This is a genomic window from Spirosoma rhododendri (assembly GCF_012849055.1).
Lineage (GTDB): Bacteria > Bacteroidota > Bacteroidia > Cytophagales > Spirosomataceae > Spirosoma > Spirosoma rhododendri.
This window is the reverse complement of record NZ_CP051677.1, coordinates 5,512,211-5,569,881: the sequence shown is the minus strand read 5'-3', so window position 1 is coordinate 5,569,881 and position 57,671 is coordinate 5,512,211. Positions and strand designations below refer to the sequence as shown.

Sequence of the window (57,671 nt, the reverse complement as noted above, 5' to 3'; positions counted from 1 at the left end):
TGACAATGAATAATTGGCCAAGCTGAAGGTAAATAGCCATAATAATGTATGCACAGTGGTGCGTATCCGAGACCAATGGTGTTGGACGAAAGCAATTAGCCGGGGCGGAGCGATGGTTAGGTCGTTCATGTGAAAGCGGAACGTGATAGGTTGACTAAGCCAGCTCAGCGGTCGGTGTTGGATGGCTGCTCCATTCGAGTTGCACAGTTAGAGTAACAGCGTAAGTTCGTTGACCGATAGTAGTATTGAGTACATATTGATCATTGTACAAGGCTTCGAGCCGACGTCGGACATTGACCAACCCCACGCCCCCGGAGCGTACCCCGGTGGTGGTTGGAGCCTGCTTTCGCTCGGGTAGGCTGTTTTCGACGATAAAAGTCAAGTGTCCATCGGGGTCTATCTCCGCCCTGACCTGCACATAAGCAGGCTGGGTGGCCCCTTTGACGCCGTGTTTGAAGGCGTTCTCCACGAAGGCGATCAGCAGCAGAGGGGCGATCTGATAATGGGTTGGCTCTCCGCTCTGCTCGTAGTCGATCAGCACGTCCTGGCCGCTAAGCCGATTGCGTTCCAGATCGAGGTAGTTCTGAATGTAAGCCAGTTCTTTATCGAGGCCGATGCGGGGCTGGTCGGTCTCGTAGAGGTTGTAGCGCATTAGCTCGGAAAGGTGCAGCACTAGGTCGGCAGCCTGCTGATCGGCCTCGAAGATGCGGGCGTAGACGCTGTTGAGGGTGTTGAAGAGGAAGTGGGGGTTAACCTGCGTTTTTAGAAAATCGACCTCCAGTCGCAGGCGATCCTGCTCGCTGCGGTAGTACTGGGTTCGTAGCTGTAAAATATCCCGGAAGGCCCTGATTGCTATTAAAATAATGACGAGCTGATAACTCCATAGTATACTTGTAACTGCGGCATTACCATCGATTATAAAGCCAAAAATGCCGCCCCTTCTGTAAACAGTCCACTCCGGAAGGTCGTGCCCCTTTGCGAAGAATATGTTTAGGACATACAGAGAAAAGTAATTTATTAGATAGGTGAGGACGTGGCTCAAAAATACCCAAACTAGAAAGAGTGCATGCTTCTTTTTATATAGAAACGTAGGAAATATATACAGACTAAACAGGTAGTAAAGTAATGCAGTGTCGGTAGTAAACTGTAGAGATCTCCACCAAAACGTTGAGGGCGTATAAGTAAAATCGGCTAAATAAATATATCTTATGAAGAACAAAAACAGCAGCCAGAGTAAGACTTGCTGGGCTTTATAGCTTTTTATTAAATAATATACGTTCATAGTTGCATCACCCAAGTAGTATCGAAGATAATCGCATAATAGAATTACCGAAGTCAGTTATTTTACTGTCCTCATCTCTACAATTGGGTTAGTCAGTTTGCTGGTGCGAGTAGGTCATATCGTTACTCGGTTGAGTGTATATCGGCTTGGAAACAAAGCCTGCTGCCAACCCCATCCCCCGGAGTGTACTCTACCAATCATCAGCTTACGCTTAGGCAGGCTGTCGACGATGGAGTCAGCCGCCCGCCCACGTTACATCATGTTCTTTTTCAACTCTTCCATCACCCGGTCACGGTAGGTAACACCGATGGTTACCTGTTTGCCATCGAGGGTCGTGATCGTGTTGCCGTCAATCTCTTTGATGGCCTGCCGCCGAATCAGATACGACCGGTTGATCCGCAAAAACTGCGAAGGCGGCAGCATGTCCACCAGCTTACTCATCGTCATGTGCGTAATCAGCACGCGGGTTGTCAGGTGAAGCTTGATGTAGTCTTTCATTCCTTCCGCAAACACAATGTCTTCCGGGGCTACCCGAATCAGCTTCTTGTCTTCCTTGATCAGAAAATACGGCACCGTCTCGCGACTGTCGACGGGCGGGGTCGGTGTGCGGATGGGGGGAGGTGTTAGGACCGATGAATCAGGATCGGGCGTAAAGCCAAGCCGCTTCGTCACGCGGTTGACGGCTTCCAAAAATTTGTCGAAGCCAACCGGTTTGAGCAGGTAGTGCGTGACGGAATCGAAATTATAGGTGTCGGCGGCAAACTGGGGCGATGCCGTCACCATGACCACGACGGGATGGGGCAGGGGCAGGGATTTCAGAAATTCGACGCCGGTCATAAACGGCATCTCGACGTCCAGAAACAGTACATCGGGTTTGAGCGCCTGTACCTGATCGAGCCCTTCGAACGGATCGTAGCTCTGTCCCGCAAGGGTCAGGTATGGGACGCGGCTGATGTATTTCGACAGAATAACGTGAGCCGGTGACTCGTCGTCGAGGAGATAGCAGGATAGGGTGCGGTTCATAGGGAGTACTAATGCGCTAAATATAGCGTCTGAGTAGCCGCATTGGTCGAAAACAGCGACTCATTGGTCGAAATAAATTCCTATCGACTCAGTAGGTGTATTCATTTGTATCAACCAAAACAGATCAGTTACCTTTTTCTACCAAAAGCCATGCACCCTATATCGACAAAGCTTCGCAAACTCCGCGAAATCTACGGGTACCCGCAGGAATACGTCGCGTTTCACCTGGGCGTCAGTCAGGCGGCCTACAGTAAAAAAGAAACCGGCCGGACCGAACTCTCGCTGACGGTATTGCAGCAGATTTCGGCACTCTACAAAATCAGCCTGGCCGACCTGCTCGACATGGCGCTGCCCGACCTGCTCGTGATGGCCCTGCGCCAGCAACACGCCTGAACCTGCCGCACTGGTCGTTATAACCAGCCCGACTAAAGCAGTCCCGAACCGACTCGTTTACAACCCGACGTTGTGGTTTAGCCGCTTCCCCCGCCGGACCTTTGACTCGAAAATCAACGCAAACCAAATAACCACAATCAGTCATGAAGAACCAGATTACAGACAAAATCGACGCGCTGAAAAGCGAGGCTGTCAGCCAGGAAGCGTTTATGAATCAACTGGCTCAGCTGGATGAACAGGGGCAGGCCAATCCCGAACTGCTGGATCAGGTCAACGGCGGTATCGCTGCGAATCAACTGCCCTTCCCCGTGCTGGGTCTGTGGCTCGATCCTGATACGATTAAGTTCTAGTAAGCGTCATCATTGCCCAACCTTCCCACACATGGCCTCTCTCCTCTGCCCCAGTTCAACCGCCAGGCCCGGCGCGGCTTTGTTCGGCGTTCAGACCGCCACCGGTCAGATCGAATACCTCGACGAGCCAGTCATCATCGATCAGACGTTCGTCGACAAAGCCCGCCAGGGCCGTGCGCCGGAAGAGCGGTTTCGCTTTGCCAGCAACTGCGCCAAATCGGGCTGCGGGCACTGGGATTCGGGGCAGGCGGGGTGCAGCCTTGTCGGTAAGATTGTCGACGCTATGAATCGTAAGGCCGACGATACGCTGGTCGCCTGCGCGATCCGCACCAACTGCCGGTGGTACCATCAGGAAGGTGCCCGCGCCTGCGCCAGCTGCGACGAGGTCGTGCGTAATGTACGGACGCAGGAAACGCTGGCGTTAGCCGGCTGACGGTACGATCATAGCCACTAACAAACGGGGGCCGGTCATCATGACCGGCCCCCGTTTGTTACTGAACCTCTTTTTCTTCGATGGCTTTCGTTAGCTGATCGTACCAGGGAGCGCCGTAGGCCCGAACCAGCGCTTCGCGGACGAATTTGTAAATCGGGACGTTGAGCTGCTCACCAAAGCCGCAGGCGGGGCTGCAAATGGGCCATCGGTCGTAGTTGAGCGCGTGAAACGATTCGTACTTCGTAACGCGGATGGGGTAGAGGTGGCAGGAAATCGGTTTTTTCCAGTCGACCTTACCGTGGTTATACGCTTCCTCGATGCCGCATTTCAGAATGCCGCGCTCATCCCAGGTGGCATACACACACTCGCGGTTGTTGATCGTATTGGTCACGTAACCACCTTCACCGTCGGGTTCGTAACCGCCCCCGCGTCGCTCGATTTCGGCAATGCCTTCGGGCGACAAAAACGGCTTGATGTCGGGGTAAATCCGGTCAAGGATGGCCGGTTCGTCACCTTCGAGCGGAGCGCCCATGTCGCCTTCTACGCAACAGGCTCCCTTGCACTTGTCGAGGTTGCAGACAAAAAATTTCTCAGCGATATCGTCGCTGATGCAGGTGTTATCAATCAGAATCATACGTCTGCCGAACGGGTAATCACAGTTATCGCAGCCCGTTCATTACGTAAATATACAGCGCTTCGGTTGCTTATCCGACCGCTTAGGCCGCTGGCGTATTGGGGCTTTCCTGCCGAAACCGGTCGATGCCCACCGTCTGAGTCTGGTGTGCAGTTGTCGGCTGCGATTGCGCCGGTGTATCCATCGAGGCAACGCGCGTATTCAATTGGGTTATTTCCCGCGTCAGCCGTTCGACCTGCTCGCGAATCTCCTGCTGGGAAAGGTACATCCGGGTGCGCGACTGCTTGTAGGCACCCGCCAGCACATTGCCGCCAAACGGCGTTGCGGCCCGTGTGAGCGATTCGAAGACGGTGCCGTATTGCTTACTCATTCCTAAACTATATTGACGAAGAAAAGTACAAACGCTCGTCCAGGTGGCTTCCAGCCGGTTATCGTGTCTTACTACCTGTGACAGTTCCATAGTTGATGTAATTTGTTTATTATCAAACAGATTTCAGCGAAAATCAATTCACTGTACGTACAAGCATAAAACAGGCCCGTTCTACTGAATAGTTTTCAAATAAAAGAATAATGCAAAAACTCATTCTGATAGGTCATCGAATCGGTGAATAATCCAGTCGATTCTGCCAGTAGTCGCATGGTTTCTGGCTGTACGTAAGAATAGCCGCAAGCGTTGCCTGACCGTACTGCATAGTATGAGTAGCCGGGCTGGGGGTTTGCGTTTGTAGGTTAGTCTGACCAGCCCGCCCTTGTTGCCCATGCGTTACCTGTTTGTTATGCTGGCCATCTGCCTGCAAAGCCACGCCCAACCGCTACCCAAAAAGACCAACGTACTGCGGAGTATGGCCCTTGCCAATGATTATTTCATGGCAAAGTGGCCCGATACAGGAAAAGAAATTGTCACGAACAAAACCCGGCCGAGCCACATCTGGACGCGGGCTGTGTACTACGAAGGGTTGATGGCGTTGTATGGCGTTGATGCCCAGACTCGTTACCGCAACTATGCCGTCGACTGGGGGCAGAAGCACCAGTGGGGGCTGCGGTCGGGTCTGGAAACCAAAAATGCCGACGATCAGTGCTGTGGGCAAACCTACCTCGATCTATACCAGCTCGACCGGCAGCCCGACCGGATTCGGGCCATAAAAACGTGCATAGACAACCGCGTTGCCAGCCCCGACAACGGCGACTGGACCTGGATCGATGCGCTGCAAATGGCGATGCCCGTCTACGCCAAACTAGCCGTGCTCTACGCCGATCATCCCGCCGTGGCCAACGGCTACTACGAGAAAATGTACCAGCTCTACAACCACAGCAAGTCGGTGGAGGGTGGCAGGGGATTGTTTAACTCCGCCGATGGGCTATGGTGGCGCGACAAGGATTTTGTGGCTCCGTACACAGAACCCAACGGGCAGGACTGTTATTGGTCGCGGGGGAACGGCTGGGTCGTGGCGGCACTGGTGCGTGTGCTCGACATCATGCCCAAAAACGCCCCCATCGTGCCGAATACGCGCAGATGTACCAGACGATGATGGCGGCTTTGGTACCCCTGCAACGGCCGGATGGGTTCTGGAACGTCAGTCTACACGACTCGACGCATTTTGGCGGCAAGGAAACATCGGGCACCGCTCTATTTGCCTACGGCATGGCGTGGGGTGTCAATAACCGGTTGCTCGATACGAAAACGTACCGGCCGCGCATCATCCGGGCGTGGAACGCGATGACTACCGACGCGCTGCATGCCGATGGGTTTCTGGGCTACGTGCAGGGAACGGGCAAGGAGCCCAAAGATGGGCAACCCGTTAGCTACGATAGCAAACCTGATTTTGAGGACTACGGTCTGGGCTGTTTCCTGCTGGCGGGAAGCGAAGTATACCGCATGAAATGAACCGCACGACCCTCTCTTTCACCTGCCTGCTGACCCTCGCTACGCTGACCGGCCGGGCACAGCCGGTTTCCGATTCGAAACCGCAATGGCCCACTATCACGCAGCAAACCCGCCCCTGGACGCGCTGGTGGTGGATGGGCAGTGCCGTCGACAATGCCAACCTGACCCGCCTGCTGACGCAGTACCGCGATGCGGGGCTGGGTGGGGTCGAGATCACACCGATCTATGGCGTAAAAGGTGCCGAACCGCAGTTCATCAATTTTCTGTCGCCAGCCTGGATGCAGCGGCTCGACCATACGCTGACTGAAGCCGGGCGGCTGGGGCTGGGCGTCGACATGGCGCAGGCGTCGGGTTGGCCGTTTGGTGGGCCGTGGGTGTCGCCCGCTGATGCCTGCCGCTACGTCGCGTACCAGACGTACGCGCTCAAAGCGGGGCAGTCGCTGACCGAGTCGGTGCGGTACGTGCAGAAACCACTCGTTCGCACAGTGGGCGAACCCATCGACATTCGACAACTGCGCGACCCCATCGCCACCAACCCCGATTTGCAGCAGCATGCCTTCGATCAGGTGCGATTTGAGAAGCCGCTGCCGCTGCAAACGCTGATGGCCTACGGTGACAAGGGCCAACTGCTGGACCTGACGAACCGCGTCGATGGGCAGGGCAAGCTGAACTGGACAGCCACACCGGGCAACTGGACACTGTACGCCCTGTTTATGGGCTGGCACGGCAAGCAGGTTGAGCGGGCGGGGCCGGGGGCGAGGGCGACGTGATCGATCACTTTTCTAAAACCGCTACCGACCATTACCTGAACCATTTCGACTCGGCTTTCCGGGGCCACAAACTGACGGGCCTGCGGGCGTTTTTCAATGATTCGTATGAAGTTGACGACGCGCAGGGCGAAGGCAACTGGACCCCGGCGCTGCTGGCTGAATTTCAGAAACGGCGGGGCTACGACCTGCGCAACTACCTGCCCGCGCTGCTGGGCCAAGCCAGGCCCGGTCAGGAACGGGTCAGTAAGAGTGCTGCTCAAGAGAAGCCCGGCGCGGATGGGCAGGATGCCGATGCGTCGACGGGGTTCCGTGTGGCCGATAGTACCGGCGTCCGCGTGCTGAGTGATTACCGCGAGACACTTTCCGACCTGTTACTCGACAACTACACCCGGACGTGGCACGACTGGGCAGGTCGGCGGGGCAAGCTGATTCGGAATCAGGCCCACGGCTCACCGGCCAACATCCTCGATCTGTACGCAGCTACCGACATTCCTGAAATCGAAGGCACCGACCTGCTGCGCATCAAATTCGCATCGTCGGCGGCCAACGTAACGGGTAAACCGCTGATCTCGTCGGAGTCGGCAACCTGGGATAATGAGCACTTCCTGTCGACGCTGGGTGATGTGAAGAAAGACCTCGACCTGTTCTGGCTGGGGGGCGTCAACCACGTATTTTACCACGGCACCAACTACTCGCCCCAACAGGCGGAGTGGCCCGGCTGGCTGTTCTACGCGGCCGTACACGTCAACCCCAATAACTCGTTCTGGCCCGATTTCGGCAAGTTGAATCAGTACGGTGCGCGGGTGCAGTCATTTCTACAGCAGGGCAAACCCGACAACGACGTGCTGCTGTACCTGCCCATTTACGACGCCTACGCCCGGCCGGGAAAGGTGCTGCTCCAGCACTTTGACGGTATTGAACACGGCTTCAACGGCCTGCCTATCGAACGCATCGCGCAACACATGCTCGATCGGGGCTACAGCTTCGACTACATTTCCGATCGGCAGATTCAGCAACTAAGCAACGCCAATACCCGGCTACAGGCACCCGGCGGCACCTATCAGACGCTGCTCGTTCCCGATGCCTGGCTAATCCCGCTCGAAACGTTTCAGAAACTGCTGACACTCGCCCGCAATGGCGCGACCATTCTGTTCGTCGGGCAGCTCCCCTCCGACGTGCCGGGGCTGGGTAATCTGGCTGGTCGCCGGGCTACGTTTCAGGCGTTGAGAAAGCCACTGTCGGTACCCGATAGGCTGGACGGTATTCGCCCGGTGCCGGTTGGGAAAGGGCGGTTAATCGTCGGGTCGACGGTGGAAGCTGTGCTGGCCTATGCCCGTATCCGGCAGGAGTCAATGACCAGCTCTGGTCTGCACTATGTCCGGCGCAGCAGCGGGGAAGGGCAGTACACCTATTTCGTCGTCAACCGGGGTAGCGAACCAGTCAACAGTTGGGTGATACTCGGCACCCCTGCAACCTCGGCTGTTTTGTACGACCCCATGACGGAGCAGATTGGGCAGGCACAGGTCAAGGAAAATGGCGGTCGGGGCGGTGAGGTACGGCTCCAACTCCAGCCCGGCGAATCGCTGATTATTGCGACCAACCAGCCTGGTGCAGCGGCACCGTATGCGTATCGGGCCACTGCCGGTCCTGCCCAGCCAATTACCGGTACATGGAAACTAAACTTCCTGACGGGCGGGCCGCAATTACCCAAAGCCACTGAAATCGCATCGCTGGAATCATGGACGGAGTTGAACGAAGCCGGTGTAAAGGAATTTTCGGGCAGTGCCAGCTATTCGATAACTTTCCCGCGCCCTACCGGCTCGGCCCAGCGGTGGCAGCTCGACCTGGGGAAAGTGGCCGAAAGTGCCCGCGTCCGTTTGAATGGTCGCGACCTCGCCACACTGCTCGGCCCGACCTACCAGCTAACCCTTCCCGACAGCCTACTCCGCGACCAGAACGAGTTAACCGTCGTCGTGTCGAACGGTATGGCCAACCGCATCCGTGATCTGGACAAGCGGGGTGTTAACTGGAAGAAATTTTACAACATCAATATGTCGGCGCGGCTGAAAGAAAACCGTGGCCCCGACGGGCTGTTCACTGCCGAACACTGGCAACCGCGCCCGTCGGGGTTGATTGGCCCCGTTACATTGACGCCACTCAACTAAGCGAAAAGATGTGGAAGAATAGAGTCTGGTTAGCGGGTCTTTTCTCTCACATCTTTTTGCTTTCTTCTACAAAATCAGTTTTCCTTTTTGCCCTCGAAGCTCCTGCCCTGCGCATCGAGCGTGACACCCGTTACTTTCCTGGTATCGTCGCGTTTGAAGGTCAGCGTAGCCCGACCGGCGGCATCGAAGGCATCCAGCGTGTTTTTGATGGGTGTCATGGCACCGGCTTCGCTGCCCGTGTCGATTGTCAGCTGACCGTCTTTAACGGCGATGGTAACAAATTCGAAGGGCAGACCCTCAAACTTATACTTGCCAACGTACTGGTTCAAATCGATAGAATCGGCCCGATAGACAGGTGGTTTGATGGGTGCCGGGGCTGTATGCGGAGCCGCGTATAGCGTTGTCAGCGAAAGCGCACAGGCAAGGGTAAAGACAATGCTTTTCATGGTACAGGTGAATTGATTAAGATACTTGACGCTGGAAAAACGGTGGAGGGTACTACTTCGGTGAGGCCATTGCCCACTGCAATGCATTAGTCAGCAACTGCACAAAATCAGTATCCTGCCAGACGGCAGCGTTATGGCCCATCGACGTGTAGAACGTTTTGCCCCGGCCCACTGTCCGGTACCAGGCAACCGGATGATTGTGGCCCATGCCAAAATTTTTATCCTTGATAAAGAGCACATTACCGCTGGGGATAATCTTGTCGCCGTCGATGTATGACACTACCCTGACGCCCCTGGGCTGGGTAAAGAAGACGTACCATTCGTCGGTATGTTTCCACGACGCCGGTAGCCGACGCGTCAGCGTTGAATCGACATTGGCATTGACGTGTACGTCCGCCTGCTGGAGTTGTGGATTGAGTGGATGGTGCGAAAATTTGGCACCGAGCAGGTTGGTTTCGTACCAAGGCCAGTGATGCGAATCGTCGCCGGACCCGTGAATACCTACCAATGACCCGCCCGCTTCGACGTACTCACTGAGCGCCTGTTGCTGCTCATCGTTCAGCACCCGCCCGGTCGAGTTGTCGAAAACAACGGCCTTGAACTGCTTTAACTGTTCCGGGGTAAACACGCCCCCTTCCTCGGTTTCGTACACGAACCAGCCGTTCCGCTGCGCCAGTTGCTGAAAAACTGGCTTCGACGCATCAATGGATTCACCGTGGCGGAAACCGGTTGTTTTGGAAAATAGCAAAACGGCTGGCTTGTTGGCCGGGAAATTGATCGCTGGTCGGTCGGTTTCGTAGCTGACGGGAAATCCATTTTTGACTTTGTAAAGGAACAGGCCGCCCGCCACGAATAGCAGTACGACGAGACCCAGCAAACTCCAGAGCGCGATTTTTAAACCTTTTTTCATGGGAATTAACGGGTAGTTGATGTGGATGCCCTGGCCTGATCGACCCAAAATGACCGGAGTCACTGGTTAATCGATTGAGCTGTAACGGGAACGAATAGCGGAACCCTGCCCGCTTTTCCGTTCACAAAGGCAACACATAGATCGTGTATACCCGTAACAGACGATAGATCAGCTAGCAACCGATGGCTGTAACCTGCACGCCAATTCGTTTACCACGTCGGAGTTGCAGGGCTAGTACGAGAAAAACGGTCCACCATTCTGTCTGGCAAAGTGCCGAATCTGTACCGGGTTTGATAAGAAGTGGTACGGGTAATGCCTGCCGGATGAAGATCGTTTGGGGGGGTGATAGTAACGGCCGGTTCAGTTGGGGGCTGTAGCGATTGCGGCAGTACATTACTCGCTAAGGATCGATAACAGCTGCTGACGAAGCTGAGCCGACTCAAATGGTTTGACGACAGAACCCGTAAACCCGCTGGCGTCCAGTTCGGCCTGGGGTAAGGCTGTCGCCGACGACGCCAGAATGGCGACTGACGAATCGAACTGACGAATGAGCTGGCAGGCCGTTGCGCCGTCCATAACGGGCATTTGCAAATCCATGATGATGGCCTGATAGGGCAACCTGTTGGCCGTTCCATCGCGGCTCAACTCGACGGCTTTTTCGCCGTTTTCTGCCGTATCGACACTGGCTCCCCACTTCGTGACCAGCTTGCGGATAAGCATCAGATTGAGCGGATTGTCATCGACAAGCAAAATGCGGGTGTCAGATAAGTCGTTTCTCATGCGTTTCTGAGTAAGTACTGTTCGAATCCGGCAGCTAACAAAAGGCATAGCTACCAAACGGATTTCAAGATACGGGCCAAACGTCGATTTGTTTATATGATAGTAGCGTTGTTAGGGATAATGTAACAGAAACAAAGCCACAGGTATGCTGATTTGTGAAAAAGTGTCTATAAATGCATTTATGATTAACTAAACCGGGTTTAATCGGTAGAGTACGCGTCGACGTTCAAATACGTGTGGTACTGTCTGCCGCTAACCGACTGGTTAGAAAATGGCTGGTTACGGGCTTTATTTGGGACGGGGGCATATCTGTGTCATCACGACTAACGCAGGCCGATTTGGTCTGTGCCCATAAAGTCCCGCTACAATGCACATAATCCAAACTGGAATTCTTACGGCTGCGCTCCTTGCGAGCGTGGTAGTCAGCAAGGCGCAGACACGACCATCGACCACACCGCCTGCCAATGCACTCTGGTACAGGCAACCCGCCCGCAACTGGAACGAAGCACTGCCTATCGGCAACGGGCGGCTGGGGGCCATGATCTTTGGCCGGGCATCGACCGAGCTGATTCAGCTGAACGAGGCTACCCTGTGGTCGGGTGGGCCGGTGAGTAACGATCCGACGCCGGGGGCTGCCAACGCACTCGCCGACGTACGGGCGGCTCTGTTCCGGCAGGATTACACGGAAGCGGCCAAACAGGTACGGCGCATTCAGGGGGTGTACACCGAAGCCTACCAGCCGCTGGGGGACCTGCTGCTCCGACAAAAGCTCGCTGGCGACTCGTCGGCGTATTACCGGGATCTGAACGTCGGCACGGCCACGGCCACCACCCGCTTCACATCGGGGGGCGTTACGTATACCCGCGAACTGTTTGTCTCGGCACCCGATCAGGTGATCGTCGTGCGGCTCCGGGCCGACCGGAAGGGGGCGCTTGATCTGACGGCGGCTCTTCGTAGTGTGCATCCGGTTCGGAAAACGGTAACCGGGCCGATGGAACTGGCCATGCGGGGGAAATCGCCCGCCAAAGCGGTTCCCAACTATGTTGACTACGATAAAAAGCCGGTTCGCTACGACGACTCGACGGGCTGCAATGGTACTCGCTTCGATCTGCGGCTCCGCATCCGGAGCACCGACGGGCAGGTGACGGCTGATACCGCCGGGCTGCATATTCGGAATGCCTCGGAAGCCGTGCTGTATCTGGTGGCGGCAACGAGTTTCAACGGCTTCGACAAGTGCCCGGATCGGGACGGACGCGATGAGCAGGCCCTTGTCGACGCGTATCTGAAACAGGTACTGCCCAAGCCGATCGAGGCCGTACGGCAGGCGCATATCCGCGATTACCAGTCATACGCCAACCGCGTCAGTCTGACGCTGAACGGCTCTGCCACGAGCACCGTCGCCCAATTGCCCACCGACGAGCGGCTCAAACGCTATGCGCAGGGGGATAGCGATCCGATGCTGGAAAGCCTGTATTTTCAGTACGACCGGTACCTGCTCATCAGTAGTTCGCGATCGACGGCGGCCAACCTGCAAGGCATCTGGAATCCGATGGTGCGCCCACCCTGGAGCAGTAACTACACCATCAACATCAACACCGAAATGAACTACTGGCCCGCCGAGGTTACGAACCTGTCGGAGCTGCACCGACCGCTGATCGACCTGATCGGGTCGGTAGCCGCGACAGGCCGGAACACCGCCCGGACGTTCTACGGGGCCGGGGGCTGGGTCGCGCACCACAACACCGATATTTGGGGCACGTCGAACCCGGTGGGTGACCGGGGCAAGGGCGATCCCAACTGGGCCAACTGGGCGATGGGAGGTAACTGGCTGTGCCAGCACCTGTGGGAGCACTACCAGTTTACGGGCGATAAAACGTACCTCCGCACGGTGGCCTACCCGCTAATGAAAGAGGCCGCCCAGTTCTGCGTTGATTTTCTGGTAGAAAGTCCCGAAGGGCGGCTGGTGACGGCCCCATCTACGTCGCCGGAGAACATTTTTATCACGGAGAACGGACAAAAAGAAGCCGTGTCTGTGGCGACAACTATGGATATGGGGATTATCTGGGATCTGTTCAGCAACGTAGAACAGGCGGCTCTGCAACTGAATACAGACGCGGATTTTCGGCAGATGCTGGCCCAGAAAAAGCAAAAACTCTTTCCGCTTCAGATCGGTAAAGCGGGCGATTTGCAGGAGTGGTACCACGACTGGCCCGCGGAAGACCCACAGCATCGGCACGTATCGCATCTGTTTGTGCTGCACCCCGGCCGCGAAATCTCTCCCCTGACGACACCAAATTACGCTGATGCTGCCCGCAAAACGTTGGAAATCAGGGGCGATGGCGGAACGGGCTGGAGCAAAGCATGGAAGATCAACTTCTGGGCGCGGCTACACGACGGAAATCACGCCTATAAACTGCTGCGCGAACTGCTGCGACTAACCGGTGTAGAAGGAACGGAGTACGCCAAAGGGGCGGCACCTATACCAACCTGCTGTGCGCGCACCCGCCGTTTCAGATCGATGGTAATTTTGGAGGACTGTCCGGGATGAGCGAGATGCTGCTGCAAAGTCAGGACGGGTTGTTGAACCTGCTACCGGCTCGCCCTGATGCGTGGGCGTCGGGGCAGGTACGCGGGCTGAAAGCGCGGGGCGGCTACACTCTCGATATGGACTGGCAAGCCGGTAAGCTGACGCGGTTGGTCGTGCAATCGGCGCAGGGGGGCGTTTGTCGGCTGCGGCTACCGGGGCAATTGCGTTTAGCCGGTAAAAATCCGTTGGTCCCGGCGAAGGGTACGAATCCGAACCCGTTCTATCAGCTGCCGGACAACGCCTACCGTACCCGCCAGCCCAATGAGCAGACGGCAGGTTTCTCGGTCTACGACCTGCCGACAGAACCGGGAAAAACCTACGTATTGCTGGGGCAGTCGGAGTAGCGGTTGTCTGAGACAGCATCCCTGCTGTCGAGCCGAAGGCTATCTGGCGGAAAGGTGGTTAGCCTTCGGCTCGACAGCAGGGATACTGTCTCAGACAACCGCTATTCCGACTTCTCGATTTTCAGCTTCTGACCCTCTTTTACGTTGGTATCGGTCAGGCTGTTCCACTCCTGAATCTGCTGAACCGTTACGCCGTAATCCCGCGAAATCCGGTACATCGTCTCGCCTTTGCCAACCGTATGGTACACCGTTTTAGCCGAACTGGCAGCCGCCCCACTGGCAGGAGCAGCACTACCAACTGTCGGTTTTGGTGTCTGAGCTTTCGGCGTCGTTGTACCTGCACCCGTAGCTTTCAGCGAAAGTTTTTTCCCCGCCGGAAGCGGATCATTAGCCGTCAGCCCGTTGATCGTCAACAGTTCATCGACCGTCAGGCCGTGCATTCGGGCAATGCTGTAGTACGTTTCCTTTGGTTCAACGATATGCGTCGTTGCTGAGCGGTCGACCGGGGTTGCCGGGCGGCTGATAGGGGCTGGTTCGGCTGGAGCTGGCTTCGGTTCCGGCGTCGATTTCACAACGACCGGTTCCGCGGGACGGGACTCTGGCTTGGGCGTCGCTGGCCGGGAAACCGTGCGCGGCTCGGCGGGTTGCAGATCATCGTCACTGACCGATTTGGGCTTGGTTGCCCGGACGGGTGCGCTCATCTCCACCGAGGCAGTGGGTTTGCTGGCCGGTTTCTCAACCGCAGCCGGTGCGGCACTGACGGGTTGTGTCCGCTCCGGCGTAGTGGCCACCGGAACGGCGCGGGTTTCCGGCTGGCCCGCGTCGCCGGTTGGGGTGCGAACAATCACGAGCCGCTGACTGCCATCGGCACCGGCTGGCTGACTGACCGTTGTGCCTGCGGGGGTAGTCCGGGGTGTCTTCTTTTTGCTCATCCCGCTGCCGGTACTGCCCGTCGACCAGCCGTCGCCACCCAGCGATTGCACTTCGATTGCCGGTTGGGGAGCCGCCGGTTGCGAGGTGCCGTCGTTCGGTGTTACACCCCCACCGACCAGCTTGGGCTGGTACTTTTTGCGTTCCGCCATCGTGCGCGGCACACTGTTGCCCCCGGCTACCGTACGGGTCGGTTGCAAACTGCCATCGGCAATGTCGGTGCGGGCTGGTGGCGTCGGGGTCTGGTCGTAGACGGCGGGCGTTGGCGCGTTGATAATTTCAACGGGTTTGCTGGCCGGCCGACGCTCACGCAGCCACATCACCCGGCCCGTTGCCAGTTTCAGCGTCCGGTCAACGCGGTTGTAGCGCAACAGCCGTTTCAGGCGCAGGCCGTACCGCTGCGAGATGCTGCGGGCCGTTTCGCCAGCCCGTACCGTGTGGAAGGGGACCAGTGCTTTTTTGCGTTTTTTGGCCAGATAGTACACGTCGCCCACGATAATCGGGTCTGACTCATCCAGGTCGTTGTAGCGCAAAAAACTCGACATACTGATTTTCGATTTCCGGGCCAGCGTAGCCGCATTGTCGCCTGCCTGCGCCTGAATACCGGGCAAGCCGTTGATCTCGTACAGAAACGGGTCGTCTTTCAAACCCGTCGTTACCCGGCGCAGTACCGGAAAACCGACGTCGATCTGCCCGGCGTCGGCGGCTTTGCGGGGCGTTACGCTGACAATTTTCTGCCGTACATCGTTGATCTGATCAGTCGGGACCGGCACAACCATTACGTAGTCCTTATCCGCCGGAACCGCTTCATCGGTCAGCCAGCGGTTGTACTTACGCAGTTCAAACTCGTCGACGCTCAGTTCGTCGGCAACTTCTTTGAACGTCTTGTTCGCACTGCCGGGGTATTCGAGCAGGGCGATCCGGTTGCTGGTCTGGTGCGATTTGAGCGCGTTTTCGATCGCCAGCTTGTGGGCGAAAAAGCGCAGAATATAACGGTCTGTCCGGCCGTCGAGGGCAATTTCGCGGGCGTAGGCCCAGTCGGGGGGGATAAGCTTGGCAATGCCGCCCGCCCCCAGATAATACGAATAAAGCGACGCAATCCAGTTGTTGAACTGGGCGTTGCTCCGCTTCATGTACTGCGCAGCCCCGTGCGTCGACGCCGTGATACTCTTCCGCTCATCGACCCCTTCGTCGACGCGCATGCCGAGGCCGGTAGCGGTTTCCCGTTTGAACTGCCAGTATCCGACAGCCGCCGACGACGAAACAGCATCGGGCGTCAGCGAACTTTCCTGCACGGCGAGGTACTTAAAATCGGTCGGTACGTCTTCCTGAATCAGAATGGCTTCGATGATGGGAAAATACAGAGCGACTCGGTCGAGTTTGGCGGTCCAGTACTGCCGGTTAGCCAATAGTGAGTTGACGTCCTGCTGCACAATGCGCCGGGCATTATCGTCGAGCCGAACAGAAATGTCGGCAAACGTCAACCGGTCGGGTACATTTGGCGCCGGGGTTTGCGCCATCGTAAATGCGGCCGTCAGCCAGAGTATAAAAAACAGAAAGGGAGTCCGTTTAAGCATAGTTGGTTGTTGGGTTTTCGATAGATGATGTTCGATTTTCGGATCTGGATCGGGTGGTTTACCGGCAATTGCCACGCGAAGACCGGTCACCGTTTCCTGATGAGCATAATACCGTCGCGGATGGGGAGCAGTATGTTTTCAACGCGCGGGTCGTTCTGCACTAACTGGTTGAATGCCAATACGGTCTTCGTGTCTGTATCGTTGGTTTTGACTGGCGCAACAACTTTGCCGCTCCACAGCACATTATCCGCCAGGATGAACCCGCCCGGCCGTAGCTTGTCGAAAATCAATTCGTAGTACAGCTGATTATTCCGCTTGTCGGCGTCGATAAACACCAGATCAAAGGTTTCATCGAGTGCTGGAATAATGTCGGCCGCCGAACCGATGCGCAAATCAATTTTTGCCCCCAGGGGCGACTGTTGCCAGTAGGAGCGGGCAAAGTCTTCGAGTTCTTCGTTTTGTTCGAGCGTAATCAGCAGGCCATCGTCGGTCAGCCCTTCCGCCAGGCAAAGGGCCGAGTAGCCGGTGTAGGTGCCGATTTCGAGAATGCGCCGTGGGCGGATCATGTGGGCGATCATGCTCAGCAGCCGCCCCTGCAAATGCCCCGACAGCATACGGGGGGCCATGACCTGCGCCCGCGTGTTGCGGTTGAGTTGCTGAAGCAACGTCGATTCAGGCGAGGTATGCGTTTCGGCGTAGGCCGTCAGATCAGCGGGTAAAAAATCCATGCAGCGTACAGGAAGGATCACGCCAATGGGTGAGCCGCAGGGGTTTATGTATACCAGTTTTAGTAAAAGTAACGGTTCGGAAAAGATAAGTCATACAACCGCTCGGTCAAATCCGATTTTTTGTGTCGATTACAATCGTAACCGGGCCGTCGTTGAGCAGCTCGACTTTCATGTCCGCGCCGAACTCGCCCGTCTGAATTGGGCGCCCCAGATCCGCCGACAACTGCCGGATCATGGCTTCGTACAGCGGAATGGCGACTTCCGGGCGGGCGGCTTCGACAAAACTGGGTCGGTTGCCCTTTTTCGTGCTGGCGTGTAGGGTAAACTGGCTGATAAGCAGGATACTGCCGCCGATACTGGCCAGGTCGAGGTTCATCTTGTCATCGGCGTCGCCGAACACGCGCATCCCGACGATCTTCCGGCTCAGCCACTCCACATCGTCGGGTGTATCGGCATGGGTAACGCCCAGTAGCACCAGAAACCCCGCGCCGATCTGCCCTTTCACCTGCTTATCAATTGTAACGGACGCCCGACTGACGCGCTGAATGACGGCTATCATTGTTTTGAACTGTGATTTTTCTGATTTTTTGATTGCGCTGATTGCCTGAACTATGATTTTTCTGATTTACTGATTCCGCTGATTGCCGATTGTCTGAACTGTGATTTTTTTGATTTTTTGATTTCCCTGATTTTTTGATTTTCCTGATTTTTTGGAATCACAGTCTATCTGTGTAATCACCATTAATCACAGTTCAGATAATCTTGAACTGTGATTAATGGTGATTTACTGATTTCGCTGATTAAAAAGAAAATCATAGTCCATCAAAGCAATCACAAAAATCATAGTTCAGAAAAAATCACAGTTCAGGACAATCAGCGGTCACAGTTCAGACAGTAACCATTGCGCGATTAGGAAATAGACGCCGATGCCGATCAGGTCGTTGGCGGTGGTGATGAACGGGCCGGACGCTACGGCGGGGTTGATGCCGGTCTTGCTGAGCAGCAGGGGCGTTACTGTACCCATGAACGAGGCCAGTAACACTACCGATAGCAGCGACGTTGCGACGACGAAGAACAGCCGGGGCTCACCGATGAGAAACGTGTACGTTCCCGCGATTAGCCCGACGACCAGCCCGTTGATGAGTGCCACGGCCAGCGTGCGCAGCAGACGTCTGCCAAGTGTGGTTGTCAACCCCGACGTATCGGCCAGGCTTTGCAGGATGAGCGACGACGTTTGAATGCCCACGTTGCCGCCCGTCGAGCCGATGATCGGGATGAATGCTGCCAAAGCCGCGATCTTGCCCAATTCCGACTGAAACCCGTTGATGACCGTCGCGGCCATCAGACTGCCTACGGCCCCGGCTACCAGCCAGGGGAGCTGTACTTTTGAGCGGAGCCACACGCTGTCGTCTTCTTCGACTTCGCCCGCCAGACCCGAAATTACCTGCCGGTCTTCCTCGGCCTGTTCGGTAATTACGTCGACCACGTCGTCGATGGTGATTCGGCCCAGCAGTCGCTGCTGCACGTTCACAACCGGAATAGCATCGAGGTCGTATTTCTGCATCAGTTCCGCCACTTCATCGACGGGGCGGTAGGTTTCCACAAACACAATATCGTCGTCGTAGATGTCGGCGATCTTGACATACTTCTGCGAGAGCACGATCTTCTTCAGGGATACCAGTCCGAGCAGCTTTCCCTGATCGTCGACGACGTAGATGGCGTACACGTTCTCGACGTCTTCGGCCTGCTGCCGGATTTCTTCGATACAGGCATTAACCGTCAGGTTGACGTTGATCTTGATCAACTCCTTCTGCATCAGACTACCCGCCACCCCATCGTCGTAGTGGAGGAGATCGATGATGAAGCGGGCCTGTTCGCGGTCTTCGAGCAGACCGATGACTTCCTCCCGCACCTGAATCGGCTGCTCGTTCAGCATGTCGACCGCGTCGTCGGAGTCCATTTCGTTGACCAGCGGGGCCAGCTGCTCCGAGGTAAACGTTTTGAGAAAATCGGTGCGGTCGGCGGTGTCGAGATTGGCCAGAATTTCGGCACCGACGCTTTCGTCGAGCAGGCTCAGCAGGTAATGAGCCTGCTCGGCGTCGAGTTCGTTGAGAATCTCCGAAATGTCGGCGGGGTACAGTTCCTCCATCTCGGCCCGAAGCCGTTCATCGTCGCCCGCTTCGATGTACGCATGTAGCTGGTCGAGGTAGTCCTGCGTCAGTTCAAAGGTCATTGGTCGGCCTGCTGCATCAGGTTAGTCAGTTGAACAAAATCGGCGACGCTCAGCTGCTCAGCCCGCTTGTTCATAAACGGGCTCGCCAAAGCAGCTTCTGTCGGATTAAGTGGTTTGAGCGCGTTGCGCAGCGTTTTTCGGCGTTGGCTAAAACCGTGCTTAACCACCTGCGTAAACTTCCGCTCGTTACAACCCAGCTCGGTTTTGTCGTTTCGCTTGAGCGAAATGACCCCTGAAAATACGTTCGGGGGTGGGTTGAATACGTCAGGTGGTACCGTGAATTCGTACTTTATATCGTACCAGGCTTGTAGCAGTACGCTTAAAATGCCGTAGTCTTTGTTGCCCGGTCCCGACGCCACGCGCTGCGCCACTTCGCGCTGAAACATGCCCACCAACTCGGGTACCCGGTCGCGCATGTCGAGGACTTTGAAAAGAATCTGCGTCGAAATATTGTATGGAAAATTGCCGATCACGGCAAAGGGCGTAGTCGAATCGGGCTGCTTGGTGGGCAGCAGGTCGGGACGGATATTGAGAAAGTCGGAAGGTAAAATCCGGCCGCTAAGGGCCGGGAAATGCTGATTCAGATATTCGACTGATTCGCGGTCGATTTCGATCACATACGTATCAAAGCGATTATCCTGTAGCAAAAACTGAGTCAGTACACCCATGCCCGGCCCAATCTCCAGAATCTCCCGATAGGGTGCCTGCCCCGGCCCGGCATGGCCGGTTAGTAACGAGGCAATATCCTGAGCAATGCTGAGGTCGATCAGGAAGTGCTGACCGAGTTCTTTTTTAGGTTTAACAGACATACGCGGGTACAATTTCGGCCGCAAAGGTAGCCATATTCAGCCGCTAACCCGGTCAGTGATTAATTACATGATAGAATGACCATACTAAAAAGTGAGTACACCAGAAAAACTTTTTTTAAATTTTACCTTATTTTTAAAAACCATCAGTTCATTATGGCACACCATTTGTTTTGTAAACAGACAAATGAGTAACTCATTTTTTACGTTTTATCCAGCAATGAACACGGCTCTGTCCGTATCAACAATATACTGATATTCATGTAGTTTTGGGTTAGTTAGGTTGGGGGATCCCCGCCGTCGGCTTCGACGGCGGGGACTTTGTTTTCAGGCCTATTTTTTCTGCGCCCGTGGGTGAAACTCGCGCAAAGTCTGCCGTAAATAATCGCGGTCGAGGTGCGTATAAATTTCAGTCGTCGTGATTGATTCGTGCCCCAGCATTTGCTGCACCGCCCGCAAATCGGCCCCGCCTTCGATCAGATGTGTTGCGAAGGAATGCCGAAACGTGTGGGGACTGATATTTTTCTGAATCCCAACCAGATCCGCCAGTTTTTTGATCGTGGTAAAAACCGAAATGCGGGAGAGATGCTTGCCCCGCAGATTCAAAAAAATAGTGTCTTCGTCGCCCTTCTGCACGTCAAGCTGGCTCCTGACATGGTTGACGTAGATGCGCGTGTAATGCATGGCGTCCTGCCCGATCGGAACCAGTCTGACCTTGTCGCCCTTGCCCAGCACCCGAACGAAGCCTTCGTCGAAGTAGCAGTTGGTCAGGCGCAGGCCGAGCAATTCGGATACGCGCAATCCTGAGCTGTATAGCACTTCGAGCATGGCGCGGTCGCGGGTACCGCCGGGCGTCGACAGGTCGATCGTGTCGAGGATGGCTTCGATTTCGGGAAAACTGAGCGTGTCGGGTAGCTTCCGTCCGAGTTTGGGAGCTTCCAGCAACTGCGTAGGGTCATGCTGGATCAGGCCTTCGAGCAGCAGGTACTTGAAGAACGATTTCAGCCCCGACAGTATCCGTGCCTGACTGTGGGCCGTCAGACCCAGTTCGCCCAGGTACACCAGAAACCCCATCAGCTCCCGTTCCGAAACATCCATGGGCGTGCGGGCCGGGTCGGTCAGGAGAATGTACTGATACAGCTTTTCGGCGTCGTGCAGGTAAGCCTCAACCGAGTTACCGGCCAGCGACCGTTCCAGCCGGAGGTAGTTCTTAAAGGCGTTTATATAACTTTGCCACACAGGGTAATTCTGGGTTTGTGGTTGGTAGTTTGTTGTTCGTGGTTGGCTGACGCATGAGTAACCAACCGCGCGTCAGCTAACCGCCCGGCGGCCCAGTACAAACCACAAACCTCGACCTACACGTATGAAACAGATTTTGATTATCAACGGGCCGAATTTGAACCTGCTGGGTAAACGGGAGCCGGGCATCTACGGCAGTCAGTCGTTCGAGGCTTATTTCGAGACGTTGCAGGCCAGCTTCCCCGACGTGCAACTTACCTATTTCCAGTCGAACCACGAGGGCGCGCTGCTCGACAAAATTCACGACTTCGGCTTCGACGGCGACGGTATCGTTATCAATGCAGGAGCGTACACGCACACGTCCGTCGCGATTGGCGATGCACTCGCGGCCATCACCGCCCCGACCGTCGAGGTGCATATTTCCAATGTCCACGCCCGCGAATCGTTCCGCCATCACAGCTACCTCTCGGCCAAAAGCAAAGGCGTCATCGTTGGTCTGGGGCTGATGGGATATGAGCTGGCAATTCGGTATTTGATTGATTTATAAACACAGAGGCACGGAGCAATTCACGGAGTGCATGGAGAAAAGAATACTTCTCTTTTTCTCTGTGAAACCCTCTGTAACTCTGTGTTAAAAAAAGCATTTATGATAACCTTCTACCCCGGTCCGTCGAAAGTATACCCGCAGGTGGCTGATTATGCTGCGCAGGCGGTTCGCGACGGAATTGTCAGCATGAACCACCGCAGTCCGGGGTTTATGGCTATTGTTGAGCGGGCGTTTGCCCTGTTGCGCGAGAAACTGGCCCTACCTGCCGACTATCATATTGCGCTGGTATCGTCGGCGACGGAGTGCTGGGAAATCGTGGCCCAGTCGCTGACCGCGTCGACTAGTCTGCACCCGTCCGGTGGCGCGTTTGGCGACAAGTGGCGCGAATACGCCCACAAGATCAAGCCGATGATTGCGCCCAACCTGGCCGACACACTGTGCGTAGTGCAGAACGAAACGTCCAACGGTACGCAGGTCAGCATGGATACGCTGGCTGGGTTCCGGCGCGATTTTTCGGCCCTGATTGCGGTCGATGCGGTATCGTCGATGGCCGGTATCGCCTTCGACTGGATCCTGGCTGATGTCTGGTTTGCGTCCGTGCAGAAGTGTTTTGGCCTGCCTGCGGGGCTGGCTGTACTGATTTATTCGCCCGCTGCGCTGAAACGGGCGCAGGCTATCGGCGAAAACGATCATTACAACAGCCTGCTGTTTCTCCACGAAAATTTCAGCAAGTTCCAAACGCCCTACACGCCCAACGGACTGGGTATTTACTGCCTGATGCGGGTGCTGGAGCAGGTGCCGCCCATCGCCGAAGTCGACGCCCTGACGCGGCAGCACGCGGCTGAATGGTACACCTTCTTCGAGCGCGACATGGCCGATTCGCGGTTTCGCCTGCTCATCCCGCCCACGACGCCCGAACGCCCGGCCACCCGTTCCGACACGGTCATCGCCGTCAGCGGGAGCGAAGCCGATATTTCGGCGGTGAAGAAAGCGGCTCAGCAGGCTGGTATCATGCTCGGTAACGGATACGGCAACTGGAAAAACACGACCTTCCGTATCGCCAACTTCCCCGCCATCACGCAGGCTGAGCGCGATCAGCTCCGCGATTTTCTACGCAGCTACCGCCCGTAACTCGGTCTGTTACCAACTACAACCTGCCTAAACAGCTATGTTCAATTTCCGGGAAATCATTTCGGTAACGCTCATTCTCTTTTCCGTTATCGACATCGTTGGGTCGCTGCCGGTGATTATCGACCTGCGTAAAAAAGTTGGTAAGATCGAGTCGGAACAGGCCACGTTCGCATCGGGCGCGCTGATGGTGTCGTTTCTCTTTGTGGGCGAGCGCATCCTGAAACTGTTCGGCGTCGACGTTGCGTCGTTTGCCGTCGCCGGTGGCCTGATTATTTTCCTGATCGGACTAGAGATGATTCTGGGCCGCACCATTTTCAAATCAGAAGTGGAAGCGGGTGGAGCCACACACATCGTCCCGATCGCGTTCCCACTGATTGCCGGAGCCGGAACCCTCACGACAATCATCTCGCTACGGGCTGAATATCAGACGCTCAATATCATCGTCGGCATCGTTATTAATCTGATGCTGATCTACATCGTCCTGAAATCGTCGGAGTGGCTCGAAGCGCGTATGGGGCCGGGTGGTCTGGCGGTGCTCCGCAAAATATTCGGCATCATCCTGCTGGCTATCTCCATCAAACTCATCAAGACAAATCTGATTCCCGGTTTCTGATCATCCTGACCTGTGATTTGACGCTGATTACACAGATTTCGCTGATTGTCTGAACTGTGATTTTTCTGATTTACTGATTCCGCTGATTGAAAAAGAAGAATCATAGTCCATCTGTGTAATCATTACTAATCACAGTTCAAGATTGTCTGAACTATGATTAATAATGATTTATTGATTTCGCTGATTCGAAAGAGACAGAAAAATCACAGTTCATCAAAGCAATCAAAATAATCACAGTTCAGACAAACCACAGTTCAACTTTACCACCGTAATACATGATAAATGAACGTTACAAATACTCCGAATTGACGGGGCTGATAATTGGCTGTGCGATGGAAGTACACCGGCGGTTGGGCAACGGTTTTCAGGAGGTTATCTACCAGCGGGCGTTGGCGATTGAGTTGACCGAAGCCAGTATCCCGTACCGACGTGAGCTTGAAATGCCAATTTTCTACAAAGACCACAACATCGGCTCCCGGCGCGTCGACTTTTACATTGATGATTGCGTGTCGGTCGAACTGAAAGCGATCATTCAACTGGAAGACGTTCACCTCGCGCAAGCCATCAATTACCTCGAAGCGTATAATCTGGAAGTCGGCCTGCTCATCAATTTTGGTGCCCGCAGCCTTCAACACAAACGCGTCGTCAATCGGAAAAAGGACCGCTGATTTTTCTGAACCGCCGGGCGGCCCCGTGTGATTTTTCTGAACTGTGATTTTTGTGATTGCTTTGATGGTCTATGATTCATTTTTAATCAGGGCAATCTGTACAATCACAAAAATCACAGTTCAAGACAATCATAGTTCAGATAAATCACAGCTCATCATCAAATCATAAAAATCACAGTTCAAGACAATGCAATCCCCCGACTCGCTTAATCAGGTGGCTCAGTTTCACCATACGTTTCATGCTCCCGTTCTCGACAGCCCGCAGATTCCCGACGCCGGGCGGTGTCAGTTGCGGGTAGCCTTGCTGGCCGAAGAACTCGACGAACTGCGCGAAGCGATTGATGCACAGGACATCGTCGCTGTGGCCGATGCGCTTTGCGATTTACAATATGTACTGTCGGGCGCGGTGCTGGAATTTGGGCTGGGCGACCGGTTCAAAGCTCTGTTCGATGAGGTGCAACGGTCGAACATGAGTAAAGCCTGCCAGACCGTCGAGGAGGCCGAAGCGACCGTGGCGCAGTACCGCAGTAAAGGTGTCGACTGCCACTATACTGAGTCGGCGGGTACGTATCTGGTGTTTCGCGACGCCGACCGGAAGACGCTCAAAAGTGTTAACTATTCGCCCGCCGATCTGGAAACGATTCTCAACGAAAACGCCTGACCCAACATGACCGATTACCCATACACCGTTGTCGACCGGTTTCTGCGCTACGTGCAGATCGATACGCAGTCGGACCCGCAATCGAAAACCAATCCCAGCACCGAGAAGCAGAAAGACCTGAGCCGCGTGCTGGTGGAGGAACTACTGGCGATGGGTGTTGCCGATGCTGAACTCGACGAGTGGGGCTACGTTTACGCAACCATCCCCGCCAACACTGACAAGCCCGACGTGCCGACGATCTGCTTCTGCTCGCACGTCGACACCTCGCCCGACGTAACGGGGGCGGGGGTGAAGCCGATCATTCATGCCAGCTACGACGGTTCCGATCTGGTGCTGCCGGACGACCCGGCGCAGGTAATCCGCGCGTCCGATCATCCCGACCTGGCGCAGCAGCTTGGCAACGACATCATCACCGCCAGCGGTACTACGCTGCTCGGTGCGGATAACAAAGCGGGCGTGGCCGAAATCATGGATGCCACCAACTACCTGCTGACCCACCCCGACGTGAAGCACGGCCGCATCCGGCTGCTGTTCACGCCCGACGAAGAAGTGGGGCGCGGCACCGAAAAAGTCGATATGGCGAAGCTCGGCGCGCAGTACGGCTATACCATCGACGGCGAATCGCTGGGTACGCTTGAAGATGAAACCTTCTCTGCCGATGCCGTATCGATTCAGATTCATGGCGTCAGTACGCATCCCGGCTTTGCGAAGGGTAAGCTGGAAAATGCGCTGAAAATCGCGGCCGACCTATTGGCCTTGCTGCCCAAAGATCACCTGTCGCCCGAAACGACCGAGGACCGGCAGGGCTTCATTCACCCGACCCGGATGGAAGGCAATCAGGATAAGGCGACGGTCGAGTTTATCATCCGCGATTTCACCGAAGTGGGCTTGCAGGAGAAAGAAACGTACCTGCAAAACCAGCTCAACGAGGTGCTGAAACAGTACCCCGGCTCGTCGGCCACGCTGACTGTGCACCAGCAGTATAGCAACATGAAGCAGGTGCTCGACGACCATCCGGCTGTGGTCGAGAATGCCCTCGAAGCCCTGAGCCGGGCGGGTCTATCGGCGCGGCAGCGGAGCATCCGGGGCGGTACTGATGGGTCGCGGCTGTCGTTCATGGGTTTGCCCTGCCCCAACATTTTCGCGGGCGAACACGCTTTTCACTCGCGGCAGGAGTGGGTATCAGTGCAGGATATGCAGCATGCCGTCGATGTGATCGTCAACGTGGCGCAGGTCTGGGAAGAGCGGGGTTAGGTCATTCATTTCCGGTTGATTTAAAGACGTACACATTTCTTCACCTTATACATGATTCTTTTTCAGTGGGACGACGGCAACACTAAGCATATACTCAGAGATTATCCTGAACGCGACAATTCGATAAGTGAAGTGGAAAGCGTTTTTGCCGATCCGTTCGTAATGATTAAAGAAGTACGCTCATCGAATGACGGTGAGGCCCGTTTTCAAGCAGTAGGTTTATCGAACCGCTTTCGGGTATGTTCTGTTGTTTTTGTGGTACGAAATAGCCAAATTCGACCAATCAGTTGTTGGCCATCTAAAGCGAAAGTGCGTAATCAATATGCTGAAAACACCGAAAAAAGAAAGCAGGAAGCTAGTGGCCGTAATCAGAAATGAACTGACAAAATCAGAGATGAGCCGCTTAGACGACGAATGGACAGCTAGTCAAGCTCCGCTTCTGACGCTACAGGATGTACTGGCCGCTGGAACAGTAGCCACTAAAGACGACCAGGAAAAGTAAGCGTCGCTGTTTTTCCCGCATCAAACATTCATTTCCGGCTGAGGTTGAGTTAGTAAATAACTCGACTACGTATGGAAAGCATTGTTAAACCCGATCCGTTTCAGGTCAAATCCGGCGATTCGCCCTATCAGGTAACGAGCGATATCGCTGGTATTAAAACCCTGTTTGTCAACCTGTACTTTGTGGGCGAACCCGGCCCCGGTAATCCGTGGGTGCTGGTCGATACGGGGTTTATGGGCTTTACCAGTTCGATTAAAGACAAAGCCGTCGAACTGTTCGGGGAAGGTACCAAACCGCAGGCCATCGTACTGACGCACGGCCATGCCGACCACGTGGGTAATCTGGAATCGCTGCTGAAAGACTGGGACGTGCCGGTCTACGCGCACCGGCTCGAACTGCCGTACTTGCAGGGGAAATCCAGCTACCCACCACCCGACCCGGCTATCGGTGGCGGGGGAATGGCGTATATGTCGTGGGTGTTTCCCATCGGCCCAACTGACTTTGGCGATAGGATAAAATCCGTCGAAGACGGCGATACGATTCCCGAATTACCCGGCTGGCGGGTGGTCTTCACGCCCGGCCACGCACCCGGCCATATCTCGCTGTTCCGCGAATCAGACCGGACGCTGCTGGCGGGCGATGCCTTCGTGACGACCAACCAGAACGAGGTGTCGGCGGTGGTGACGCAGCGCGAAGAGTTTCACGGCCCCCCGGCTTACTTCACCTGCGACTGGGACGCGGCCCGGCAGTCGGTTAAAAAACTGAAAGAGTTGAAACCACTGGCCGTCGGAACGGGGCATGGGATTGCCGTGCGTGGCTCCGATCTGACAATTGGACTAAACAAACTGATCGATAAGTTCGACGAGTTGTCAATCCCGTCGCAGGATGGCCGTTACGTCAAACAGGCTGCCGTTACCGATGAATTCGGTATCGTGTCGATGCCGACGCCGATCTCCTTTCACGTCGCCCGGACGGTCGGTGTAGGGGTAGTGCTGGGTGTATTGCTCTATGCCTTCTGGCCCAAAAACGACGACTAACGCAGGAAATGCATCGCCCCGCGTTCGCCACTCTCGTAAAGCCGTTGAACCTGCTTGCGAGGAACGTGCCGGACGCGGGGCGAAATGCCTTCCGTGCTGATATACAGCGTCCGTTCACGCTCCGACAACCCCGACTGGCGGTTGTTGAACCCGTCAAGTACGAACGTGTACAGTGCGCCTACGTACTGTTTGATGTTATGAATCGGGTAGGGGGCAGGCCCGTCGGCAATGCGTGCATAATCGGCCTGCGCTGGCCTGACCAGCTTGAGTCCCAGTGTTTCCAGATTGGGCTTATTGTCCGTGTCGAACAGGTTGAGTGGGTAGTTGGCCAGTATTCCGCCATCGACCATCACCTGATAGTCCTGCCCCTTTTTGGGTTTCGTGACTACCTGATTCTGGTCGTCGAGGAGCACGGCCCCAAAGTACATCGGTACCGACATGCTGATGCGAATAGCTGTTTTCAGGGGCATGTCGGGCGTCTGTTCGTGCGAGAAAACCACGATTTTCTGTGTAGTTAGATTGGTGCCCGTCACGTACAGATCTTTGACGCTGGCATCGGCAAGGTGCCGCTGATGCAAGTCGGCGAAGGTCAGATCGGGCTGGTTCATCTTACGAACGATGACCGTCTCTACCCAACGCTCGAAACGGTCGCCCCGGTACCAGCCATATCGGCGGTTAAGCCGATGAAAACCACCCAGAAAAAACCATCGGCCATCATTGAACTGCTGGATTTTCAAGTCGCTCAACAGACTTCGTATCTCACCGGTGTTGTACCCTACCGCCAGCAGTAGCGCCGTGATCGCACCCACCGACGTGCCGCCTACCCGTTCAACCGATGCCAGTATGCCCCGCTGCTCCAGCACGTTTAGTGCACCTGCGTAAGCAATGCCGCGCACGCCACCACCTTCGAAAACGAGGTTCCTGTAACGCAGTGAGTCCGGCCGGGCAATTGATACGGTATGTGCGGCAAATAGCAAACAAGTAATCGTGAACAGTCTCATGGTGTAGTAGGTCAGCGCAGACAATGTGTGGCAAGCAGACCAATGATGCGCTTATTTGACAAACACGACAGACGGATCTATTATTTTATCTTTAAATTATAATATTTAGTAAAATGATTATAAATGTATGTCTTCTCTAGTTTTAAAAGGCGTGTAAAAAATTACAGGATTGACAAAACGCTCCGGCTCCCAGATGTCCTGTCAATCCTGTAATCCTGTCCGTAAAAATCTTCCTGTTACTTGTAACTGCCGTTGACCAGCAGTTCGCCGTTGTCAGCTACGGAATAGCTTTCTACGTTCTCATATTCTTTTACTTCGTAGTCGGCCCCCGGCTCGACCGTGTATTTTTGCTTAAACAGCTCTTCGGCCTGTTCACGCGTCTGGTTGACGAAAACGGCGAGGTACTGGTAAGGCTCTTTCTTGTAGACAATCAGCACAACGGGGCTTGGGCTTGATAGGTAGGATGCTGTTTCGTTTTGCATAGCTTCTCTGTAGTTGAGTTGGTCAGAAAACCACCTGTCGCAAGCCTTTGTTCGTCGCGCTTATGCAGGCTGCTACCCTTTCGGCTTACTTTTGCAAAGTCAATTACACCGCACCCACCCGCCGGGTGACCGGGTGCGGTGGTTGACCGTTGTTCCGTTTTACGAATTTGGTAAGCATGGCCGCGAAAAAGCCTAAATTTTATGTAGTCTGGAAAGGCCGGAAGCCGGGCGTGTACGAGAGCTGGGACGAAGCCAAAGCCCAGACCGACGGCTTCGACGGCCCGCTGTTTAAGTCGTTCGATTCAAAGTCGGCTGCCCTCAATGCCTACAAAGACAAACCCCATCAGCACATCGGGCAGGGGCCGAAACCCGCTGGCAAACAAGGCAAACTGCCGGGACTGGTGGGCGACCCGAACGAAGATAGTCTGGTGGTCGATGCCGCCTGGAACACCGCAACCGGCGATATGGAGTACCAGGGCATCTATCTGGCCACCCGGCAGCGGCTGTTTCTGATGGGCCCGTACCGCGACGGGACCAACAACATCGGCGAATTTCTGGCCATCGTTCACGCGCTGGCGCTGCTGCACCAGAAAAACAGTAATATCCCCGTCTACTCCGATTCGCGGACGGCGATTGGCTGGGTGCAGAAGAAAAAGGCGAATACCAAACTTGAAGAAACGGGGCGCAACGCCGAACTCTTCGACCTGATCGAACGGGCCGAAACGTGGTTGAAAACGCACCGCTTTGCCAACCCCGTTTTGAAGTGGGAAACCACCGTATGGGGCGAAAATCCGGCTGATTTCGGGCGTAAATAATGTTTCGATTCAAGCAGTTCACCATTCGGCAGGAGCGGGCGGCCATGAAAGTCTGCACCGACGCCTGCGTGCTGGGCGCGTGGGCCGACGTGGGCGCAGGTGGGCAACTGCTCGACATCGGAACCGGTACGGGGCTGCTGGCGCTCATGGCTGCGCAGCGCAACCAGACGGCTCTGATCGACGCGGTAGAAATTGACGGAGATGCGTTTGGGCAGGCCGTTGATAACGTGGCCGACAGTCCGTTTGCCAGCCGGGTACGGGTCTATCAAACGTCGATTCAGGCATTTGCCCAGAATTCCGCTCAGGCGCAGCAGTACGACCGAATCCTGACCAACCCGCCGTTCTACACCAATCAGCTGCGTTCGCCCGACGCGGTAGTGAACCGGGCGCTGCACACCGGCGATTTACCGTTCGAGGCACTTGTACTGGCCGTTCAGCAATTGCTAAAGCCCGGCGGGCAGTGGTGGGTCCTGTTGCCGTCGTACGAAATGGGGCTGCTCACGGCGCTAGCGCAATCGATCGGTTTACAGCCGTTTCGTCAGCTCGACCTGCGGCACCACGCGCAGAAGCCTGTTTTCCGGCGGGTGACCGGGTTTTCGCAGCGGGAAGGAACCTGCGAAACCCACGAGTTGAACATCTACGAAACCGACGGCCGCACCTATACCGACGCGTTTCGGAATCTACTACGCGACTACTATCTCATTTTTTGAATCTGTTTCCGACCTTTGCGGGCGAATTGATCGGGGTAAAATGGTGTTTTGCCTGTAACATCCCGGTACTTACCACAATCCATGACCGAACCGCTTCAGTTATCCATCCTGATTCCGCTCTACAACGAAGATGAGTCGCTGCCCGAACTGCACGACTGGATCGTGCGGGTCGCGACGGACAACCAGTTGACCTACGAAATCCTGTTTGTCGATGATGGTAGCACGGATAATTCTTGGGCCGTAATCGAGCAGTTGGCTGAGCGGAATCCGCACGTGCGGGGGATTCGGTTTAACCGTAACTACGGTAAAACGGCGGGGCTGCAAACGGGTTTTCTGGCTGTGCGCGGGCAGGTCGTTATTACGATGGATGCCGACTTGCAGGACAGCCCCGACGAAATCCCTGAACTGTACCGAATGATTACGCAGGATGGCTACGATCTGGTGTCGGGCTGGAAGCAGAAACGCTACGACCCGATCACGAAAACCCTGCCGACCAAACTCTTCAACGCCGTTTCGCGCTGGATATCGGGCGTAAACCTGCACGACTTCAACTGCGGGTTGAAAGCCTACCGGCAGCGCGTTGTGAAAGTCATTGCCCCGGCGCTGTACGGCGACATGCACCGTAATCTGCCCATCGTCGCCAACTGGAACGGGTTTACCCGAATCGGTGAAAAAATAGTGCAGCACCGGGCCCGGAAATACGGCTCGACCAAGTTCGGTCTGGAACGCTTCGTCAATGGCTTCCTCGACGTGCTGGTTATTGCGTTTGTACACCGGTTCAGTAAGCGCCCCATGCACTTTTTCGGCACGATGGGTACGCTGTCGTTCTTCGTTGGATCAGTAATTGCAATCTGGCTTATTGCCGAGAAACTGATCAACATTGCGCAAGGCGAACGATACCGCAACGTGACCGACAACCCGTTGTTTTTTCTGGGGCTGGTCGCCATTATACTCGGGGTACAGTTGTTCTTGGCGGGCTTCCTGGGGGAGATGCTGGTGCGTCAGACACTCGACAAGACGGGTGAGTCAACGGTGGCCGAGCGCGTTGGCTTCGCAGAAAAGCGGACCATTTAAACAGAAAACGTATACAGGTCGCTTCCCGCATGTATATTTGACTGTTATAAAGGACGTTCCGCCCGCTTTTGTCGCGCTTACACAGCGTAGTATCGACAAAGCCGGGCGGAATGTCTGTTTTACAAATCGATAGAACCTTTTTTTAGTGCAGTTTTTTCTTTAAATCGTATGCAGACTTACTTCGACGCAACTACTCCAGACGCAATGCCGAAAACTCCTTCAAAAGCCCACCCCTGGCACGGTATCTCACCGGGTGAAGACGCCCCCAATATCATCACGGCCTTCATCGAAATTGTACCGACCGACACCGTAAAATACGAAATCGATAAAGAGTCTGGTTACCTGACCATCGACCGCCCGCAGCAGTATTCAAACATCATTCCGGCCCTGTACGGCTTTGTGCCCCGGACCTACTGCGGTGATGGAATCGCACAGCTGGCGTCGGAGCGGTCGGGTCGGGAGATTGCCGAAGGAGACGGTGACCCGCTCGACATTTGTGTACTGACCGAGCGCGAGATTACGCACGGCGACATCCTGCTGAAAGCTATTCCGATCGGTGGTTTCCGCCTGATCGACAAGGGTGAGGCCGACGATAAAATCATTGCCGTTCTGAAAGGAGATGCCATGTACGGCCATTTCCGCGAACTGGCTGAACTGCCTGAGGGGGTTGTAAAGCGCCTTCGCCACTACTTCCTGACGTACAAAAACCTGCCCGGCGAACCAGCCGTAATGGAACTGGCCAACATCTACGGCCGTGAAGAAGCCTGTGATGTTATTCGGACGTCGATGGAAGACTACAATAACCTGGAAATGTAAGCTCAGGTTGCACCGTATACGCTTAATGAAAAGGGCCGCTCAATCGAGCGGCCCTTTTCATTAAGCGTATAACCGGCGAACTACCTCCTGCTGCGCGCGCAAATTCTGCTGGCGGTCGGGCGTTTGGTTTAGTAGCGCACCGGACGGGTAAATGCTGTGCTGCGAATAGCTGTCGGCGTATAATTCAGTGCGAAGCTGCGCCAGCCAGTTAGTGGCGGCCGGGCGTTGCCGGAAGTCCCGTATCGTTGCCAGATCAATGTCGGCCGTAGTCAGCAAATTCTCGCCAGTACCGGCTTCGGCGAGTACCTGTCCGCGCGGATCGATAATTTTTGTGCCACCCCCGGCCATCGGAAACAGGCTGTCGGTACTGCCCGCCGTATTGGCCGACACCAGATAAGCCATGTTCTCCGCAGCCCGTGCCTGCCGCGCAATCGATCGGTAGGGCGGCAGTGGGTTGTTGGCTTCGGCGGTGGCATGCAGCAGTACTTCCGCCCCGCGCAGCGTCAGGCAGCGGGCCAGTTCCGGGTACAGCAGATCATCACCGGCCAGGCAAGCCAGATTTCCGACGTTCGTTTTGGCTACGGGAAACAGCGAATCGTACCCGTAGGCGTCCAGATAAAGGCTCCAGACATCGTGGGGGGTTGGTATGCCCGTCGCGTTCAGTCGTCGGTAGCGCAGCAGTACATCGCCATTGGGACCAATGATAAAGCTGGTCTGGAAAAACAGCTCGGGAAAGTAGCTGTCCTGCTCGTAGGCGTTTCCGCAGAAATAAACCTGATGATGCTGAACCAGTGCCGACAGGGCTTCGTAGACTGGCCCGTCGATTTCGAGAGCCGCTTTGTCGCGCCACTCCGCGATGCCCTCGGTGCTGGGTGGGCCCGTCAGGAATGCTTCGGGGGTAACAACCAGTAGCGTATCACGCCCCGACTGCCCAATGGCCATCGTTAGCTGCTGATCGAGCCGGGCAACGCTGGCGAGCATCTGGGCTTCGGCTTCCTCGCGGGAAGACAGACGCGTTACGGCAGGTGAATTCACCTGTAAAGCAAGAACTTTGTACGCCATGACAAGTTAAAAAAAAGGTGGGTATCAGTTGGTTGCGAACAACCAGCGACGGCCAAAAGTACAACTCAACGAGAGTAATTCACTGTTTATACACGTACTGCTGATTCAGTTCACCATAGACCCCTCTGGCGATCAAAAGTCACACCAGTGGCCCATAAATGGGCAAAAAAATAGCCCCCCGTCTGTCGAGACGGGGGGCTTGCTGAATCGGTGTGTATCGCGGCTAGCGAAAAGCTGCGTTTAGTTGTCGGGCGGCCAGCGCCTGCGCCTGTGCTGCCTCGGGGACGATGGAGTACATGCCAAAGAATTCGTGGGTGACACCGGTATACAGCTGGTACGTAACCGAAACGCCCGCTGCCTGAAGCTTATCGCGCAGTTGCATACCTTCCGTCTGAAGCGGGTCAATTTCAGCCCCGATAATCGTGACCGGTGGCAAACCGTTCAGATTCGCCACGTCGGTGAGCGAGATAAGGGCATTGTCGCCGTCGGCCGTAGTATTGAAATACTTGTCGACAAACCACATAATCGACGGCTTATTCAACGGCATTGCACTGGCGTAGGTGTTGTACGACGCAGTGTTCAGGTCGTTGTTGGCCACCGGAAATACCGACAGGATATGCACGGGCAAAGCCAGACCCCGGTCGCGGGCCAGGAGCGCCGTCGTGATGGCCATGTTTCCCCCGGCGCTTTCTCCCGCAACGGCCACTTTCGCCGGGTTCCCGCCGAGGCTGGCCGCGTTTTCTTTCACCCATTTGTAAGCCGCATACGAATCTTCGTGCGCCGTCGGAAACTTGTTTTCCGGTGCTAACCGGTAGTCGACCGAAACAACGATGGCACCGGTATTTTTGGCCAGGGCCAGCGTCGAATACTCATACACTTCCGGACTGGCAATGACCCAGCCACCGCCGTGCATATAAACAATGACAGGTGCCGACGACGCCACTCCGCTCGGCGTGTAGACGACAATACGGATAGGCACATTGTTGTACCCCGGAATCATCCGCTCCGTTTTGGTGACGCCCGTTGCCGGCAGCGTTATACTGTTTTTGCTCAACAGTGAATTGACCGCGTCTTTAAACGACGGTTTCGTGCGGGCTTCCTGCGCCGACAGTGTTTGGATAGGGGTGGGGTTGAGCCGGCCCAGCTCCTCGATGATGGCCAGCATTTGTGGGGTGATGGTTGGTCCCCACGACGGTTTTGCGCTGCTCGACTGGATCGACTGGCCGGGCGACGTATTTATTACAGTTGTAGGATTTTCTTCGTCTTTGCAGGAAGATAATGTCAGGGCCAGCGCCAGCGAGAGGCCGATACCACCTCGTATGGCGAAGCGGTTTATCACGGAATTATTCATAACGGTTTGCTTTTAGAAGAAAACCGGGCATTGTCCCAACTGATTTCTATACTTATTTAATGGAGTTTATTCTGTGAGGTTATGGGCGCTCATCAGCCGGTATGATGAGCCTACTGCGCTGACTATTAGTCGATAATTTCGCTTACTAAGAATGATTGGTTCATTTCATGCACATACATCTGAACAAAGCGATGTAACAGGCTCTACTTTACACTGAGTTGTTGTACATACATCGTTTGTATGTTTACATTCTTTTTAACGGAATCGTATGACTGTTGATGTACTGGCCATTGGCGCCCACCCCGATGATATTGAAATGACCTGTTCAGGGACGGTTTTGTCGTTGATTGCGCAGGGAAAAACGGTGGCAGCCGTCGATCTGACGCGGGGCGAACTAGGTACGCGGGGAACTCCCGAAATCCGGGAGCAGGAAGCTGCCGAAGGTGCCCGCATCATGAAACTGTCGGCGCGGGAAAACATGGGCTTCCGGGACGGATTTTTCCGGAACGATGAGGAGCATCAACTGGCACTCATTGCCAAGATCCGCAAGTACAGACCCGCAATCGTACTGGCGAATACGCCCGACGACCGGCATCCGGATCATGGTCGTGCTGCCGAACTGGTTGTGCAGGCCTGCTTCTACGCGGGTCTCCGGCAGATCAAAACGGTTGATGAAGAAGGCAACGAGCAGGAAGCGCACCGGCCCATCTACGTGTATCACTACATTCAGGACCGGTCGCTGAAGCCCGACTTTGTTGTCGATATTACGCCTTACTGGAGCGGAAAAATCGAGTCCATCAGAGCGTATAAGAGCCAGTTTTTCAATCCCGACAGCGACGAACCGGCCAGTTATATTTCCGGTAAATCGTTCATGGATTTTCTGGAATCGCGCACCCGCGAACACGGGCACATGATCGGCGTTGATTTCGGTGAGGGATTTATCAGCCGTCGAATGTTGGGCGTCAGTGATCTGTTCAGCCTGATTTAACCGGCGTCAGCACCGTGCCGATGGCGCGGTGCTGACAGTCACAATTTCAGTACCCGCCGGACCTCGTTTAGCCACAGCGTACGGCCGTAGCAGGTCCAGTGCGTGTCGCCCAACAGGTAGACAGGCTCTGTCGCGCGGGTATACTGCGCGTAGATATCGACGGTCGGAACGCGCAGGCGGGGGTGTTGCTGAACCCGCTCGATGAGGTGATTGTAAGCCGCGCGGTTGGGCTCCAGCACGGTCGCTTTGTTGGGGACGACAGCCAGGTAAACATCCGAGAAACCCTGCCGCTTGTATCGATCGGCGGTGGCGTTGATACTGTCGACAAGGGCGTTGACCTGCTGATCGGACAGGCGGGAGAACGATGATTGCCGTTTTGTGCTGTCGGTATCGGTATTCAGAAAAATCTGTTTTTTATCCAGCGACAGATCCGCTCCCGTGCTGATCCGGTCGAACCAGTCCAACGTAATCCGGGCTTTTACTTCCTTAAACCAGAACGCCCAATCCTGACTGAACAGCAGTGATTCGAGCCGTTCTTCCACGTCTTTTCGGTGCAGATCCTGATACGTACGCTTGTACCAGGGTACAATTGCCGTACGGCCCGTATCCTGCACAACGATTAGTTCGCGAATGGGCTGATTGAAGTGGTCGCGGAGATGGCGCTCGACAGATTCGATCAGCAGTACGTTTCGGTGCGCCGGGTTGAGCTTGGCCTGCTGCGGAAAATCCCACTTGATGCGCTGGTAATGATCGATCGGGAAGTCGCTGCGGCCAATGCGTTCTGCTTCCGAAAAGCTGTCACCGATCAAGTACAGATCAGTTTTGGCCGTGTCGCTGGCCAGATTAGCCGTGGGGCAGGCGACTGTCGGGGTTTTAAATTGCGGCAGGGCCGACACACGGTACAGATCGCCGTAGCGGTAATCGTCAACGACAAGCCCCAGATCGTACAGCCAGTGACCAGCGGTCGACGATAGTCCGCCGATCCAGAACAGCACAGCTACGGCCAGTACGATGTATTTTAGAAAGCGCATTATTGGTTTAATGTTCAATGTTTAAGGTTTAACGTTTAAGGTTGGGCCCAGAACGTTAGACCTTAAACCTTAAACATTGAACCTATCATCTCATTCGGATGCTGAAAAGCTGTACGGCTTTTGATGATCCGCTGAGGACGTAAAGTTCGTTGGTCTGCGCGTCAAATTGCAAGGCAACCGGAAAATCACCCGGAATGGGGCGATCACCGACGATGCGGCCAGCCAGATCGTAGAGTGTCGTAAACGCGCCCGATTTGACACTGATAACGGTGATACCTGCCCCTAACCGATGGTAGCGCACGAGGGTTGTGCCCGGCTGTAACGCCCGCACATCGAACTGCTGCTCACCTTTCTGGTTCAGCACAGCCGCTTCCGTATCGGTCGTGCGGAGCAGTAGCCAGTTTGTCATCGATTCATCGGGGAGGAGCCGGAAATCACCCCGGCGCACCGGTCGATACAGCTGAATGCGTTTCTGTATCTGTCCCGTCGAGGCAAGCTGTATCAGTTCGCCTTCTTCCGTAATGAGTTGAATGGTCGACTGACCAGCCGGTAGCAGTGCCGGGCCCGCCAGCCGTACCTGAGCGGCCTCTTCGCTTTTGCGTTGAATGCGTACCGGAAAACCCGGAAATGGCGTGCCGTTTTCCTGCCAGTGCTGCACTGTACCGTCGATCTGCGCAGCCAGGATCGTCATGCCCTTAGGCGTTGCCTGCACCTGGAATGGCAGCAAAAGTGGCTCCTTCGGCGTTGGCGACATAATGCGGACGAACGATTTCTGCTGCCGGTCCAGGGCGTAAATCGAGCCGTCGGAGTGGGTAGTCAGTGCCACCCAGTTGCGTTGTGTGGCCCCACGAGGCCGGGTCAGGTACGTCGGAACGATACCCGCCGGGAGCGCAATGCGCGTAAGCTGAATCTTGCGGGGGGCGGGGTCAGCGACGTACAGCGAGCGGTCGGTCATGAACAGATACTGCAACCGGCCGTTATTCAAAAAATCAATAGCCAGCGCATTGCTGCGAATGGGTCCGTCTGTCGATACCGGGCCGATTTTGTCGCCGTAGGGTGAAATGAACACCAGCTGATTGCTGGTTTCCTGCGCGAAAAACTGCGCCGACCCCTGACTAAAGCTGCCGGTCGGGATAGGGGTGGCCGCCAGCGGTTCGTCGAGTTCCGTCTTTTTCTGGAGCAGAACCCGGTTCAGCACCGCCTGACTTGCCCGGCGCGTCGTGCGGCCCAGCACAACCGTCGACAGGATGTTTTCGTTGCCGTAACTCGCCTGATAGGCCATCGTCTCCAGATTATCAAACGACGACGTCATCCCGTCGGCCTGACTATCGAACAGGTTCTGCCACGATGCAGGCCAGGTACTCATCACCGACATTTGGCCGTTGGCCTGCCGGTTTAGGCGCAGCAGGGCAGTAAAATTGGCGGGGCGAAGCGTGTTGGCCAGCAGGTCGGTTTGTCGTTCGCCATTGGCCCACACCAGCCCACGCTGTAACTGTTGCAGATAATCCTGTATGACGTCTTCGCCATTGGCAACGATCAGTGCATTGCCGTGCTGAGTAATCCAGCTTTGCCGAAACCCTAAAAACAGACTGCTGAACACAGACGCAGGCAGTTCCGGAACATTTAACCGTAGCAGCTTATGACCCAGAAAGTCGACGGGAGTGGGCGTTTGCCGAGCCCCCGCCTGAATCGCCATCTGCTGCCAGGCCGTCGATAACGCTTTCAACGCCTGCGGGTTGGCCGTATTGAGCACCAACACCCGGGCATCGCGTACCCCAGCCGATTCGAGCCGACAAAGCAGTATGTCGGACCCCAGCGATGCGTAGATGGGCGCAACGGTCGATTTGATTTGAGCAAAGCGGTCGCGCAGGAAATCGCCGGAAGCCGAGCTAAGCAACTGACTCATCGACCGGCCGAAGCGTACCGGGTCGGTCAGGCCGATGTGGTAGATGGTGGCAGCCGTTTGTGGAATGAGATCAGTACTTTGAATCCGGCGGGGTGTCTGCCCGGCAAACAGATTGGCCACATCCTGCCGATTCCCAATGTCGTCGGACGCATAGCCGATCAGATGAGTTTGTGAACTCGATGGACGAAATTGTAGATCGATTGATTCGGGCAGGAACAGCCGAACTAATGAGCCGGTGTTATCGAACATCGACTGCAACACTTCGGGGCGCATCGTTAGCCCCGCCCAGTGATCGGCATCGACCTGAAACGTTGGTTCCGTACGGGCAAGTTGTACGGACTGATGCAGCCGCTCGGCTACGTTTTCGATCAGGATTCCGGAGGTACTGACGACCAGAAAATCGTCGGTCAGGATAAACGAACCCAGTTGCTCCCCGGAGCGGGAAACCAGATCGAATATTTTTTCGTCGTGAAAAACGTGATTCAGTACCCGGTGGTAGCGCGGGTCAGGGCTGGTCAGCTTATTGAGATACCCCCGGTCAGCGGCAGCGCCGGTGATGGGAATATAAACGATGAAGTCGAGCGTCGTTTTGGTGATCGGGTGCAGCGAGTACCGCACATTCTTTCCCGTGATAAAAGCCAGCGCGGTCGTGGTGTCGGCGGTGGCGTAAAGAAAGCGATCGAGTCGCTGACGGGCTTCGGCAAATACCGGAATTTGTTGCAGCGAAATCTGCGTGCGCAGGTCCTGCGCGGACACCGTGTCCTGAAGCCGGTTACTGGCCAGCACCAGCAACGATCCCGACGGCATCAATGATCCTACTGTGCGGCCGGGCGGGTGCATCTGCCGATACCCCAGCCAACCTGCAATGGCTACGATTACAACGCTGATACCAATCAGGACACGTCGGTTCATACAGTTGGTTTAATGTTTAAAGTCCAAGGTTTAAAGTTACGGCGCGGCAAAAAACTTTAAACCCTGGACTTTAAACATTAAACTGGTAACGCTTACTTACCCCACATCGCGTTGGCGGTGTCAGGGAAGGGGAGTGTTAGTTCGGGAACGCCCGCAGCGACGCGGTTGGCCCATTCCACACCCTGCATCAGTGAGTGATCCTGGTTGCTAACCTCGTATTTCCAGGCCCCGAACCGACCGCGCGAGTAGATGCCGAACGGCTCCAGCTTCGGCAGTACGGCTTTCAGAATACCATCGCGCTCAACCGACGGCGTTGGGTAGCCATAGTCGAAGGCCATGTGGAACGTCGATACGACGTCGTCAGCCGATTCGATGAGCTGATCTTCGATGAGGGCACGAATCGTGTCGGCAATGAGCGTTTCGCGGTTCACCGGCTTGGCCGACGATTCGCTTGTTTCGGTCATCAGCGACCAGTTCTGCGTGATGTCTGGTACGTTGTTGGGGCTGTAGTTCGAGAATACCGTTACGCGGTAATACGGACTGTTATATTCGGGGAAGTACATCCAGCACATCGTTTCCAGGCTCGGTTTCGGCTTGCCTTTCAGACCGATACCCACCACGTTGGTCGACGAGTGTTTCAGCCCCTGCGCCGTTTGTACAGTATCAGCGTCCAGCCCCTCTACTTTGTGCACAAACAGGTCGAGCGGTACAGTACTCATCAGGTACTCGTACTCGATCTCTTCGCCACCGGCGAGGATAATCTTCTTTTCGGGGCCGATTACTTTCTCGACGGTAGCGTTGAGTTTGATGTATTCGCGACCGATGAGGTTACCCACGGCTTCCCAGATACCGCCCGTTCCGCCATGCTTGGGGAATTTGAACGTGCTATTGGGGCCCCACGAGAAATCGTCGTTATTGAAGATGATATTTTTCGTTACCCGGCTTAGGTCGGTTACAGCGACGCGCTCACCTACCCAAACAGCGTTCATTTCCTCGGTAGGGTAGGCCCACACCTTGAAGTTGTACGGGAACATAAACGTTTCGGCCAGACCAGGTCCGAACGTCGCCAGAATCCACTCGCGGAAGTTGGCGGGTTTTACCGTCGTCGGGTGCTTGTAGTTGTGGATGATACCTTCGAGGCACTTCCACATTGTCTCGGGAGACAGGTATTTGATGTTGTTCTGGAACGGATAGGGCACAAACCGATTCTCGATCCATACCCACGATTCGCGCTGATGGCTGAGCCAGCCATCCTCACCGAGGGCCGCTACCATCAGATCATCAAAGTACTTGTAGTGGGAAAACTGAACGTGGCCGCCTACGTCCCAGGTAAACCCTTTTTCATCAACGAAACTCTTCGACAGGCCACCGATGCGGTCCTCTTTCTCCAGCACGATAAAGTCTGTGATGCCGAGTTCCTTAAGCCGGTGCGCTGCACCCAGTCCCGTTGGGCCGGAGCCTATGATAACATACTTGTACTTCATGAATGCAAACGTTGATTGTCTTGTCTGGATTAGTAAATAAACCGGCTGTAAAAGCCGGGGGTTTAGGCGGCAACAGCTTCGGGTTTGCGCAGAGCTTTCACTTTACTGCTCAGGTCCAGCCGAAACCGGGCCAGTTCCCGAAAGCTTTGAATACATACTTTGAGCAGCTTCCATTTCAGAATCGACACAGTACCTGTCAGGCGCTCCTTGTGGGTAATGGGAATGTCGAACGTGTTGAAACCGGCTTTCTTCGCCATTACGGCCAGGAAAATGTTGGGCGCGAAAGGCGTTGGCGTCGGCAGTTGCGCGAGGAGTTTTTTCAGGAAACTACCCCGGATAAGTCGAAACGGGATATTACTATCCATAATATACGTTCCGTAAATGGCGGCAATGCTCAGGCGCAGAATTCGGGTGATAACCAGCCGGGCAAACGCATCGTAGCGTTCCTCGCGGTAGCCCAGAATAAACGGCGACTTGTCGCGTACGGCCCAGAGCTTTGTAAAGTCATCGGTGATGAACTGATCGTCGCTGTCGGTCTGGAAAACGTATTCCGAATCGAGGACTACCGCCTGCCGATACCCATTAACAACGGCGTTGCCGTGGCCACCATTTGGCTGATGAACAACCATCAGTTTAGGATAGCGGGGTTTTATTTCGTCGAGGATAGCCCCGGTTTTATCGCGGGAACCATCGTTGACAACGATCAGGCGCGTATCGTCGGTGGGAAACTGGCGGGCTAACAAATCTGTCCATTGCTTGACAACGACTTCAATAACTTCTTCTTCGTTGTAAGCTGGCATTACAATTGACAGCAGGAGGCTCATGCAGCGTATTTGTGTGATTCAATGAGTGGGTGGGCCGTTTGCCAGTCCACCTGTACGCCGGTTGGGCAGCGAGCCACAACGCACGTAGGGTACTTGACTTACAAAGCGTAAAACAGGACAAATATAGGCAAATGTTAGGCGTACCCGGTCGATAATGTACTTTGCTTATTTAGTGGGATACCCATTTGCGCCCATTTCAGCCCTTATTCGAGCGGTGCCGTGTAACCGGTTAACTTTACGCGGCATCGCTTAACTGCCACGGACATGCAAATACAGATCAAAGGACGTATCTGGCTGGAAAGTCAGGACCGCTTCTTCGGCATTGGTCGACTCGAATTACTGACCCATATCCAGCAAACCGGCTCGATCAATCAGGCGGCCAAAGCGATGAATATGTCGTACAAGCGGGCGTGGGAACTGGTGCAGTCGATGAACGCGCAGGCTGATTCACCCCTCATCAGCACGCAGACCGGTGGCGAAAAAGGCGGAGGGGCTGTCGTAACGGAAGAAGGCATAAAGTACATCACGTATTTCCAGGGGTTACAGACCCGTTTTGAGGAGTTTATAGCGCAGGAGATGGGTCGGTTGCCTTAACACCCTCACCCCAACCCCTCTCCCAAACGGGAGAGGGGCTTTTTTAGCAGTGATCTGACATGTATTCGTGGCAAGGATGCCTTGACAACCAAGTAATCAGGTTACTTAACGACAAACATTTAGAATCAACATCTCCTCCGTTCCGTACGGTTAGCCGGTGAGTAAATGGAGTTAGCCCCTCTCCCGTTTTGGGAGAGGGGTTGGGGTGAGGGCAATCCCGTTAACTAGCGTTCTATTTTTTCGGAAATAACGGTTCGTTATTTTTGTCGGGAAATAACGCTAGCCGATGACTCACCTTTTCCTGTACGCATCCAGTCTGTTACCCACTCTCGTTGTTCCGGCTGATACCATCCCGCAGTCGAAAGCCGATTCGCTACGTTCCGTGCAGCTTACCGAGATTGTCGTGTCGGCGTCGCGGGTGCCGGAGCAGGTGCTGAAATCGGCCGTTAGTATCGAGACGCTCAACGCCCGGCAGATTCGACAGTCGGCCCAGCCGTCGTATTTCGACGCGATTGAAAACCTGAAAGGGGTGCAGATTCTGACGTCGAGTCTGGGGTTTAAAGTGTACAACACGCGGGGTTTTGCGAACACGACCAACGTTCGGTTTACGCAGCTCGTCGACGGGCGCGACAATCAGGCACCGCACATCGGTGCACCCATTGCCAGTGCGTTGGCCCCGTCAGACCTCGATATTCAGCGGGTGGAAGTGGTGCCGGGCGTGGCGTCAGCCCTGTACGGGATGAACGCGCTGAATGGACTGGCCAACCTGATTACCCGTAACCCGTTTGAGTCGCCGGGACTGAGTATTGGCCAGAAAACGGGCATTAACCACGTGGGCGACAGTCAGCAGTCGGCGCAGGTGTATTCCGAAACCAGTCTGCGGTACGCCCACGTCATCAAACAGCGGCTGGCGTTCAAAGTGAATCTGGTGTATCAGCGTGGCTACGACTGGATTGCCAACAATACGATGGATCTGAACCCCAACGGTAACGTGTCGCTCGGCCTGTTGGGGGCCGACAACCCGGCGCAGGATCCCGTCAGTTCGTACGGCAACGAATCGGCCAACCGGCGGACGCTGACGCTGGGCGGCAAACGCTACAGCGTGGCCCGGACGGGGTATTACGAAGCCGACGTGACCGACTACCGGCTGCGTAACCTGCGGGGCGACATCTCCGTACACTACCGCCTGACGCCAACCACCGAAATTGCTTACACGTATCAGGGTGCAACGCTCGACAACGTCTATCAGCGCACCAACCGCTTCCGGCTCAGCAACTACCGAATCGATCAGCACAGCCTGACGCTAAGTTCGCCTTCGGTACAGATTCGGGCGTACCGCACCAGCGAAAATACAGGTAACTCGTACAACCTGCGGTCGATGGCCGAGAACATCGAGAAAGCGTACAAAACCGACGATAAATGGTTTGCGGATTTCACGACCCAGTTCAACACCAGCACCCGCGCCGACCGGTCGGTACCCGACGCCCTGCGCGACGCCCGCACCTTCGCCGACGCGGGTCGGCCGGTACCGCACACGGCTACGTTCGACGCTGAAATTGAGCGGCTGCGGTCGATCAACAACTGGGACGTGGGCGCGGCTTTGCAGGTAAAATCGTGGATGTACCACGCCGAGGGGCAGTACGAGCCGACAAAGGTGGCCCTGCGGCAGTTCCGGCAGCGGACGGGTATCGATCTGCTGGCCGGTTTCGATTTCCGGCGGTACGTCGTTTACCCCGACGGCAATTACTTCATCAATCCCACCAATCCGGGCGAAAACCTGATCTACGGTAAGATGGGCGCGTTTGTGCAGGCGACCCGTTCGTTTGTCGAGGACCGGCTGAAGCTGGTCGCGTCGCTGCGGATCGACAAAAACACCTATTTCGATCCCCGACTTAATCCGCGCGTAGCGGCCGTGTACTCGATCAGTCCCGAGCAGACGGTGCGGATCTCGTACCAGAACGGCTACCGCTTCCCGTCGCTGTTTGAAGCGTTTTCCAACGTTAATTCGGGCGGAGTGAAGCGCGTTGGCGGGCTACGGATTATGTCGGAAGGTATCTTCGAAAAGTCGTACCTGCGTTCGTCGATCGATGCATTCCAGACGGCAATCAATACCGACGTCAACACCAACAAGCTGACTACGGCGCAGGCCATCGAGAAAAACAAAGGGCTGCTGAAAGCCAACCCGTACACCTATATAAAACCGGAGCAGGTCAACAGTTTCGAACTGGGTTACCGGGGGCTGGTGCTGAAAAAGCGGCTGTATATCGATGCTGACGCGTACTACACCATCTACCGCAACTTCATCGCGCAGGTCGAAGCCTACGTGCCGCTGGGCAATAACGCCGACTCGATTCCGTACTACCTCAACAACCGCACGACGCAGGGGCGCTACCGGCTCTGGACCAACGCCCAGACGACGGTTTATAACTACGGAGCCAGCCTGGGTCTACGCTACAGCATCGGCGGGGCGTGGTCGGTGGCGGGAAACGCGTCGCTGGCCCGGCTCGACCGTACCTCGAACAGCGATGGACTGGAAGAAGCCTTCAACACGCCCAAATGGATCACGAACGTCAGTCTGTCGAACGCGAACCTGTGGAACGGGGTGGGGGCCACGGTCAGCTACAAATACCAAAGCGAGTTTTTGTGGCAGTCGGCGCTGGCGACGGGGCTGGTACCGGCTATTCACAATGTCGATGCGCAGGTCAATTACCGCCTGCCAAAAGCGGGCCTTTCGTTTAAGCTGGGCGGAACGAATCTGCTCAATCAGTACTACTACACGTTTATCGGTGGCCCGGCGGTAGGTGGATTTTATTACACGTCAATCACCTTTGAGACAGGCCGTTAGCGATGTGTGATGGAAATAGACGCGCATTCATAGACCCGGATGGAGACAATTCCGGGGCTGTTCGTGTTACTACATCATATACTACCGTACATAACGATAGGTACTACGCGGTAGCTATGCGTACAACAATGGAAAAGCAAGCCTTACTGGAGCCGTATCAACTAGGCCCGATTACACTGACAAGCCGGGTCGTGATGGCCCCCCTGACGCGCACCCGCGCCGACAATCCGGAGAACGTACCCACTGAATTACATGCCGAATACTACCGGCAGCGGAGTTCGGCGGGCCTGATTATCAGCGAAGGAACGCAGGTCAACCCGCAGGGCGTGGGCGTACATAACACCCCCGGTATCTTCACCGATGCGCAGGTCGACGCCTGGAAAAAAGTGACCGATGCTGTGCACGAAGCCGGTGGCCATATCTATTGCCAGCTTTGGCACGAAGGGCGGCTGTCGCACCCGGAGTTTCACGGTGGCGATCTGCCGGTGGCTCCGTCGGCGATTAACCCGAACGTAAAAATCAGAATCAGCAGCGGGTCGGTCGATACCGTAACGCCCCGCGCCCTGACGGTCGAAGACATTAAGCAAACTGTACAGGATTACCAGAAAGCCGCTGCCAACGCCATTGCCGCCGGTTTCGACGGTGTGGAAGTGCACGCGTCGAACGGGTATCTGCTGCATCAGTTCTTCGTCGGTTCATCGAATCAGCGTACCGACGAATACGGCGGATCGATCGAAAACCGCGCCCGGATTCTATTCGAAGTGCTCGACGCGATCGGTGCCGTAGTCGATTTTGAGCGCGTTGGTGTACGGATGAACCCCGATTCGCACGGCCTGTTCGGCATGGAAATCGACGAGCAGACCCGCCCAACGTTTGAATACATTGTGCAGAAACTAAACGATTACGGGCTGGCTTATATCCACCTGTCGGAGCCGTTTACGCCAGTCGATAACGTGCCGTTTGCCATCAAACACATCGCGAAGCACTTCCGGCCCATGTACTCCGGTACGCTGATGACCAACAGCGCGTATACGAAGGAGAGCGGCAACGAAGTTATCGAAGCCGGGTACGCCGATCTGGTTGCATTTGGTAAGCTGTTCATCGCCAACCCCGACCTTGTCGAGCGGTTTGCGGCCAATGCTCCGCTCAACGAGCCAGACCCCAGCACCTTCTACGGTAGCGGTCCCAAGGGCTACACCGATTATCCGTTTCTGCATCAGGCGCAGGAAGCGTAACCTGAGCAACGTGTAGTCTGGAGTCGATGTAGCCTGGACCTCCAGGTCCGGGTGCCCGTCAGGGCAACTACATAAGGCGGGAGCTTTTCGGCCGCTATCGCGTCCACCCGGACGTGGACGTCCAGGCTACAGTTTTGTCGCCCAAGCGTAGGTTTGGGGGTTACATATAGCGTATAAGTTTCGCCAGTAAAGCAGTAGCTACAGACGGGCGTTGTGTTTGGGTAGTACACACTCCGAACCAACGCCCGTTTTTTTATGCGCCCCGCCGATATGTCGTCTCCACCCGTTTCGTTGAACCCGACGACTACTCACCCCATGAGTAAGTATCGCTGGACGATCGTTGCACTGCTGTTTGTGGCTACCACGGTCAACTACCTCGACCGGCAGGTGATTAGTCTGCTGAAACCGTTGCTGGCGAAGGAATTCGGCTGGACGGAATCCGACTACGGGGATATCGTCATAGCGTTTACGTTGGCTTACGGGACTAGCACGTTGCTGGTGGGGCATATCATTGACCGGATCGGGACGAAGCTTGGCTATATCGGCTCCATCCTGGTCTGGAGTCTGGCGGCTATGGCCCACGCGCTGGCGGGCAGTACGGCGGGATTCATGGTCGCGCGGGCGTTGCTTGGTCTTGGCGAAGCGGGTAATTTTCCCGCGTCAATCAAGACGGTGGCTGAATGGTTTCCCAAAAAAGAACGGGCATTGGCCGTTGGTATTTTTAACTCCGGGGCCAACGTAGGGGCGGTTGTGGCTCCGGCGGTCGTACCTGCTATTGCGCTGGCGGCAGGCTGGCAGGCCGCTTTCATCGCAACCGGGGCTATCGGCTTTGTCTGGATCGTGGCGTGGTGGCTGATGTACGACGTGCCCACGAAACATCCACGCGTCAACGCGGCCGAACTGGCGCACATTGCCGATGAACCGGCGATGGCTGGCGACGCTGCGGCTACCGATCTGGTTGCCGACGCTTCCGCGACAGGTTGGGGTAGTATTTTCCGCAACCGGGCGATCTGGGGCTTTATGGCGGGTAAACTGCTGACCGACCCCATCTGGTGGTTTTTCCTGTTCTGGCTTCCGTCTTATCTGTCCGACGTATACCACCTCGATCTGAAGAAGCTGGGCCTTCCTCTCATCCTGATTTATCTGGTAGCCACGTTTGGCAGTGTCAGCGGTGGGGCGCTGTCGTCGCGGCTGATCGCGAGAGGCTGGAACCCGACTCGTGCCCGGCAGTACGCCATGCTGCTGTTTGCGGTCTGCGTCGTGCCGGTAATAGCCATTAGTAAGATGGGGAGTATGTGGCCGGTTATCGCTATTCTGTCCCTGGCCGTGGCAGCCCATCAGGCATGGTCGGCTAACATATTCACCGTCGCGGCCGATCAGTTTCCCAAGCAGGTGCTGAGCCGGGTTGTCGGGCTGGGCACGATGGCCGGTACACTCGGCGGAGCAATGTTTCCACTGCTGGTTGGCAAGGTACTGGACAAGTACAAACTGGCCGGGCAGTTGTCGGAAGGGTACAATCAGCTATTCTATATTGCCGGTGTGGCTTATCTGGTCGCCTGGGTCATGCTGTATCTGTTTGTGTTCCGCCACGCGAAAAAGACAAGTCTGCCGAGCTAGAACCGGCACCCATTTACCCAAAACTTATGCTGGTAGATTAATCCAGCTATTGATTCTATGCAACATACGATGCGCTGGTTTGGCCCCGCCGATCCGGTTCCGCTGATGACCCTCCGGCAGGCTGGCTGTACGGGCGTGGTTACAGCTTTACACCAGATTCCGGTCGGCGATGAATGGTCGGTCGAGGCTATTCAGGAGCGAATTGCCCTGATCGAAACCGACAACGACCGCTATTGCCCGCTTCACTGGTCGGTGGTGGAAAGCCTGCCGGTTCACGAAGCCATCAAGAAAGCCCTGCCCGAACGCGATCAATACATCGCCACCTACCGGGCGTCGCTGCGAAATCTGGCACAGTGCGGCATCAAAACGGTCTGTTATAATTTCATGCCCGTGCTCGACTGGTCGCGCACGAATCTGTCGTTCGAGATGCCCGACGGGTCGCGGGGCCTGCGGTTTGTCTGGGAAGATTTTGCCGTGTTCGACCTGTTCATTCTCCGGCGACCCGGTGCGGTAGCGGACTATGACCCGGCTGTCGTTGAAGCCGCCCGGCAACAGCACGCTACCATGTCCGACGAGGCTATCACGGCGCTGGCCAATACGGTACTGCTGGGACTGCCCGGTTCGGGCGAAGCCTTTTCGTTTGATTCGTTTCAGGCCCGGCTCGACGAGTATAAGGCCATCGGCGACACGCAGCTACGCGAAAACCTGTACTATTTCATTCGGGAAGTGGCCCCGCTGGCGCAGGAACTGGGCGTGCGGCTGTGTATTCACCCCGACGATCCGCCGATGCCGCTGCTGGGTTTGCCCCGCGTGGTCAGTACCGAAGCCGATATTGCCCAGCTGTTTGCCGCCTGCGACGTATCGGCTAATGGGCTGACGTTTTGTACGGGGTCGCTGGGGGTACGGGCTGATAATGATCTGCCCGGTATGGCCGAACGGTTCGGATCGCGCATTCACTTTATTCACCTCCGCTCCACAAAGCGCGAACCCGTCGATCTGCCCGGTGCGCTGACATTCCACGAAGCCGATCACCTGACGGGCGACGTGGATATGTATGCGGTGGTGCGGGCGCTGGTGCTAGAAGAGCAACGTCGCGAACAGGCGGGCGAATCCGTCACGGCGATTCCAATGCGCCCCGACCACGGTCATCAGATGATGGACGATCTGACCAAAACAACATACCCCGGTTATTCCGCCATCGGTCGCCTGCGCGGCCTGGCCGAACTCCGGGGTATTGAACTGGGAATCAGGAGAAGTTTATAGTTTGAGGTTTGTAGTTAGTAGTTCGTGGTTGTTGCCATGCACCAACGACTTCGGAATGGGAATAACTACGAACCACTAACCACGAACTACTAACTCAATTCTCGCTCTTCTTCGTCTTGGTCGTCGTTTTTTTGCTACTCTGTGTCGACATAGAACCGGATGAAGTGCTGCCGGCCGGGTAGGCACGGGTAGCGCGCGAGTCGGTCGTGGTACCGCTGCCCATACCCGATGTGCCCTGTGGGTCGACCCCGGCTCCCGTACGCTCCGGCGATGGTGCCGTCGACTGACGTCGGTTCATCGAGCCTGACTTCATCGTTGAATTACTCGATCCGTTTGCCGGGTAAGCGCGGGTGGCCCGCGAATCGGTCGTGGTACCGCTACCCATGCCCGATGTGCCGTTGGCGTCTACGCCCGCGCCCGTACGGGTTTGCGTTGTATTGGGAGTCGAATTGGTGGTTTGCGCCTGTGCGCCTACAGCGGCTCCGATAAGGAGAGCAACTGCTATGGCAGTGATTTTCATACGTTGATTAGTTACGAGTTTCGTTGTTGACACTCGCCCTTTTAACTCGCCGTTACGCCAAAAGTTTACCTCCTGTTTATGCGTGGAAAGTAACGGGGTCACTGTCTGTCACGCGATGACATTCAGAGGTTGTCGGGGAAAGCTGTACCGGAGCAGAGGGGGCTTTCCGAGTGCAGATTCAGGGTTTTGCGGTCATGGCCGAGCAGGCTTGCCGCAGGATAGTTTTTAACTCCTCGAAGCGGGGGGGCTTGGTCAGGAAGGCGTCCATACCGGCATCGAAACACTGCTGCTGGTTTTCCTGGAGTGCGTTGGCCGTCAGGGCCACGATCCACGGTTGCCGGATGGATTGCTGGCGAATCAGCCGCGTTGCCTCCAGCCCGTCCATCTCCGGCATCTGCATATCCATCAGAATCAGGTCGTAGTTTTCGGGCGACGAGTCCAGCGCTTCCCGACCTGTGCGAGCCACCCCAACCGAGTAACCAAGTTTACCCAGTGCCTTAACCAGCATTTTTTCGTTAATGGGGTTATCCTCCGCGATCAGAATCCGTAGAGGGCAATCGGTCGCGAAATCGGCGGTAAATATCGCCGGGACAGGCTGTGGGGCTACAACTGTCCTCGGCATCTCAAGCAGTTTCAGCAGCGACTGTTCCAGCAACTGTCTGCGTACGGGTCGGGCCAGAATAGCCGCAAACTGGTCGACCGGGATCTGGGATCGATCGTCGCCTTTCGCCGTGAGCAACAGGGTTGGTATGCTGCCGTATTGCGTCCGGATCTGCCGGGCCAGTTCGATACCATCCATGTTAGGCATGTGCCGGTCAATTACCAGCAGAGAAAACGAGTGGCCGGCAGCCAGGATGTCGAGCGCCTGCCGGGCAGAATCGGCTACGTGGTTCACTATCTTGTGGCTGTCAAAACAGGCTTTAGCCATGAGCCGGCTGGTTGCACTATCGTCGACATACAGCACTGACAGGTCGGCTGGCAGGGTAAGCGGTTCAGCGGGCGGGTGGACCAGCTGACTTGGCTGATAGGTAATGGTGAAGGAAAAGGTGGTGCCTTTGCCCACTTCGCTCTGCATATCGATACGGCCGCCCATCAGCTCAACCAGACGCTGGCTGATCACCAGCCCCAGCCCCGTACCGCCGTACTGACGGGTATGCGACGAATCGACCTGTGAAAAAGCCCGAAACAGCCGGTCGAGCTTACTGTCCGGGATACCGATGCCGGTGTCGCGCACGGAAAAAGCCAGTTGCCGGGGCTGACCGGCCGTTTGTTCCGCCAGTTTCACCCCGACGATCACCTCGCCCTGCTGCGTAAACTTAACCGCATTGCCAACCAGATTCATCAGCACCTGGCGCAGCCGCAATCCATCGCCCAGCAGGTAAAGCGGTACTTCCGGATCGATGTGGTACAGCAGATTCAGGTAAGGCTGACTGGTTTTACTGGCGCATACATCCAGCACATCCTCGATACAGGCCCGCAGATCGACTTCGTGCACGGCCAGTTCCATGTGCCCCGATTCGATCTTGGAGAAATCCAGAATATCGTTGATGATGCCCATCAGGCTTTCGCTGCAATTCCGGATCGTGTCGGTATAATCGCGTTGCTCCTCGGAGAGAGCTGTGTCGGACAGTAAAGCCGTCATGCCGATTACCCCGTTCATGGGCGTACGGATTTCGTGGCTCATGGTCGCCAGAAATTCGCTTTTCGCCTGGTTGGCCTGGTCGGCTTCCTGCCGGGCCTGCTGTTCCTGCCGGGCCTGCTGCTGAAGCTGGTCGTTGAGGAGCGTCAGCCGGTCCGCCTGCTCGACCAGTACCTGCTGCTGACTGGTCACTTCCCGCGTCCGTTCGTCAACCTGCTGCCGGAGCGCAACCTGCTGCCGCCTAATCGACCGAATGCGCAGCCGGTAGATGCCGTACAGCAACAGTAGCAACCCGATCAGCACCAGTGATCGAAACCACCACGTTTGCCAGTAGGGGGGAATGATGTGCAGGTTGATAAACGTACCCCGGTTGTTCCAGACGCCGTCATTATTAGACGCTCTGACCCGAAACACGTAGTCGCCCGGATTCAGGTTGGTATAGGTGGCCGTGCGTTCGGTACCGGCCTGCACCCAATCGGCGTTAAAACCTTCCAGCTTGTAGGCGTACTGATTCTTGGCCGACTGCATGTAGTTGAGGGCCGAGTAACCAAACGTCAGGACAGACTGCTGGTAGGAGAGGGTGAGATCGTGCGTCTGGGTGATGGCTTCTTGCAGTACCGAGTTGGTATCCCGGACGTCGACGGGCTTATTAAAAATCTGTAGGCTGGTGTTGTAAACGGGCGGTACGAATCGATTGTACCGAATACTGTCGGGGTAAAAGCTGTTCATACCCCGAAGACCGCCGAAAAATAATTGTCCTCTGGCAGTCTGGGCGGATGAACGCCTGTTGAACGATGAGCTTTGCAGGCCGTCGCTCCGGTCGAAATTACGAACCGACTTTGTCTGCGGGTTGAAGATGCTCAGTCCTTTATTGGTGCTCATCCACAGATTGCCCTGTTTGTCTTCCTGAATGCTTTGAATAACTTCGTTCGGCAGGCCGTCCTTTATCCCGTATGACATAAACGACTGGTGAGCCACATCGAACAGATTGAGGCCACTACTCGTACCGATCCAGATCCGTTTTTTCGAATCCTGGAACAGCACGTTGATCATGTTACTGCTCAGACTGTGCGGGTTCCGCTTGCTGTTGAGGTAGTGAGCCGTAATGCCCTTGCCCGGCGTAAACGCATACAGACCATACGTTTCCGTGGTGACCCAGAACTGACCGTTGTTAAACCTGTCCAGATCCGTGATAATCGCAGCCTCAAACGGAATTCGGGTTGCCGTCTTCGTTTCTGGGTCATAGCCGATGAGGAGGTTGTCGAACGTACCCAGCCAAAGCGTGCCGTCGGGCGTTTCCAGAATGGAACTGACGCTGAGCTGCGCCAGTGCAGGGTCGGTAACGAAGCGGTTGGTGACCGGGTCGTACCGGCTCAGGCCACCCTTGTAGTTGCCGGTCCAGATGCGCCCTTTTGAATCTTCAGCAATGGCGAGTACGTAGTTGCTGCCGACGCTCTGCGGTGTGTTCTGGTGCTGGTACGATTTGAACGCCGTTGCCCCTTTCGCCAGTAAATTGATGCCGCCACCATCAGTGCCGATCCACACGTTTCCGGCTTTGTCTTCCAGGATGCTCAGTACGTTGTTGTTACTCAGCTGATCGAGTTTATTGGGGTTATTGCGGTACAGGACAAACTTGGGCCGATCCGTTATCAGCCGATTGACGCCACCGGAATACGTACCAATCCACATCAGCCCGGTGGGGTCCTGATACATGCTGTAGATCGAGCCGTTGTTAAGTCCGCCCGGTTGGTTCTCGTCGTACGGAAAGTAGGAAAAGGTGTCGTTGGGCGATCGAACCGTGATACCGCCATTGCGCGTGCCGATCCACAGGTTATGTTGCTGATCTTCGGTCAGGGAAATAACGTCCAGATGGCTGAGTTGTCGGGTCGTGCCAGCCGCTTTTCGGTAATGAACGAAGCCCTTCTGCCCGGATTCGACGCGATCGAGCCCGCCCCCTTCGGTGCCGACCCACAACTGTCCCCGACTGTCCAGATAAACCACATTGACATTATCGGCGCTGAGCGACGACGGATCGGCCTGATTGTGTCGGTAATGAGTAAACCGGCCGGTAGCTGGCTCAAAACGATCGAGTCCTTTAGGGGTACCGATCCATAATATGCCGCTTCGGTCGAAGCAGAGGGAATGTACGGTCGGGTCGCTGAGGCTGGTTGAGTCGGCAGCATTGTAGGTGTACGTAGTGAAGGTGTGCCTGTCGTGGTGAAAACGGCTGAATCCGCCCCGCCCGGTGCCTACCCACAGGTAACCTTCTTTATCCTGTACGACAGACAGAATCTGGTTGCTGGCGAAGCTGTTACGGTCACCGGCGATACGCTGGTAATTGGTGAACCGCTCCGTGCGGGCATCGAATAAACTCAGCCCACCTTCGTCGGTGCCGATCCAGAGCCGCCCCTGCCGGTCGATAAACAGTGTTTGTACGTAGTTGTGGCCAATACTGGTCGGATTTTTTGGGTCGTGCCGATAAACGATGCAGTTGTACCCATCGTATTTGTTCAGGCCGTCGCGGGTGCCGAACCACATAAAACCCTGCCGGTCGCGGACGATACTGGTAACGTTGTTCTGGGATAGTCCCTGATCGGTGGTCAGGTAGGTAAAGCGCCGGGTAGCGGTCTGTGCAGTGGCAGTACCTGTTAGTAAAAGCAGCGAATACAGAATCAGCCACCGTAAACAGTCGACCAGCCTGGTATGGAACTGTATGTGATTGGCTAACGGCGTATCCATTTACAGGGTATAACTATATTTTTTCGACACAAAATATAGTTATAATCTATACGCGCAATTAGTTTGCCAAAGAACGTGGCTATCAGCGTGTACCAGTCAGTTTCGGGGACACCACACAGGCCGGCGACCGGGCACGTTATTATACGGTAGGTTACCGGCGGGTTGGGGGCGTTAAACGGTGTACCGGTCTTTGAGATTGTTGATCGGCTTTTCGATCAGATACCACGAGAGCGTGGCAATTACGATGGTGAGAGCCAGATAAAAACAGAACGAGAATACGTACGAGCTATTCAGAAAGGGCAGTACGTCGGTGATGCGTCGCCAGGCCCGGACCGTGAAATGCGTCGGTTGCGTGTGGTAGACGTTGAACACAAAATTGTGGTAGAGGTACAGCCCATAACTGATGCGGCCCATATACTGACTAACCGGGTTTTCCAGCAGCCACTTCATCAAGCCACCGAAGCCGATAACGGCATGGCCAATCAGGAAAAAACCAATCAGCGACGAAACCAGCCGCTCCCACACGTCAGACATGACGTTATGATGACCCGGCAGGCCCGTTACGTCGGGGATAGCGGGTAGCAGTTTGGTCGAAACGGCCACGACAACCAGCAGCGCAATGCTGACCCATATCCAGATCGTACTGCTGAAAACGGCCGTGAAGCGGTCGCGCTGATACAGCCACCAGTACGCCATAATGGCCCCCAGCCCAAACGAATCCAGACAGGCAGGCATGGTTACGTAGCCGATAAACCACGGGTATCGGTTGGCGTACAGGTAATACCGCATGGCCACGGCCCCGACGATCATCAGCCCAGCCGTGAGCGGTACCCACCGGCGCGGCACGAAAAACAGCAGTAGTGGGAAAAACAGGTATACCTGCTCCTCAACCGCCAGCGACCACAGGTGATCGACGGTGCCCATCCAGCTGGTGTGGTAGGCCATGTACAGGTTCGTCGCGTAGAGGGCCAGCCACGCAAACGTCCGGCGAACGGGGGGCTCGTTAATCAGAAACAGAACGATGAGCGTCAGGTAATAGACCGGAAAAATGCGCAGCGTCCGGCGAATGTAAAAGACGCTCAGGTACTTACCCAGGCCACCGTTTGGCTGCCGACTCAGCTTGTCTTTGCTCGACAGCAGGATGCGCGTAATCAGAAAGCCACTGAGCACGAAGAAGATCGTTACACCCAGCGCCCCCAGCGGCAGTTCGACCCGCCCGGCCATCCAGTGATCGAACAGCACCAGCCCCACGGCCACAAACCGGATACCGTCGAGCTGACGAAGGTGGTTCAATACGGGGCGGGTGGTGGTTTGTTGTGCTGTCATTACCAGTTTTTAATCGACGTATCGGGTGGTGGTCCGGCCGCCGTAAGCGTTGTATTGGTTGGGTAGAGCCGGTACGGCTGGTCGGGCGTTGCCCGCAGGATATACAGCTCGTACTGCCCTTTGTCCAGTTCGTATCGGGTAATATCAGCGTGGAAGCCCGGCCTGAACAAGCGTCCCGGCAAGAACCGCGCCGAGGGCAGCGTACCTATTGCCTGCCAGACCGGAAACAGGTACGTGCGCTTCGTGGAACGGGCCACAACATACGCACCTGCATCGGGCCCACGCGAGGGGTCTGCCAGCAGCGACTGATTCGTAACCCGGTACCCCGCCGACGATGAGTCGACCTGCACCGGGACCGTTTCACCCGAAACCGGCCCGAAAAGTACGGATAAACCGGCGGTGTAAAAAGCCGGTGCCGGGTTGATGTATTGCTTCGTAACGGCGTCAGCCTGTTCGATGGGCTGGTTTGTCGAGTAGCGCCAGTTGAACTGATTGGTCACCAGCCAGTGCCGCCACCAGATGGTTTCGTCGAGAAACGACAGGTACGACAGCCAGCCGAACAGCACCCCGCCAACGATGCCCAGCCGCATAACCCACTGCCCCGGCCGACCGCTCAGCCAGACCACCGCGTAGGTGTACAGCAGGGCCAGCAACGTCAGCGAATACGGTTTGTAGCGGCTGGTAATCAGCAAATCGGCCCCGAACCCAACTCTGGCGCGGGCCACCACAAGACCGGTGATTAGCAGAAACAGGCCCGTTCCCCAGAAAAACAGCAGGCTGGGTGGTAGCACGGCTCCTGCCGGGGTGTCCCGCTTCTTCGGTGAAACGAATAGCCAGCGAAAACTACGCCCGATGGCCAGTCGATGCCCGAATCCGCTCCAGCCGATCACGCCCAGCACCGACACGACCATAATGCCGCCCAGCACGGTGCAAAGCCGCAGCGGGGGCGAAACGGGAATAACTTCGGCAGCGGCACCCATGAAGGCAAACCAGCCGCCGAGCAGTTGGCCGACACCCGCCTGTACGTAGGCAATATCGCCCGGCTTTGCAAAGCCTATAAAGTAACAGCCAATCGCGACGGCGCTGGTAATCAGCCAGATCGTCAGCGGGCGACGGGTGCTGTAGGGTTGGGCCAGCCGCAGAAATAGAATCAGCGCACCGATGGGCCAGGCCAGCAGCCCGTTGCCGCTGGTGAGCGTTGCCAGCCCCGCCAGCGTAAGCGCCAGCAGCAGGCGGTTGGTGTAGCTCAGAGAATAAACCATGCCCACGATCCAGAGCAGGATGGAGAAGTTCTGCACCGCAGCCATGCCCCAGTACATATTCTCCCACTGCGACAGGTTGAACAGCAGCCACGCCACCGGTACCGCGTACAACAGCGGCCGGCCGGCCCGGCGCAGCACCCGGATGAACACCAGCAGCAGCCCCAGCAAACTGAGGTTACCCACGACCATCAGATGCCGGAAATTTAGCTTGCCCGTCAGCTGATAGTCGAGCCAGGCCACGATCCGG

General features: G+C 55.8%; 50 protein-coding genes and 1 pseudogene (1 of these 51 cut by a window edge). 26 read left to right on the top strand and 25 right to left on the bottom strand.

Annotated elements, in window-relative coordinates; genetic code table 11:
- Nucleotides 1–154: 154 nt before the first annotated feature.
- Together HH216_RS23395 and HH216_RS23390 are read right to left on the bottom strand one after the other, a co-directional pair.
- Nucleotides 155–1,042 carry a sensor histidine kinase gene (locus HH216_RS23395; protein WP_169553059.1) on the bottom strand — a complete coding sequence of 296 codons (888 nt, stop codon included), beginning with the start codon at nucleotides 1,040–1,042 and terminating at the stop codon, nucleotides 155–157.
- A 492-nt stretch (nucleotides 1,043–1,534) separates the two neighbouring features.
- A complete protein-coding gene (locus HH216_RS23390; protein WP_169553058.1) occupies nucleotides 1,535–2,305 on the bottom strand; it encodes a LytR/AlgR family response regulator transcription factor in 771 nt (256 codons plus the stop codon).
- 150 nt (nucleotides 2,306–2,455) lie between these two features.
- Between HH216_RS23390 and HH216_RS23385 the strand changes: the two genes are divergently transcribed.
- From HH216_RS23385 to HH216_RS23375, 3 genes are all read left to right on the top strand, one after another.
- A complete protein-coding gene (locus HH216_RS23385) occupies nucleotides 2,456–2,698 on the top strand; it encodes a helix-turn-helix domain-containing protein (RefSeq protein WP_169553057.1) in 243 nt (80 codons plus the stop codon).
- 143 nt (nucleotides 2,699–2,841) lie between these two features.
- Entirely contained in the window at nucleotides 2,842–3,048 is a 207-nt protein-coding gene (locus HH216_RS23380) for a hypothetical protein (RefSeq protein WP_169553056.1), read from the top strand.
- Nucleotides 3,049–3,079: 31 nt separating this feature from the next.
- Nucleotides 3,080–3,481, top strand: a complete 402-nt coding sequence (locus tag HH216_RS23375) for a hypothetical protein (RefSeq protein ID WP_169553055.1) — start codon at nucleotides 3,080–3,082, stop codon at nucleotides 3,479–3,481.
- A 58-nt stretch (nucleotides 3,482–3,539) separates the two neighbouring features.
- Here HH216_RS23375 and HH216_RS23370 read toward each other — a convergent pair whose 3' ends face one another.
- Together HH216_RS23370 and HH216_RS23365 are read right to left on the bottom strand one after the other, a co-directional pair.
- Nucleotides 3,540–4,115, bottom strand: coding sequence for a DUF3109 family protein (locus HH216_RS23370; RefSeq protein WP_169553054.1), 576 nt, complete (start codon nucleotides 4,113–4,115; stop codon nucleotides 3,540–3,542).
- A gap of 82 nt (nucleotides 4,116–4,197) precedes the next feature.
- The gene (locus HH216_RS23365; protein ID WP_169553053.1) at nucleotides 4,198–4,575 is read right to left on the bottom strand and encodes a hypothetical protein; all 378 of its coding nucleotides are present in this window, start codon (nucleotides 4,573–4,575) and stop codon (nucleotides 4,198–4,200) included.
- Nucleotides 4,576–4,873: 298 nt separating this feature from the next.
- Between HH216_RS23365 and HH216_RS23360 the strand changes: the two are divergent.
- From HH216_RS23360 to HH216_RS23355, 3 genes and pseudogenes are all read left to right on the top strand, one after another.
- Nucleotides 4,874–6,000 (top strand): annotated as a pseudogene (locus HH216_RS23360) (glycoside hydrolase family 88/105 protein).
- Nucleotides 5,997–6,770 (top strand): glycosyl hydrolase, encoded by a 774-nt coding sequence (locus HH216_RS25610; RefSeq protein WP_217371883.1) that lies wholly within the window; start codon nucleotides 5,997–5,999, stop codon nucleotides 6,768–6,770. Before HH216_RS23360 ends, HH216_RS25610 begins: the two are co-directional and overlap by 4 nt.
- Entirely contained in the window at nucleotides 6,767–8,935 is a 2,169-nt protein-coding gene (locus HH216_RS23355; protein ID WP_217371882.1) for a glycosyl hydrolase, read from the top strand. The genes HH216_RS25610 and HH216_RS23355 overlap by 4 nt, the downstream gene beginning before the upstream one ends.
- A gap of 74 nt (nucleotides 8,936–9,009) precedes the next feature.
- On the opposite strand, the gene HH216_RS23350 is transcribed toward HH216_RS23355, so the two are convergent.
- The 3 genes from HH216_RS23350 to HH216_RS23340 all read right to left on the bottom strand — a co-directional run bounded on the left by HH216_RS23350 (nucleotide 9,010) and on the right by HH216_RS23340 (nucleotide 11,071).
- The gene (locus tag HH216_RS23350) at nucleotides 9,010–9,381 is read right to left on the bottom strand and encodes a DUF3471 domain-containing protein (RefSeq protein WP_169553052.1); all 372 of its coding nucleotides are present in this window, start codon (nucleotides 9,379–9,381) and stop codon (nucleotides 9,010–9,012) included.
- A 52-nt stretch (nucleotides 9,382–9,433) separates the two neighbouring features.
- Nucleotides 9,434–10,291: a ThuA domain-containing protein gene (locus HH216_RS23345; RefSeq protein ID WP_169553051.1), complete on the bottom strand. Its 858-nt coding sequence runs from the start codon at nucleotides 10,289–10,291 to the stop codon at nucleotides 9,434–9,436.
- Between the two features lie 393 nt (nucleotides 10,292–10,684).
- Nucleotides 10,685–11,071, bottom strand: coding sequence for a response regulator (locus HH216_RS23340; RefSeq protein ID WP_169553050.1), 387 nt, complete (start codon nucleotides 11,069–11,071; stop codon nucleotides 10,685–10,687).
- A gap of 367 nt (nucleotides 11,072–11,438) precedes the next feature.
- On the opposite strand from HH216_RS23340, the gene HH216_RS23335 reads away from it, so the two are divergent.
- Both HH216_RS23335 and HH216_RS26325 read left to right on the top strand, forming a co-directional pair.
- On the top strand, nucleotides 11,439–13,619 hold the full coding sequence (locus tag HH216_RS23335) for a glycoside hydrolase family 95 protein (protein ID WP_254448579.1): 2,181 nt from the start codon (nucleotides 11,439–11,441) through the stop codon (nucleotides 13,617–13,619).
- The gene (locus HH216_RS26325; protein ID WP_408641804.1) at nucleotides 13,559–14,002 is read left to right on the top strand and encodes a glycoside hydrolase family 95-like protein; all 444 of its coding nucleotides are present in this window, start codon (nucleotides 13,559–13,561) and stop codon (nucleotides 14,000–14,002) included. The genes HH216_RS23335 and HH216_RS26325 overlap by 61 nt, the downstream gene beginning before the upstream one ends.
- Before the next feature lie 101 nt (nucleotides 14,003–14,103).
- Here the strand turns inward: HH216_RS26325 and HH216_RS23330 are convergent, their stop codons facing one another.
- The 6 genes from HH216_RS23330 to xerD form a co-directional block, all read right to left on the bottom strand.
- Nucleotides 14,104–16,509: a LysM peptidoglycan-binding domain-containing protein gene (locus HH216_RS23330; RefSeq protein ID WP_169553049.1), complete on the bottom strand. Its 2,406-nt coding sequence runs from the start codon at nucleotides 16,507–16,509 to the stop codon at nucleotides 14,104–14,106.
- Between the two features lie 86 nt (nucleotides 16,510–16,595).
- Complete coding sequence (locus HH216_RS23325) at nucleotides 16,596–17,237, bottom strand: O-methyltransferase (protein ID WP_169553048.1); 642 nt, start codon at nucleotides 17,235–17,237, stop codon at nucleotides 16,596–16,598.
- A gap of 106 nt (nucleotides 17,238–17,343) precedes the next feature.
- The gene (gene dtd, locus HH216_RS23320) at nucleotides 17,344–17,796 is read right to left on the bottom strand and encodes a D-aminoacyl-tRNA deacylase (RefSeq protein ID WP_169553047.1); all 453 of its coding nucleotides are present in this window, start codon (nucleotides 17,794–17,796) and stop codon (nucleotides 17,344–17,346) included.
- A gap of 321 nt (nucleotides 17,797–18,117) precedes the next feature.
- Nucleotides 18,118–19,470, bottom strand: coding sequence for a magnesium transporter (gene mgtE, locus HH216_RS23315; RefSeq protein ID WP_169553046.1), 1,353 nt, complete (start codon nucleotides 19,468–19,470; stop codon nucleotides 18,118–18,120).
- Nucleotides 19,467–20,279, bottom strand: coding sequence for a 16S rRNA (adenine(1518)-N(6)/adenine(1519)-N(6))-dimethyltransferase RsmA (rsmA, locus tag HH216_RS23310; protein ID WP_169553045.1), 813 nt, complete (start codon nucleotides 20,277–20,279; stop codon nucleotides 19,467–19,469). Before rsmA ends, mgtE begins: the two co-directional genes overlap by 4 nt.
- A 330-nt stretch (nucleotides 20,280–20,609) precedes the next feature.
- Nucleotides 20,610–21,515, bottom strand: a complete 906-nt coding sequence (gene xerD, locus HH216_RS23305; RefSeq protein WP_169553044.1) for a site-specific tyrosine recombinase XerD — start codon at nucleotides 21,513–21,515, stop codon at nucleotides 20,610–20,612.
- A gap of 124 nt (nucleotides 21,516–21,639) precedes the next feature.
- Here xerD and aroQ point away from each other — a divergent pair, with 124 nt between their 5' ends.
- From aroQ to HH216_RS23265, 8 genes are all read left to right on the top strand, one after another.
- Nucleotides 21,640–22,062, top strand: coding sequence for a type II 3-dehydroquinate dehydratase (aroQ, locus tag HH216_RS23300; RefSeq protein ID WP_169553043.1), 423 nt, complete (start codon nucleotides 21,640–21,642; stop codon nucleotides 22,060–22,062).
- Nucleotides 22,063–22,161: 99 nt separating this feature from the next.
- Nucleotides 22,162–23,193: an aminotransferase class V-fold PLP-dependent enzyme gene (locus HH216_RS23295; protein ID WP_169553042.1), complete on the top strand. Its 1,032-nt coding sequence runs from the start codon at nucleotides 22,162–22,164 to the stop codon at nucleotides 23,191–23,193.
- Nucleotides 23,194–23,230: 37 nt separating this feature from the next.
- Nucleotides 23,231–23,806 carry a MarC family protein gene (locus HH216_RS23290; RefSeq protein ID WP_169553041.1) on the top strand — a complete coding sequence of 192 codons (576 nt, stop codon included), beginning with the start codon at nucleotides 23,231–23,233 and terminating at the stop codon, nucleotides 23,804–23,806.
- Between the two features lie 275 nt (nucleotides 23,807–24,081).
- Nucleotides 24,082–24,474: a GxxExxY protein gene (locus HH216_RS23285; protein ID WP_169553040.1), complete on the top strand. Its 393-nt coding sequence runs from the start codon at nucleotides 24,082–24,084 to the stop codon at nucleotides 24,472–24,474.
- A 187-nt stretch (nucleotides 24,475–24,661) separates the two neighbouring features.
- Complete coding sequence (locus HH216_RS23280; RefSeq protein ID WP_169553039.1) at nucleotides 24,662–25,135, top strand: pyrophosphohydrolase domain-containing protein; 474 nt, start codon at nucleotides 24,662–24,664, stop codon at nucleotides 25,133–25,135.
- Nucleotides 25,136–25,141: 6 nt separating this feature from the next.
- On the top strand, nucleotides 25,142–26,389 hold the full coding sequence (gene pepT / locus HH216_RS23275; RefSeq protein WP_169553038.1) for a peptidase T: 1,248 nt from the start codon (nucleotides 25,142–25,144) through the stop codon (nucleotides 26,387–26,389).
- 51 nt (nucleotides 26,390–26,440) lie between these two features.
- Nucleotides 26,441–26,767, top strand: a complete 327-nt coding sequence (locus tag HH216_RS23270; protein ID WP_169553037.1) for a BrnT family toxin — start codon at nucleotides 26,441–26,443, stop codon at nucleotides 26,765–26,767.
- A gap of 195 nt (nucleotides 26,768–26,962) precedes the next feature.
- Nucleotides 26,963–27,928, top strand: coding sequence for an MBL fold metallo-hydrolase (locus tag HH216_RS23265; protein ID WP_169553036.1), 966 nt, complete (start codon nucleotides 26,963–26,965; stop codon nucleotides 27,926–27,928).
- On the opposite strand, the gene HH216_RS23260 is transcribed toward HH216_RS23265, so the two are convergent.
- Nucleotides 27,925–28,929, bottom strand: a complete 1,005-nt coding sequence (locus HH216_RS23260) for a patatin-like phospholipase family protein (RefSeq protein WP_169553035.1) — start codon at nucleotides 28,927–28,929, stop codon at nucleotides 27,925–27,927. The genes HH216_RS23265 and HH216_RS23260 overlap by 4 nt on opposite strands.
- Before the next feature lie 236 nt (nucleotides 28,930–29,165).
- Nucleotides 29,166–29,411 carry a hypothetical protein gene (locus tag HH216_RS23255; RefSeq protein ID WP_169553034.1) on the bottom strand — a complete coding sequence of 82 codons (246 nt, stop codon included), beginning with the start codon at nucleotides 29,409–29,411 and terminating at the stop codon, nucleotides 29,166–29,168.
- Nucleotides 29,412–29,587: 176 nt separating this feature from the next.
- Here HH216_RS23255 and HH216_RS23250 point away from each other — a divergent pair, with 176 nt between their 5' ends.
- From HH216_RS23250 to HH216_RS23235, 4 genes are all read left to right on the top strand, one after another.
- Nucleotides 29,588–30,226 (top strand): ribonuclease H1 domain-containing protein, encoded by a 639-nt coding sequence (locus HH216_RS23250; RefSeq protein WP_169553033.1) that lies wholly within the window; start codon nucleotides 29,588–29,590, stop codon nucleotides 30,224–30,226.
- Nucleotides 30,226–30,936, top strand: coding sequence for a tRNA1(Val) (adenine(37)-N6)-methyltransferase (locus HH216_RS23245; protein ID WP_169553032.1), 711 nt, complete (start codon nucleotides 30,226–30,228; stop codon nucleotides 30,934–30,936). The genes HH216_RS23250 and HH216_RS23245 overlap by 1 nt, the downstream gene beginning before the upstream one ends.
- A gap of 81 nt (nucleotides 30,937–31,017) precedes the next feature.
- The gene (locus tag HH216_RS23240; RefSeq protein ID WP_169553031.1) at nucleotides 31,018–32,010 is read left to right on the top strand and encodes a glycosyltransferase family 2 protein; all 993 of its coding nucleotides are present in this window, start codon (nucleotides 31,018–31,020) and stop codon (nucleotides 32,008–32,010) included.
- A gap of 204 nt (nucleotides 32,011–32,214) precedes the next feature.
- Nucleotides 32,215–32,826, top strand: coding sequence for an inorganic pyrophosphatase (locus HH216_RS23235; protein WP_169553030.1), 612 nt, complete (start codon nucleotides 32,215–32,217; stop codon nucleotides 32,824–32,826).
- Between the two features lie 60 nt (nucleotides 32,827–32,886).
- Here the strand turns inward: HH216_RS23235 and HH216_RS23230 are convergent, their stop codons facing one another.
- Together HH216_RS23230 and HH216_RS23225 are read right to left on the bottom strand one after the other, a co-directional pair.
- Nucleotides 32,887–33,888 carry a nitrilase-related carbon-nitrogen hydrolase gene (locus tag HH216_RS23230; RefSeq protein WP_169553029.1) on the bottom strand — a complete coding sequence of 334 codons (1,002 nt, stop codon included), beginning with the start codon at nucleotides 33,886–33,888 and terminating at the stop codon, nucleotides 32,887–32,889.
- Nucleotides 33,889–34,111: 223 nt separating this feature from the next.
- The gene (locus HH216_RS23225) at nucleotides 34,112–35,239 is read right to left on the bottom strand and encodes an alpha/beta hydrolase (RefSeq protein WP_169553028.1); all 1,128 of its coding nucleotides are present in this window, start codon (nucleotides 35,237–35,239) and stop codon (nucleotides 34,112–34,114) included.
- A 268-nt stretch (nucleotides 35,240–35,507) separates the two neighbouring features.
- On the opposite strand from HH216_RS23225, the gene bshB1 reads away from it, so the two are divergent.
- A complete protein-coding gene (gene bshB1 / locus HH216_RS23220; protein WP_169553027.1) occupies nucleotides 35,508–36,227 on the top strand; it encodes a bacillithiol biosynthesis deacetylase BshB1 in 720 nt (239 codons plus the stop codon).
- A 38-nt stretch (nucleotides 36,228–36,265) separates the two neighbouring features.
- Here bshB1 and HH216_RS23215 read toward each other — a convergent pair whose 3' ends face one another.
- The 4 genes from HH216_RS23215 to HH216_RS23200 form a co-directional block, all read right to left on the bottom strand.
- Nucleotides 36,266–37,258, bottom strand: a complete 993-nt coding sequence (locus HH216_RS23215) for a hypothetical protein (protein WP_169553026.1) — start codon at nucleotides 37,256–37,258, stop codon at nucleotides 36,266–36,268.
- A gap of 85 nt (nucleotides 37,259–37,343) precedes the next feature.
- A complete protein-coding gene (locus HH216_RS23210) occupies nucleotides 37,344–40,076 on the bottom strand; it encodes a hypothetical protein (protein WP_169553025.1) in 2,733 nt (910 codons plus the stop codon).
- Between the two features lie 92 nt (nucleotides 40,077–40,168).
- The gene (locus tag HH216_RS23205) at nucleotides 40,169–41,560 is read right to left on the bottom strand and encodes a protoporphyrinogen/coproporphyrinogen oxidase (RefSeq protein ID WP_169553024.1); all 1,392 of its coding nucleotides are present in this window, start codon (nucleotides 41,558–41,560) and stop codon (nucleotides 40,169–40,171) included.
- A 62-nt stretch (nucleotides 41,561–41,622) separates the two neighbouring features.
- Nucleotides 41,623–42,384 carry a glycosyltransferase family 2 protein gene (locus HH216_RS23200; RefSeq protein WP_169553023.1) on the bottom strand — a complete coding sequence of 254 codons (762 nt, stop codon included), beginning with the start codon at nucleotides 42,382–42,384 and terminating at the stop codon, nucleotides 41,623–41,625.
- A gap of 264 nt (nucleotides 42,385–42,648) precedes the next feature.
- Here HH216_RS23200 and HH216_RS23195 point away from each other — a divergent pair, with 264 nt between their 5' ends.
- From HH216_RS23195 to uxuA, 5 genes are all read left to right on the top strand, one after another.
- A complete protein-coding gene (locus HH216_RS23195) occupies nucleotides 42,649–42,978 on the top strand; it encodes a winged helix-turn-helix domain-containing protein (protein ID WP_169553022.1) in 330 nt (109 codons plus the stop codon).
- A 286-nt stretch (nucleotides 42,979–43,264) separates the two neighbouring features.
- On the top strand, nucleotides 43,265–45,823 hold the full coding sequence (locus tag HH216_RS23190; protein WP_169553021.1) for a TonB-dependent receptor: 2,559 nt from the start codon (nucleotides 43,265–43,267) through the stop codon (nucleotides 45,821–45,823).
- Nucleotides 45,824–45,951: 128 nt separating this feature from the next.
- Complete coding sequence (locus tag HH216_RS23185; protein WP_169553020.1) at nucleotides 45,952–47,058, top strand: alkene reductase; 1,107 nt, start codon at nucleotides 45,952–45,954, stop codon at nucleotides 47,056–47,058.
- 255 nt (nucleotides 47,059–47,313) lie between these two features.
- Nucleotides 47,314–48,675 carry an MFS transporter gene (locus tag HH216_RS23180; protein ID WP_408641754.1) on the top strand — a complete coding sequence of 454 codons (1,362 nt, stop codon included), beginning with the start codon at nucleotides 47,314–47,316 and terminating at the stop codon, nucleotides 48,673–48,675.
- Between the two features lie 57 nt (nucleotides 48,676–48,732).
- The gene (gene uxuA / locus HH216_RS23175) at nucleotides 48,733–49,938 is read left to right on the top strand and encodes a mannonate dehydratase (RefSeq protein ID WP_254448577.1); all 1,206 of its coding nucleotides are present in this window, start codon (nucleotides 48,733–48,735) and stop codon (nucleotides 49,936–49,938) included.
- A 94-nt stretch (nucleotides 49,939–50,032) separates the two neighbouring features.
- Here the strand turns inward: uxuA and HH216_RS23170 are convergent, their stop codons facing one another.
- From HH216_RS23170 to HH216_RS23155, 4 genes are all read right to left on the bottom strand, one after another.
- Nucleotides 50,033–50,458 carry a hypothetical protein gene (locus tag HH216_RS23170; protein WP_169553019.1) on the bottom strand — a complete coding sequence of 142 codons (426 nt, stop codon included), beginning with the start codon at nucleotides 50,456–50,458 and terminating at the stop codon, nucleotides 50,033–50,035.
- A 178-nt stretch (nucleotides 50,459–50,636) separates the two neighbouring features.
- Nucleotides 50,637–54,836: a hybrid sensor histidine kinase/response regulator gene (locus tag HH216_RS23165; protein WP_169553018.1), complete on the bottom strand. Its 4,200-nt coding sequence runs from the start codon at nucleotides 54,834–54,836 to the stop codon at nucleotides 50,637–50,639.
- A 171-nt stretch (nucleotides 54,837–55,007) separates the two neighbouring features.
- Nucleotides 55,008–56,162 (bottom strand): acyltransferase family protein, encoded by a 1,155-nt coding sequence (locus tag HH216_RS23160; protein WP_169553017.1) that lies wholly within the window; start codon nucleotides 56,160–56,162, stop codon nucleotides 55,008–55,010.
- A protein-coding gene (locus HH216_RS23155) for a hypothetical protein (protein WP_169553016.1) crosses the window boundary here: on the bottom strand, nucleotides 56,162–57,671 show its 3' portion. 227 nt of this gene lie beyond the right edge of the window; 1,510 of the gene's 1,737 nt are visible here — the last part of the coding sequence; its start codon lies beyond the right edge, outside the window — the gene reads right to left on this strand; its stop codon occupies nucleotides 56,162–56,164. Before HH216_RS23155 ends, HH216_RS23160 begins: the two co-directional genes overlap by 1 nt.

Bases quoted from the DNA above. Each gene is read 5' to 3' on its own strand.
- HH216_RS23225 (WP_169553028.1), bottom strand. From the start codon at position 35,239: ATGAATAATTCCGTGATAAACCGCTTCGCCATACGAGGTGGTATCGGC.
- HH216_RS23245 (WP_169553032.1), top strand. From the start codon at position 30,226: ATGTTTCGATTCAAGCAGTTCACCATTCGGCAGGAGCGGGCGGCCATG.
- mgtE (WP_169553046.1), bottom strand. From the start codon at position 19,470: ATGACCTTTGAACTGACGCAGGACTACCTCGACCAGCTACATGCGTAC.
- rsmA (WP_169553045.1), bottom strand. From the start codon at position 20,279: ATGTCTGTTAAACCTAAAAAAGAACTCGGTCAGCACTTCCTGATCGAC.
- pepT (WP_169553038.1), top strand. From the start codon at position 25,142: ATGACCGATTACCCATACACCGTTGTCGACCGGTTTCTGCGCTACGTG.
- uxuA (WP_254448577.1), top strand. From the start codon at position 48,733: ATGCAACATACGATGCGCTGGTTTGGCCCCGCCGATCCGGTTCCGCTG.
- HH216_RS23170 (WP_169553019.1), bottom strand. From the start codon at position 50,458: ATGAAAATCACTGCCATAGCAGTTGCTCTCCTTATCGGAGCCGCTGTA.
- HH216_RS23280 (WP_169553039.1), top strand. From the start codon at position 24,662: ATGCAATCCCCCGACTCGCTTAATCAGGTGGCTCAGTTTCACCATACG.
- HH216_RS23370 (WP_169553054.1), bottom strand. From the start codon at position 4,115: ATGATTCTGATTGATAACACCTGCATCAGCGACGATATCGCTGAGAAA.
- HH216_RS23165 (WP_169553018.1), bottom strand. From the start codon at position 54,836: ATGGATACGCCGTTAGCCAATCACATACAGTTCCATACCAGGCTGGTC.
- HH216_RS23185 (WP_169553020.1), top strand. From the start codon at position 45,952: ATGGAAAAGCAAGCCTTACTGGAGCCGTATCAACTAGGCCCGATTACA.
- HH216_RS25610 (WP_217371883.1), top strand. From the start codon at position 5,997: ATGAACCGCACGACCCTCTCTTTCACCTGCCTGCTGACCCTCGCTACG.
- HH216_RS23260 (WP_169553035.1), bottom strand. From the start codon at position 28,929: ATGAGACTGTTCACGATTACTTGTTTGCTATTTGCCGCACATACCGTA.
- HH216_RS23375 (WP_169553055.1), top strand. From the start codon at position 3,080: ATGGCCTCTCTCCTCTGCCCCAGTTCAACCGCCAGGCCCGGCGCGGCT.
- bshB1 (WP_169553027.1), top strand. From the start codon at position 35,508: ATGACTGTTGATGTACTGGCCATTGGCGCCCACCCCGATGATATTGAA.
- HH216_RS23190 (WP_169553021.1), top strand. From the start codon at position 43,265: ATGACTCACCTTTTCCTGTACGCATCCAGTCTGTTACCCACTCTCGTT.
- HH216_RS23380 (WP_169553056.1), top strand. From the start codon at position 2,842: ATGAAGAACCAGATTACAGACAAAATCGACGCGCTGAAAAGCGAGGCT.
- HH216_RS23285 (WP_169553040.1), top strand. From the start codon at position 24,082: ATGATAAATGAACGTTACAAATACTCCGAATTGACGGGGCTGATAATT.
- HH216_RS23205 (WP_169553024.1), bottom strand. From the start codon at position 41,560: ATGAAGTACAAGTATGTTATCATAGGCTCCGGCCCAACGGGACTGGGT.
- HH216_RS23325 (WP_169553048.1), bottom strand. From the start codon at position 17,237: ATGGATTTTTTACCCGCTGATCTGACGGCCTACGCCGAAACGCATACC.
- HH216_RS23200 (WP_169553023.1), bottom strand. From the start codon at position 42,384: ATGAGCCTCCTGCTGTCAATTGTAATGCCAGCTTACAACGAAGAAGAA.
- dtd (WP_169553047.1), bottom strand. From the start codon at position 17,796: ATGATAGCCGTCATTCAGCGCGTCAGTCGGGCGTCCGTTACAATTGAT.
- HH216_RS23390 (WP_169553058.1), bottom strand. From the start codon at position 2,305: ATGAACCGCACCCTATCCTGCTATCTCCTCGACGACGAGTCACCGGCT.
- HH216_RS23265 (WP_169553036.1), top strand. From the start codon at position 26,963: ATGGAAAGCATTGTTAAACCCGATCCGTTTCAGGTCAAATCCGGCGAT.
- HH216_RS23350 (WP_169553052.1), bottom strand. From the start codon at position 9,381: ATGAAAAGCATTGTCTTTACCCTTGCCTGTGCGCTTTCGCTGACAACG.
- HH216_RS23230 (WP_169553029.1), bottom strand. From the start codon at position 33,888: ATGGCGTACAAAGTTCTTGCTTTACAGGTGAATTCACCTGCCGTAACG.
- HH216_RS23340 (WP_169553050.1), bottom strand. From the start codon at position 11,071: ATGAGAAACGACTTATCTGACACCCGCATTTTGCTTGTCGATGACAAT.
- HH216_RS23255 (WP_169553034.1), bottom strand. From the start codon at position 29,411: ATGCAAAACGAAACAGCATCCTACCTATCAAGCCCAAGCCCCGTTGTG.
- aroQ (WP_169553043.1), top strand. From the start codon at position 21,640: ATGAAACAGATTTTGATTATCAACGGGCCGAATTTGAACCTGCTGGGT.
- HH216_RS23365 (WP_169553053.1), bottom strand. From the start codon at position 4,575: ATGGAACTGTCACAGGTAGTAAGACACGATAACCGGCTGGAAGCCACC.
- HH216_RS23160 (WP_169553017.1), bottom strand. From the start codon at position 56,162: ATGACAGCACAACAAACCACCACCCGCCCCGTATTGAACCACCTTCGT.
- HH216_RS23290 (WP_169553041.1), top strand. From the start codon at position 23,231: ATGTTCAATTTCCGGGAAATCATTTCGGTAACGCTCATTCTCTTTTCC.
- HH216_RS23270 (WP_169553037.1), top strand. From the start codon at position 26,441: ATGATTCTTTTTCAGTGGGACGACGGCAACACTAAGCATATACTCAGA.
- HH216_RS23385 (WP_169553057.1), top strand. From the start codon at position 2,456: ATGCACCCTATATCGACAAAGCTTCGCAAACTCCGCGAAATCTACGGG.
- HH216_RS23240 (WP_169553031.1), top strand. From the start codon at position 31,018: ATGACCGAACCGCTTCAGTTATCCATCCTGATTCCGCTCTACAACGAA.
- HH216_RS23345 (WP_169553051.1), bottom strand. From the start codon at position 10,291: ATGAAAAAAGGTTTAAAAATCGCGCTCTGGAGTTTGCTGGGTCTCGTC.
- HH216_RS23330 (WP_169553049.1), bottom strand. From the start codon at position 16,509: ATGCTTAAACGGACTCCCTTTCTGTTTTTTATACTCTGGCTGACGGCC.
- HH216_RS23250 (WP_169553033.1), top strand. From the start codon at position 29,588: ATGGCCGCGAAAAAGCCTAAATTTTATGTAGTCTGGAAAGGCCGGAAG.
- HH216_RS23295 (WP_169553042.1), top strand. From the start codon at position 22,162: ATGATAACCTTCTACCCCGGTCCGTCGAAAGTATACCCGCAGGTGGCT.
- HH216_RS23235 (WP_169553030.1), top strand. From the start codon at position 32,215: ATGCCGAAAACTCCTTCAAAAGCCCACCCCTGGCACGGTATCTCACCG.
- HH216_RS23335 (WP_254448579.1), top strand. From the start codon at position 11,439: ATGCACATAATCCAAACTGGAATTCTTACGGCTGCGCTCCTTGCGAGC.
- HH216_RS23210 (WP_169553025.1), bottom strand. From the start codon at position 40,076: ATGAACCGACGTGTCCTGATTGGTATCAGCGTTGTAATCGTAGCCATT.
- HH216_RS23195 (WP_169553022.1), top strand. From the start codon at position 42,649: ATGCAAATACAGATCAAAGGACGTATCTGGCTGGAAAGTCAGGACCGC.
- HH216_RS23215 (WP_169553026.1), bottom strand. From the start codon at position 37,258: ATGCGCTTTCTAAAATACATCGTACTGGCCGTAGCTGTGCTGTTCTGG.
- HH216_RS23180 (WP_408641754.1), top strand. From the start codon at position 47,314: ATGCGCCCCGCCGATATGTCGTCTCCACCCGTTTCGTTGAACCCGACG.